The following is a 52890-nucleotide window of genomic DNA, read 5'->3' as shown; positions in this document are numbered from 1 at the left end:
ATCGGTGGGATTCCGTCCAGCTCTCAGCACCGCGTCCTTTACGGGCTGGAGATCCCTGGCGCGTTGAGCTGGCTCGCGACCTTTGATGTGAACGCACCTGTGAAGGGACTTGACTCCTTTCCCCCTGGAGAGCGGCCAAATCCGGTTCTCGTCCACTTTTCTTTTGATTCGATGGTCGGCCTGGGAACCCTGCTGGGCTTCCTGGCTCTGGGCTTCTGGGGTCTCATGCTCTGGCGCCGCAGAATCCCGCTCTGGCGGCCGCTGCTCTGGGCAGTGGTGCTCGCCGGTCCGGCCAGCGTGGTGGCCATGGAGTCAGGCTGGTTTGTGACCGAGTTCGGCCGCCAGCCTTGGATCGTCTACGGCATCCTGCGAACGTCCGAGGCGGCGACTTCGGCGCCGGGGTTGGGTCCGTTTTTTCTGATCTTCCTGGTCATCTACGGAGGACTCGCGTTGACCACCGCCAGGCTGCTTCTGGCTGCGGCGGCGCACAACCGCAAGCCGGCCAGCGGCGCCGAAGCGTCGCCGCAACGGCGCCGAGTGTCGTCGTGAACGCGGCGGAGCTGATAGCTGCCATTCTCTGGCTGGCCCTGGCCGCTTATGCGGTACTGGCCGGCGCAGATTTCGGGGGAGGGGTCTGGGACATCCTGGCGCGCGGTCCCCGGGCTGGCGACCAGCGGCGCGCGGTGGCGGAGGCGCTGGGGCCGGTTTGGGAGGCCAATCATGTCTGGCTGATCTTCCTCATCACCGGCCTCTTCACAGCATTTCCCAGCGCCTTTGGCGCTCTGGCGACGGCGCTGTACCTTCCCTTCACCATTGCTCTCATAGGGATCATCCTGCGCGGCGCCGCGTTCGCATTCCGAGCCCACGCTCGCGAGGCGGTTGGACCTCCTTCAACTTGGGGCGTGATCTTTGGCGCCGCCAGTATAGTGACCCCTGTGCTTCTCGCCACTACAGCTGCCGCTGTCGGCGGGGGCTTCGTGGTGATCAGGGGGACTCAACTCGAGTCAGGTTATTTCGCCGGCTGGACAACTCTATTTGCCGTGGTGCTGGGCCTCTTCGCCCTCGCGCTGTGCGCCTACCTGGCTGCCACCTATCTCATGGTGGAGACTGAAGACCGGCCCGAGCTAATGGCCGACTTCCGGCGGCGCGCCGGGGCTGCCGGCCTAGTCTCGGGAGCGCTTGGGCTGTTGGCATTCCTGACCGCGTGGTTGGAGGCCCCGCGGCTCTTCGAGTCGCTCGTAGGACGAGGACTTCCCCTATTCCTGCTGGCACTGCTGAACGGCCCGCTGGCGCTGTGGGCGGTTTTCAAGTCGCGGCCACGAATCGCTCGTGCGGCGGTGGTCGCCCAGATGGTGCTGGTGCTTGCGGCTTGGGTGGTGGGGCAGTGGCCGTATCTCGTACCGCCCGGAGTCACCATCGAAGCCGGCGCCGCGCCCGCAGCGACGTTGACCGCCATGCTCGTGGTCATCGCGGCAGGCATGGCGTTCTTGATTCCGTCTCTTTGGTTGCTCTTCCGCGTCTTCAAGGCTCGCAACCCAGCCGCGGAGCCACGGAGCCCAGCTGCGAGCGGATAGCAAACCGATCAGATGATCGGCGCTGTCGTCTGACCCATGGAAGGTCAGTCGGCGCCCACGTTCAGCCGTGCTGACTTTGAAGGACGCACTAGCCGAAGCCTGTCAAGAAGCCCTCGCGCCAACTCTTCCATTTCGGCTCCCATTCGAGCTCGGCGCAGATCTTGTCGTTGCTGGCTCCCCGCTGTTCAGTCATCACGCTGACGGCGTATGGGCCGGCCAGCCAACGCACCAGCATCCCGGGCATCGATCTCGGCCGCTGGGCGCCCAGGGCGTCTGCCAGCACGGGCAACCAGTCGCGCACGGCCGCCGGCTCATCGTCGACGACGTTGTAGACGCCGCCCGCTCTCGCGCCCATTGCCGACACGGTCGCCGCCGCGGCGTCTTCGATGTGGATGAACGACCAGTGGCCGTCACCTTTACCCACCATTGGCAGCCGACCCCGGCGGAGGGCCGCCGACATGCTACCGTCGGCGGCCAACATGGTGCCGGGCCCGTAAAGGTAGCCGTAGCGGAGGACCACGGGCTCCAAATCCCGGGCGGTCAGCACAGTCTGCTCCAGCTCCGCGATAGCTGCGACGCTGCGCCGCATCTCGCTCGGAGCGTCCAGCCAGAGCGGCGCCTCCTCGCCCTTGATCCAACCACCGACCGGTTGGTACATGAATGCCACGCTCTGGGCGACCAGTCGCCTGGCCCCCGCTGCCCGGCCGGCCGCGACCAGGTTCCGCCCGCCAAGCGTGCGCAGACGGTCGGTGGCGGCGAACTGCTCAGACCGCCGGCGGGGTGAGAGCGTGGCCGGGATGGCGGTGAGCTGATTGACTATCACGTCCGGTCGGGCCTTCTGAACTGCTTGCGTCAGCTCCAGCTGGTCCAGCGCGTCGCAGGCGACCACCTCGGCACCGAGGTCGCGCGCTGCCAGCAGCCGCACTGGTGAGCGGCCGAGGCAGGTCACCTCGTGACCCGCCCAGCGCAGCTGGACGACAAGGCTTCGTCCCAGCACACCGCTGCCGCCGGCGATCAGCACCCGCATGAAGCGCATGGTGGCACAGTCACGCGGCCGCACGCCGCCCGGGACCGTCCGGCCGATTCAGCGGGATGACCGTCGAGAGGCTGGTCGGTCAGGTGTTCAGAAGGTCCTGCCCAGCGCCAGCGAGCCTTCGCCGTTCCGCTCGAAGCCGAACTCCCGATAGAGGTCAGCCCAGTTTTCGGTGGTCACGGCGACGGCGAGCGCGGAACGCAGGGCGTTCTGCTCGAGGTGCTCGATCAGCGCTGCCAGAATGCGCTTGCCGAGACCCTGTCCCCGGTGGTCAGGATGCACCGCCAGGTCGCAGAGGAGGAAGTAGAGACCGCCGTCGCCCACGAGCCTGCCCATGCCGACAGCCTCTCCACCCTTCCGGGCGGTCACCCCGAACCAGGAGCCCCTGAGACCCAGCTCGGTCGCCTCCGGTGTCTTCGCCGCCAGGCCCGCCGCCTCTCGGAGGGCGAGATACTCCTCGGGCGTGGGGGACGCAAAGCTGATCAGGTATTCCGTCTCCGACATGGCGCCAGGTTAGCCGCCCCTGGCTGATTCCATAGAAAAGCGCCGGGGTGCAGCACCCCGGCGCTCCTCGCTGGCCGCCCGGCGGTCAGCTCCCAGCTGTTTACTCAGAGACGGCGCTGCTCGTCGTCGATAGTGCCGCGACCACCGAGATCCGTCTCGCCGGCCGTCCGACCCTCGACGCCGCCCTCGCGCTCGACGTCGATCCGCTCCTTGCGGACGTCGCCGGTCACCTCTCGGTCCTCGCGGCGAACGTCCTTCTCGACGCTCACCTGCTCCTTGGCGACCACCTGCTTTTCGACGACGGGCTCCTCGTGATGCAGGACTACCTCATGCTGCTGCTCGCCGAACTCGTGCTGGCCCGCGGGGGCGCGCTCGTCCAGGGGCTGCCGCTCGATGCGGACCTCCTCGTGCTCCAAGCCGACGTTGGTCGAGACGGGCCCGGTCTCCACCCTCTTGTTTAGACGCACCAGCTCAGACGGCCGCCGGACTTTGTCCACCGTCAGCTCCTCTTCGTGGCGGCGCACGGTGCCCTGGTCGCCCGTGCCGACGTCCCGACGCTCCGTGTCATAGCGAGCGGTGTCATCCGCACCGGTGCCGCCGCTGCCCTGGGCGGTCACCGTTTCCCCGCCGTAGGGAATTCCGTAGTGCTCGAAGAGCCGTGCCTCCTCCTGCTCCGAGAGCTCCTCGTCGCTGCCCACATTGGGTGCGGAGGAGATGACATCCTTAGTGAAGGGCACTCGGAAACCGCTCTCATTGGAGGTGGCACCGGCCAGGGGTACGAAATTCTTCTTCATACCGAAGAGGCCTGTGTGCACCAGGGCCCACTCCGGCTTGTTGGTCTCGGTATCGGTGTAGACGTTCTCAATAGTTCCGATCTTGCCGCCGTCCTGGTCGAAGAGCGTCTTGCCCTCCCAGTCGCCGACTGTGTTCTCCATGTTCACTGAATACCTCCTAATTCATGACTTCGCATGATGTGAGTGGACGGTGGCCCCCAGCTCGAAGCCTGATACTGACGATATACTCTTTCGCATCATTGCGGCAGGCTGATTTCAAATCGGGGGTTCTCATGGCAGAGCAGAGACCGATCAGAGCAAGGGGCGCCCAGCCGGTTCCGCCGCGGGGAGGCACCTCAGCCGAAGGGGCAGAGGTGTTGGACCTGCTGGAAGAGCGGCCTGAGGTCACCACTCGGCGCATCGAAGCGGGCCGGGTGAGGGTCGGGACCCGGGTAGTAACCGAGCCCCGGCAGCTCGACGTCACAGTCTTTAACGAGTCAGTGGTCATCGAACGCCGAACTGTGAACGAGCCGCGTCCGGCTACGGCCGCCATCGGCAGCACGCCTCCTCTGGTGGTCAACGTGGAGCGGGAGGAGCCCGCCGCCGAACTGCGCACGTACGTCCGCGAGCGGGTCCGCGTCGGCAAGCGCCGGCACTCAGAACAGCGCACCGTCACAGTTGACGCCCGGCGCGAGGAGCTCGACGTCGAGCGGCATTCGCTGGATGAGGGCGGGCAGGTGGTCCAGCAACGGCCGGGCCGGAAGCCGGGAGGCCGCCGCTGATGGCTGAGGTAGAGGCGGTTTTCGACAACCGTAAACAAGCTGAACGGGCTCTTCATGAGCTGCGGTTGGCGGGCTTCGGACCGGAACAGGCCGGCTTTGCTGACAGCAAGGGGGTGTTGGGCGGCCTCCTGGGTGGCCGCTCGCAGGCCGAGGGGCCCGTGGTGGCGGTGACCGGCGCCAGGCGGCTGGAGGCGGCGGGGATCCTTCACCGTCACGGCGGTCGGGATCTGGGCCAGGAAGCTCACAGCGACAACGCGGCTGCCGAGGATGGCGGCGAGTTCATTGATGTGTTGGAGGAGCAGCTGGTCGCGCAACCGGCGGTGGTCAAGGTGGGTGAGGTGCGGGTCGGCAAGCGCGTCGTCGCCGAGCAGCGCACGATCCAGGTTGAAGTGAGGCGGGAAGAGGTTTTCATCGAACATGTGCCGCTTACTGAGCCCCTGCCGGAGCAGATCGTCTACGTCGACGACGGGTACGACCACGCGCAGCCGGTCCGGCCCCGGGCCAGCTGGGAGGGAAACGTCGGGCTGCCGAGCGAGGAAGAAGAGGTCATTCGGGTCCCGCTGCTGGCGGAGCAGGTGGTGGTTTCCAAGCAGCCGGTCGTGGTGGACGAAGTGGTCGTGCGCAAGCGTCGGTTGCCCGAGGTGCGCGTCGTCCAGGGCGACGTCCGCCGGGAAGAGCTGGTGATCGAACGGGAGGGAGAGTTCGAATTGGAGGAAGTGACGCGGACCCAGTAGAGGAGCGCGTCTCCAGAGCAGTTCCTTAGTCTTGCACTATCACAAATCATTGACTCGCCGAGGGCTAAACGAGTAGAATGAGGCAAGTGGGCGGGGCACGGGCAAGCGGTCCTATGGCTCTCAGCCATCCGTTGGTAGCGATTCAGACCTTGCATCAAGGAGGGGTTTCAACTTGACCGATTACAGCAGTTCGACCGGCCATGACCCGGTCGCCGGGAAGGGAACCGGCTCGACTTACGAGAGCGGGGCGTCAGGTTTCGGCGAAAGCGGCTCCTCCGGCGCCACAGAGCAAGCCAAGCAGGTAGTCCAGGAGAAGGTCGATCAGGCCAAGGACGTGGCGCAGCAGGCCGCGGGCACGGCCAAGGATCAGGTCAGTCAGCAGGTCGACACGCACTCGACGACTGTGGGCGAGCAGGTTGGCTCGGTCAGCGAGGCGATGCGAAAGGCTGGCGATCACCTCCGCAGCCAGGGCAGCGACATGCCGGCCCAGCTCGCCGAGCGAGCCGCGGAGCAGGTGGAGAAGCTCGGCAGCTACCTCCGCAACACGGACGGCAACTCAATACTCAGCGACGTCGAGGACTTCGCCCGGCGGCAGCCCCTGATCGTCATGGCGGGTGGCGTCGCTCTTGGGGTCGTGGCAGCGCGGATGCTGAAGGCCTCCAGCCAGCGCAGCTACAGCGGTGGTACCTCAGGCTTCTTCGGCGGTTCTTCGGGCAGTCGGCAGCCCTATACCGGCACCGAGAGCTACACGGGTGGGACCGCATCGACGTACGCGGAGCCGGTCGACACCACCACCGCCGGCACCGCCGGCGGGGGTTGGAGCGGCGAACCGGGGACTGGCAGCGGTCAGTGGGGCACCCACGCCGAGCCGGGAACGGCGGGCGCATTCGGTGACCAGGCTGAGACCGGCACTGCCGGCACGGGCGGCTGGACGGGCGAGGGCGGCGACCCCAACCGGCGGCAGGGATAGGCTCGAATGGCTCAACAAGTTCCGCCTCCGCAGGGGCCCGGGACCGCTCAGATTCCGCCTCAGGGGGATCTGCGCCAGCTTCCCCTCGGCGAGCTGGTGAAGCAGCTGGCGGAGGAGACGAGCACGCTCGTCCGCCAAGAGCTGGATCTGGCCAAAGCCGAGATGACACAGAAGGGCAAGCAGGCTGGGCTCGGCATCGGTCAGCTGGGCGGGGCCGGCGTCGCCGGCCTCTACGCGCTGGGTGCCCTGACGGCCTGCATCATCGCCGCCTTGGCTCTGGCAATGCCTGTCTGGCTGGCCGCCTTGATAGTGACTCTCATCTACGCAGTGGTTGCGGCGGTTCTGTACTTCACCGGTCGCAGGCAGCTTGCCAAGGCAGGTCCGCCCACCCCGGAAATCACCCAGCAAAGCATTAAGGAGGATGTGGAATGGGTCAAGACCCAGAGCAAATCCAGCGAGAGATAGCGGCGACCCGGGAGCGGATGGGCGATCGTGTGGACGCGATCACCTACAAGACTGACGTGAAGTCACGCGTCGGCGACTCGATCTCCGAGAAGCGTGACGCCATCACCGGCAAGGTCAGCAATCTCGTCTCGGGAGTGACCGGAAAGGCGTCAGACATCAGCGACCAGGCACCCAGCGGCGACGAGCTGAAGGGCCACGCGACCCGGGCGGCCGGCGTCGCCAAGGACAACCCGCTGGGACTGGCCCTGGGGGCTGTGGCCGTCGGCTTCCTTGTCGGCCTGGCAGTGCCCGCGACGCGCATCGAGGATGAGCGACTGGGGCAGGCGTCCGACACCATAAAGCAGAAGGCAATGGAGACGGGGCAAGAGGCGTTGAATCGCGGCCAGCAGGTGGCCAAGGACGTCGCTCAGAGTGCCGCCCAGACCGCCCGCGAAAGCGGCGGTCAGCACGCGAGCGAGCTGGCAGATACGGCCAAGGAAAACGCGTCCGAGGCGAAACAGGGCGCGCAGTCGAGCATCCAGTCTCAGAGCCAGGGATAGTCACGTAATCGGCTTATGAAGGGTCTTCTCGAGCGCGCTCAGAAATCGTTTCCAGGGCGTCTCCTGAAGGCTTTCGGGGAGGCGAAGGCCGGCAACTACGCCGCCGGCCTCGCCTTCAACGCGTTCATGTCCATGTTTCCACTGATCCTGGGATTGCTGGCCATCATCGGGCTGGTGGTGCGGGATCCGCATCTACTTGAGCGGGTGCAGTCGGTGGTTATCAGCGTCTTCCCCGGCGATGCGAAGGATGCCTTGACCAGCACTCTGAAGGGTGCCAGCAAGCATTCGGGCTTGCTGGGTCTCATCTCCATAGCGGGGCTGATCTGGAGCGGCAGCCGCCTTTTCGCCAATCTGGAGTTCGCCCTGGGTGAGATGTACGGCGTGGAGCAGCGCAAGTTCCTGCGCCAGCTGCTGATGACGATGGCCATGATGGGCATCTTCGTGGTGGCCCTTGCGGTGAGCGTGGTCCTCAACGGTGCCGCCGGCCTGACGCCACTCTCCACCATCCTGGCCCCGATTGTCGGCGCCGTCGTGATGATCGTCTTCATGACGATCATCTACCGGGTCGTGCCGAACCGCAGCTTCGAGCTGAAAGAAGTCCTGAAGGGCGCCATCTTGGCGGGTGTGCTGATCGAGATAATCACTCTGGTCTTCCCCATCTACTCCAAGCTCATGCACGGCTTCAGCACCTATGGCGCCGCCTTCTCGCTGTTCTTCCTGCTGGCGACGTGGCTGTTCTTTGTGAGCGAGTTCATCCTGCTCGGGGCCGTGCTGAACCGCATGGTCGGGGGTGCACCGCAGGAGGGTGGTCTCGCGGAGGATGCGGCGGCCAACGACACTGAGACGCGCGGCTCGGAGGCGGCCGAGCGCCAGCGGCGGGTGGGCGAAGGAGGGGATCCAGACGGTGCGAAGTCGGAGGCAGGAGGGGAGTCCGAAAGGTCCCGAGCCGGGGCAACTGTCGGCACGAACACGAAAGAGTGAGGCCGACGGCTGAGGGCGAGGGCATGTTCACCCTCGACTAGCTTCGCGCGGCGCTGAACCCAAACGGCCTGCGCCTTAATCGTCAGTCTCGGCGCGAGCAGCGAAGGGACGCAGATACGTGACTGTGTGATGGGCGACGAGCTGGCCTGCCTCGCCGCGTGTCTCGGCGTCGCCGAAGACCATTTGGCGCCCAGCTCTGATCACTCGGGCATCGCACACCAGGTCACCGTTTGCAGTCCCCAGGAAGTTCGTTTTCATCTCCAAGGTCACCGCGGGGTCGTCCTTACCGCCGATAGCGAGCAGCGCGATCCAGAACCCGACATCCGCCAGCGTCATACAGCAGCCACCCTGCAGGACGTCACCGGGCCTCAGAAAGTGCGACTGGAAGGGCAGTCGCAGGCGGGCGCGCCCGTAGGCGACCGCCTCGACCCGGAATCCCCACCAGGGACCGAAGGCGGACCCGTCGACGATTGCCTGGGCGGCATGCACGTCGAGGAGGGGCGGTGGCTCGGCGTGGTCAGTCGTCTGGCTGGGCTGCATCACTAGGCCAACGGTCCGGGGTTGGCTAGCGGTTGATCCGGGGCGGGGTCTGCACGTAAGGCGGCTCGAGGGCGGCCTGGGCGGCCGGCCCGTTCGGTCCGTAGTAGCGAATGGCTGCTCGGCCGAGGGCTGTCACAGTCACCCAGTCAAAACCTGCTCCGACCACCAACCCGATGGCGAGGGGCGCGACCCTGGCGACGGAGGCGACTGCGCGCGTCCCAGCCACGCGGGCGATGATGCGGCCCAGTACATGGCCGCCCGTTCGGGTCGCGAAGCTCGCCGGGAAGCGGCGGAAAGCAGCCACGCTGAGACCCCGGCCGCCGGCGACGAGCACGTTGTCTCGCAGCTTGACGGCGCCGCCGGCGACGCCGACGATCACGAGGGCCTCGACCAGGCGGTCATCCGAGTCGGCCAGTTCGTGGCCGAACAGCATGGCGATGGCCATGACCAGCTCTGCCTCCTGCTCCAGCGCCCACAGGCCCTGGCCCGTCACCGTCCCCAGCGCCACTATGGTGCCCAGCCCGGGCAGGATTGCCGTCGCGCCACTCACGGCTCCCGTGGCGGACACGCGGCGCCGCGTTTGGCCGATCAGGATCCGGGCCAGCTCTTCAGGTGATTTCCCGGGGTTCTCCGCCGTGACGCGGGCGACGTTTGCGCGGATGTCCGACTCACGAGTGCGAAGCCCGTTCGCGATCAGATTCAGGGCCGGACGGAACTGGGGCGGGATTGAGTTGAGGACTTGCTTCATCTGAGCTCAGCCTAGAGGTTTGGCAGGCCGCATGCCAGCGCCCTAAAGTCCCGAGTATGGTTGGGCGAGACGCCATGACTGCGCCGTTCGCTCGAGTCCAAACCGAGCGGCTGCTCCTGCGCCGGCCCGTAATGGACGATGTGGAGGCGCATTTCGTAATCCACGGCGATCCAGCGACTAACCAATACAACCCGAATGGGCCGGTGCGCTCGCTTGGGGCTCACGGCAGATCGTGGCTCGAGACATAGAACTCTGGGACCGCTATGGTTTCGGCCATTGGGCGGTTTCCGCCGAGCTCGAGCCCGCGGTGATCGGCTTTGGCGGGATTGGACGGATGACCTGGCGAGAGCGGGAGATCCTGAATGTCTACTATCGGTTCTCCCCGAGCGTCTGGGGGAATGGCTACGCCTGTGAAGTCCTCCGGGCGGCGATCAAGCTCTGGCAGCGGTGGCTTCCGGACTTGCCCCTCGTGGTCCGGACGCGCCCCGCCAATGTGGCGGCCCGCCGTGTCGCCGAGAAGTCAGGTCTTGAGCGCCGGACCGATCTTGACTGCGAGCACGTGATCTACGCTCTCGGCTGGTAGCCGAGCTTCGGGGTTATCGGTAACCGCGTTCGGCTTGCTTCACCAGCGGTCAGTGATTCACCCGGTTCACCACTGACCGCCGCAGTTCGCTGATGTGTTCGAAACGCCCTACTTGTGGCCGTGTTCCTCCGCATGAGCCTTGGCCGCCTCGGAGGCGTGGTGGGCGGCATGCTCGTGATGTCCGCGGGCGGTGTGGGCGTCATGCGCAGCCGCCTGATGGTCACCGGCCTCGTGGTGCGTCTTGGCTTGCCGGTGGTGCTGAGCTGCCTTCTCATGGTGATCGGCAGCCTGCCCGTGGTGTTCCGCGGCCTTCTTTGACATGGCACCCTCCCTAAATGTGATAGGAACACTTCGATCATAGACGCGGGACGGGCAGACCGCGATTAAGATTTGGGGGGACCGAAAAGTCGGCGCTTGTGGAGCGAAGGGGAGTCGAACCCCTGACCTCCTCCGTGCGAGGGAGGCGCTCTCCCAACTGAGCTATCGCCCCGGTTGACGCCAGGGAGTATACCGGCGGCCACTGCGGCAGCCGCTCCGGGCGGCCATCTCTATACTCGACGGCCGATGAGCCCGAAAGCGCGCGGCCGGCCCTTGCCCGACGGTGTTGATCCGGCTCGTATTCCGCCCGGCCAGGTGCTCACGACGCCCGACAAATGGCCGCTGCTGCACTTTGGTCCTGTGCCCGAGCCCGACTTGGAGCGGTGGACTTTCAAGGTGTTCGGCGCCGTCGGCAGTGAGCTGGAGCTGAACTACGAGACGCTGCGCTCAATGCCGGTCAAGGAAGTGACCGCTGACATCCACTGCGTGACAGGGTGGAGCCGGCTGGGCGATCGGTGGACTGGCGTACCAATCCAGGAGATCCTGACCCGCGTCAAACCCAACAAGAACGCCGGCCACGTCATGGCGCATTGCGAGTACGGGTACTCGACAGGCATGCCACTGCCGGTTCTGGACGACGAGGACGTTCTGCTCTGCCATGGCTGGAACGGTGCGGATCTGACGGTGGAGCACGGGTTTCCTCTGCGGCTGTTCGTGCCCAAGAAGTACTTCTGGAAGTCGGCCAAGTGGCTGCGGGGACTGGAGTTCATGACGCAGAACCGGCTCGGCTTCTGGGAGCAGCGCGGTTACCACGACGAAGCAGACCCCTGGCGGGAGCAGCGGTACTGGTAGCAGAACCCGTTCAGGTGGTGACGTTGACCAGCGACTTCGGGTGGGGGTCACCCTACGTCGCGGCCATGAAGGCACTTCTCGTTCGCGCCGGCGTCCAGGCGCCGCTCATCGACATCGATCATGACCTGGCGGCGTTCAACATCCGGGCGGCGGCCTTCGTGCTCTGGGCTGCGACCCGTGATTTCGCCGGGCTGCCTTCAGTTCACCTGGCGGTGGTCGACCCGGGAGTGGGTGGGCACCGGCGCGCTCTGGCGCTCGATTGCGGCGACGGCCGCCGCTACGTCGGCCCGGACAACGGGCTCCTGGAGTTCGTTTTGCGGCATGCGGATCGCCCTGTGCACGGAGTGGAGCTGACAGTGCCGGTTGGCGCCGCTCCCACCTTTCACGGGCGTGACGTGTTCGCGCCTGCCGCGGCGGCCCTGGCGTCCGGCACGCCCTTGGACCGCCTGGGCGCTTTCTGCGGACAGCTGGTCCGCCTTCAGATGGACGAGCCCCACGTGCTTTGGGTTGACCGCTTCGGGAATATCGTCACAAGCCTGCGCGCCCTGCCGACCGAACTCGAAGTGGCAGGTCACCGGGTGCGGCAGGTCCACCGGACTTTCGCCGACGCTGCGCCCGGCGTTCCCTTCCTCTACCTCGGCAGCTTGGGCTATGTCGAAGTCGGGCTGAGGGACGCCAGCGCAGCAACTCAACTTGGCGCTGTGCTCGGGAGTGTCGTAGCAGCGCGCGGCTGAACGGCGTCTTCACAGGCACGGTTGGCGCCGTGTGCCTGGGGAGTCAGCCTTGACCGAGTGTCAACCATCAGCCGGTTCAGCCGGTTCAACCGGTTCAGGCGGAGCACTCAGATCGCCCTTGCGCTCTCGGCGGCGCTCGGGCTGGTCGGCGGCTGCTCCGCGCAGGCGGCTCCGCCCGGCCCGGCCGGCGGAACCTTCCAGCTCTGGCAGGACGCAGCCATCTTCACAGCAGTGCAGCAACTGCTGATGGCACCGGGGGCCGGGCAGCAGCTATCAGTCGAAATGTACGAATTCGGCAGGCAGGACCTGGCCGAGGCGTTGCTCGCAGCCCGGGCACGGGGCGCTCAGGTCCGGCTCATCGTGGATAGAACGGTTCCCGCCAGCGCTCGAGTGGCTGACTGGCTTGCGGCGCGCGGCCTGGCCGTGCGCGCGTATCCCGTGGACGATCGAGCTTTTCAGATCGATCACGTGAAGCTCGTCCTGGCGCCTGCCGCAGCACTCGTGACTGGCATGAACTGGGGTGACACCAGCGCTGAGAACCATGACTACGGTCTGGAAACCCGTACGTTGCCGGTACTAGAGCGGTTGCACCAGATCTTTGAGCAGGACTGGTCAATTGCCGGGGGCGTCCCGGCGCCGGTCAATACGCGCAGTTCTGGTCCCGTACTGCAGACGGCGCCCGGCGAAGAGGTGCGGCAGGCCCTGCTCCACGCAATCGGCTCGGCCGGCCACTCGATCGTTGGCGAGATCTTCACACTGACCGACCCTGAAGTGGTCGCGGCCTTCGGGCTGGCGCATCGGCGCGGCGTCCAGGTCCGCCTCTTGCTGGATCCAAGCCAGGAGGTGAACCTGGCCGCCTACCGCGTCCTTCGGTCAGCCGGAGTTTCGTTGGCCTGGTTTCGCCTGCCGCCGGGGGTGAGGCTGCTGCACGCGAAGGCAGCTCTATTCGATGGGCGCGCGCTCCTGGTTGGCTCCGCGAATTGGAGCCAAGGCGGTCTATCAGTGAACCACGAGCTGGACCTGCTCGTCGCTGATGAAGCAGCTTGCTCCGCCTTCGCCAGCCGCTTCGAGCAGGACTGGCAGAAGGCGGTCAGCTTCGGCTGATGGTTGCTGGCGTCTGCTGTGCGGCTTAGCGAGAAGGGGCGGCGAACGCTACCGGCGCTGCCAACGTGTCTTCTTAAGCATCTTCTTGTGCTTGTGCTTGCGCATCTTCTTGCGCCGCTTCTTGATTACCGAACCCAAGCCAACTCCATTGCGTGCGTAACTGACAAACACCTATTCGCCCACCCCGATGGGCCGCGGGCCATGATACAGGAGCCGATCCGGCGATGGGCGAGAGCTCGCACCGGCGGGAGAGGGCCACCGATGGGCGGGCGCTCGCTCAGCCGGAGCGAAAGCCGGCGGCCAGCTTCTCCCAGGTTCGTTCCAGGTGCTCGTTGACGACTTTCACATCAGCCAGCACTGGCATGAAGTTCGTGTCGCCGTCCCAGCGCGGCACTGCATGGAAGTGCAAGTGGTCGGCGATTCCGGCGCCCGCGACCTTGCCTAGATTGACGCCGAGGTTGAAGCCATCTGGATGGACCGAGCCGGCCAAGACGCGGAGACAGCGCTGCACCAGTGCCATCACCGCCAGCAGCTCCGCGCCGTCCAGCGTGGCTAGATCGCCCGTGTGCCGGCGCGGTGCCACCATGAGGTGACCCGGGTTGTAGGGAAATCGGTTGAGCAGCGCGATCGCCTCTGGTTCCCGCCAGACGAGGAGGTTGGCGCGGTCTTCTTCGGGACGAGCCTCGCGAACGCGGCAGAACAGGCAACCTGGCTGCGCTTCAGCGCTTATGTACTCCATGCGCCAAGGGGCGTGCAGATGATCCATTAGGCCGAAGCTAACATGAGTGGCCATGGCGGTTACGCGGCGGCGCACTTACGTGCCGCAGGAAATCGAGCCCAAGTGGCAGCGGACCTGGGTCGAGCGCGGGATCATGAAAGCGGCTGACGCCTCGGAGCGGCCCAAGTTCTACAACCTTGTGATGTTTCCGTATCCGTCCGGGGACCCGACAGTCGGCCACATGCGCAACTACGTCATCGGAGACCTCATCGCGCGCTTCAAGCGGATGTGCGGCTTCGAAGTCCTGAACCCTTTCGGCTGGGATGCCTTTGGCTTGCCCGCTGAGAACGCCGCGAAAAAGCGCGGCAACCTGCATCCGCGCGAGTGGACTCTGGCCAATATCCAGAGCTTTCGCCGCCAGCTGGAGATGATAGGCATCCTCTATGACTGGGACCGAGAGGTAACTGCCTGCGCTCCCGACTACTACCGCTGGACGCAGTGGCTATTCCTGCTCTTCTTCGAGCGCGGACTCGCCTATCGCGCGCTGGCCCCCGTCAACTGGTGTCCAGTTGACGAGACGGTTCTGGCCAATGAGCAGGTGATCAATGGCCACTGCTGGCGGCACGAGGACGTGCTGGTCGAAAAGCGCTACCTGGAGCAGTGGTTCTTCCGCATCACCGACTACGCAGATCGGCTGCTCGACGACCTGGACCTGCTGCCAGAGTGGCCGGAGCGGGTGCTGACGATGCAGCGCAACTGGATTGGGCGCAGCCATGGCGTCGAGGTGGACTTCCCGCTGGAGAGCTGCTCCGAGGCCGTCCGCGTCTACACGACCCGGCCGGACACGATCCACGGCGCGACCTTCATGGTGCTGGCTCCCGAGCATCCGCTGCTGCCAAGTTTGACCACCGAACGTCAGCGGGCCGAGGTTCAGGCTTACGTCGAGACTGCCCTGCACCAGACCGATATCCAGCGGCTCTCAACCGAGGGCGGCAAGACAGGGGTTGCCACCGGCGCTCACGCCATCAACCCGATGACCGGGGAGAGGATCCCGATCTGGGTAGCCGATTACGTCCTGGGCAGCTACGGCACCGGCGCCATCATGGCGGTGCCGGCGCACGATGAGCGTGACTTCGAGTTCGCCCGTCGTTTCGGTCTGCCTATTCGGCAGGTGATCGCACCCAGCGGTGGGGAACGGATCGCTGAGGACCGCGCGTTCGTAAGCAAGGAGGGGGTCTTGGTCAACAGTGGCGGGCTGACCGGGCTCTCCTGCGCCGAAGCGTTCGAACGCATAGCGGCTGAGCTTGAGTCACAGGGAACGGGACACCGAGCCAAGCGGTACCGTCTGCGCGACTGGCTCATCTCACGGCAGCGCTACTGGGGGGCGCCCATCCCGATCGTCCACTGCCCGGCCTGCGGACTCGTACCCGTGCCGCTGGATCAGCTGCCCGTCACCCTCCCCGACCGGTACGCGCGGCTTTCGGAGCAGCCTGAGTGGTATGAGACGAAGTGTCCCGTCTGTGGCGGCGACGCTCGCCGGGAGACCGACACGATGGACACGTTCATGGACTCCTCCTGGTATTTCCTCCGCTTCACTGACGCGCAGAATGGGGAGCGGCCGTTCGATCCAGAGCTGGCAAATCACTGGATGCCTGTCGACCAGTACACGGGCGGCGTAGAGCATGCGATCCTGCACCTGCTGTACTCCCGCTTCTTCCAGAAAGTCCTCCAGGATGCGCGCCTCCTGGCCGAGCCTGAGCCATTCAAGCGGCTGTTCACGCAGGGCATGGTGACTCGGTTCGGCGCCGTGATGGCGAAGTCCAAGGGCAACGGAGTATCGCCCGAGGAGCTTGTCCAAGCCCAGGGCGCCGACGCGGGCCGGGTCTACGAAATGTTCATCGGACCGCCCGAGGACGACGTGGAATGGTCTGACCAGGGCATCACAGGCTGCACGCGGTTCCTGCACCGCTATTGGCGGCTGGCGCTGGCGCCGGAAACCATCGTGGTCACCAGTGCCGGAGCGGACGCGACAGCCCTCCGTCGCAAGGTCCACCAAACGATCCGCAAGGTGACTGATGACTACCAAGGGTTCCACTTCAACACAGCCGTCGCGGCGCTGATGGAGCTGAGCAACGCCATGCACGAGCACCTGGCCGCCGGTGGGGAGCGGGGGATGGCGTGGGAAGAATCGGTGCGGAGCCTGACCCTGCTCCTTCATCCCATGGCCCCGCACATCACCGAGGAGGTGTGGAGCGAGATCGGCGAGGGTCTCTGCGCAGACGCGAGCTGGCCGGTCTTTGATCCGGTGGCGGCCAGTGAGTCGCAGGTTGACCTGGTGGTCCAGGTGGGTGGCAAACGGCGCGACGTCCTCCGGGTCCCACCCGAGTTGTCCGAGTCTGCGGCGCTGAAGCAGGCACTGGCCAGCCCGGCAGTCGTCCGAGCGCTGGCCGACCGCCCGCCTCAGCGGGTGGTCTACGTGCCCGGCCGGCTGATCAATCTCGTGCCCTGACGGGTCTGCTCCAGCGCCGGCTCAACCGCCAACTGGTTTCCCTCAGCGCCTTAACAACCAGGCTTGACCGGCGTCCGGTCGGTCCGAATACGCTTCAACCGTCGCACTCTGAAGCCCCCAAATGGGTGGGGGGTTTGGTTGGAGGGGTCTGTGTAGTGACGCGCGCGCGGGGGAGTTCCGCTGGGAGGATGCAGGCACTTGCACCGCGGCGCCCGGGAGTGGCGAACCGACCGCAGGGTTGATGCCAACCGCCCGAGGGCAGCTGAGCTGAGGTGAAGCCGATCGGCATTGCCCTGCCAGGTGCAGCCATCCCCCGCCGCGACGGGCCGCCTCGTGGCCCGGGCAGAACTCCTGGGCTTCGAAGCCGTTTGGGCGCTGGACGTGCGCCGCGAGCCCTTTCCTCAGTTGCGCCGCAGCCATCGCCGCCACCAGTCGGATCACCGTCGGAGCAGGCAGCGCCGCTCAACCGCGCCTGACGAGGCCCCGTTCGTCATACTCGAAGAGGCTGGTGGTGCCGGAATAGGTGGGGAGCCTGCCCGGTAGCGAGAGCTTGGCCCGCCCGGCCAGAACGTCTTGGAGAACTGAATGCATTCGATCGTCAGTTGGTGTTTGAACAACCGTCCGGTGGTTGTGCTCTTCAGCCTGGTGCTGATGGGCGCGGGGGTGTTCAGCACGTTCAAACTGAACCAGGAGCTGCTGCCCTCGGTTGAGTTTCCCTCCGTCTTCATCCTGGTCCAGGACCCAGGCGCAGGACCGGAGCAGGTGGACCGTGACGTCTCCAGGCCTCTTTCTGACGGCCTGACCGGCCTGCCTCGCCTGAAGCACGTGCAGACCGTCGCGTCGCAGGGCTTCAGCACAGTGATCCTGACCTTCGACCTCGACTCCAGCCTGAAGGAGGACCAGGACAACACGAATCAGCGCCTGAACCAGGTGCAGCTGCCCAGCGGAGTCGGCAAGCCCCTGGTCCAGACATTCAGCTTCAACGCGATCCCGAGCATGACCTACACCCTCGCGGCCAAGGATGGTGACCTGGTCAGGGCAACCCGAGAGGCGAACGACGTCATTGCCCCCGCCCTGACCGGCGCCACCGGCTCAGCTCAGGTGAAGGTCTCCGGTGGGGCCACGGAGCGCGTCTTGATCACACTCGACGGCGCCAAGCTGGCCGACAAAGGCCTCTCCCTGCAGCAGGTCCAGCAGGCGCTGAGCGGCGCCAACGTCGATCTTCCTGCGGGCACCACTCTCGATGCTGACAAGACCCTGCCCGTCCAGGCCTCAAGCTCGCTGCGGACCATCGATGATCTGAAGAACCTGGTGGTCGTCGCCAGCGCTGCGCAGACGGCCGGCGGCCAAGGCGCTGCCGGCCAGCCTGGCGCCGGCCAGGCCGCGGCGCCGCCGGCGAGCAGCCCGAGCCCGAGCCGTCCCACCGCTGCGCGACCCAGCCCGAGCCCCGCGCCGGCGGCGCCTCCGCCGGCTGTGCGCTTGGGAGACGTGGCCAAGGTGGAGATGGACAATCAGCAGGCCAACGGCATCTCGCGCACGAATGGTCTCGCCTCGCTCCAGATCCAGGTGATCCGGGCCAGCAACGGCAACGCGGTGACGCTCTCCGATGACGTCCGCCAGCGGGTCGCCAAGCTGAAGCTCGATTCACACGACGACCTGCAGCTCAGCACCGACTCCGCCGTCGACATCAAGGCCTCCCTCAACGACCTGGTCCACGAGGGCCTGATCGGCGCCGGTCTCGCGATTCTCGTGATCTTCCTGTTCCTCGGCAGCTTGCGGGCCACTCTGGTCACGGCCGTGTCCCTGCCGACCAGCGTTCTGGTGGCGCTGCTCGGCACCTCCATCGGCGGCTTCTCGCTCAACGTTCTGACGCTGGCCGGCCTCACCATCGCGGTCGGCCGGATCGTCGACGACGCCATCGTGGTGCTGGAGAACAGCTATCGCCACCTGCAGCAGGGCGAAAGTCCCAGAGATGCGGCCCTGCATGGGGCGACGGAAGTCTCCTCCGCCGTAATCTCCAGCACCCTGACCAGTGTTGCGGTGTTCCTGCCCATCGGGGTGGTGGGCGGGATCATCAGCCGCTTCTTCCTGCCGTTCTCGGTGACGGTGACCATCTCCCTGTTGGCGTCGCTCTTGGTGGCGCTGACGCTGATCCCGGTGCTGGTGAGCTTCATTCTCTCCGCCAAGGCGCGCCGTGAGCCTGTCCCAGCCGGCGGCAGGCCAGCCAATGCCCGGGCTGCGGCGCCGGAACATGTCTCCCGCCTGGCTCGGCCCTACATCCCGGTTCTGACCTGGGTGCTGCGCCGCTTCTACCGGAAGTCGCTGGTCGTTGGGGTGGCCGCTCTGGCGCTGGCCGGCGTGCTCGCGCTCACCTATTTGGCAGTGCCGAAGAACTTTTTCGACCTTGGCGGCTCCGCCTACATTTCCGGCAACATCTCGCTTCCCCCAGGCACGACCAGCTCGGCTACCAGCGATCGGGTCAAGGCGTTCGAGGCCGCGGCCCAGTCTGACCCTGACGTAAAGACCGTCGAGGTGACCATCGCCAGTTCTGACTTTGGCGGCTACACAGGCTCGGTCAGCGAGAACGACGCGCGGTTCAACCTGATAGTCAAGAACAAGAAGAGCGCCGATCAGGTCAGGCAGCGCCTCCAAACCAAACTGGACGAGCTCTACGGGAAGGGCAACAACACGATTGGCGTGCAGAGCTTCGGGCCACCTTCGAGCGCCTTCTCGGTCAGCCTCAGCGGCCGCGATCCCAACGCTCTGCGCGCCGCCTCCGATCAGGTGGCGGCGAAGCTGAGCCAGAATTCGGATCTCGCCAACGTCAAGTCGGATCTCGCTGTCCGCCAGCCGGAGACGCTCGTGTCGGTTGACCCGAACAAGGCGGCCGAGCGGGGGCTCACACCCGGCACCGTGGCCTTCGCCCTCGCCGGCGTGTTGAACCCCAAGGACGTGGGCACGCTGGGCACTGGCGGCACCGGCGGCACTCCTATTACATTGCGGGTCGACCCCAGCTATGTCGCGGCGGGCAAGCTGGCGGACCTCCCTCTGGGCCCGGGCACGACGCTGAAGGACGTGGCCACAGTGACCCGCACCGATGCGCCCACCACAGTGACCCGCGTTGACGGTACCCAGCAGGTCACCGTCAACGCTGATGTGCTGGCGGCGGACACGCAGGGCGCCTCGACCAAGGCGACCCAGAGCGTTCAGTCGCTGCAGCTGCCGGCGGGCGTCTCCATCAGCACCGGGGGCACGCAGAACGACATCAACGACAGCTTCCAGCAGATGTTCATAGCGATCGGCGTGGCGATCGCGATCGTGTTCATCATCCTGGTCACCTTCTTCCGTTCGGTGGCGACCCCATTCGTGATCCTGGGCGCGATGCCGCTGGCCTTGATCGGTGGCCTGCTCGCCCTTTATGTCACTCGCCAGAATCTGGGTCTGCCAGCGTTGCTGGGCGTCCTCATGGTCTTCGGCATAGTCGTCTCCAACGCGATCCTTCTGATTGACTTCGTGGAGCGCAACCGGGCCGGCAGGAGCCTGGCAGAGGCTCTTGTGCTGGCCGGCTCGGTCAGGATTCGACCGATCCTGATGACCGCCGTGGCTACGATCGTGGCACTCGTGCCGGTGGCCACGGGTTTCGCCAGCGAGGGTGGCGGCGGGCTCATCTCCCAGTCCTTGGCGGTGGTCGTCGAGGGCGGCCTGATCTCCTCCACAGCGCTAACGTTGCTGGTCGTGCCGATCCTCTACTCCTGGATCAAGCGCCGCGGCCATCACCGCTATGAGACGGCGCCGTCCGTTTCGGTGGCCGATCCACGGGGCCTGCGGCCCTCGCTGGACGGGAACGGGCACGGCAACGGCAACGGCAGGGTTTGGGAGCATTTCCGCGAGGAAACGCTGAAGCGCTGATGGCAATTCTGAACGAGCAGCTGAAGGAGCAGTTGAAACGACGCTTCACTGAACGGCTCCACGACCCAGTTCAGTTAACGCTCTACACCCGCCCCGGCAGCGGCCGGCTGATCCTCCCTGGCGGTCTCGGCTGCGCCACCTGCGGCGACGCCCGAGAGCTGGCGGAGGACCTTGCAGCTGCGGCGCCCGAGCAGGTCCAGCTCGAAGTGGTGGACGTCAGCGCGAGGACGGAGCTCGAACGGCCGGTCCCCAGCCTGACGCTCGCGGCGGCCAACGGCGAGGCGAATGAGGGCGGCGGCCGGCTGGGCTGGCAGGGGCTGCCGGCGGGCTACGAGTTCGCCACGGTGGTTGACGCCATCGAGAGGGTGTCTCGCGGCGAACATGGTCTCGCCGACGCGACGGTGGACGCTCTCTGCGAGCTGACCGAGCCAGTCGAGCTAATGGTCTTTGCGACGCCCACTTGACCGCACTGTCCACAGGCCGTGAGCCTGGCCCACCGGATGGCGCTGGCGAGCCCATTGGTCACCGCGCTCTCCGTCGAAGCCAACGAGTTTCCCGAGTTGTCGCAGCGGCATGGCGTGCAGTCAGTGCCGCGCACAGTGGTCAACGGTGCAGGCGCCTTCGTGGGGGCTATGCCTGAGGCTCGCTTCCTGGCGGCCGTGCTGGAGCTGACGCGGCCTGCCGAACCGCCGGCTTAGCCACGCCGACGCGGAAAGTGCCCGCGGGCTCCGACCCCGAGGATCGAGCGAGCGCTGCCGATACTCAGGATTGACCCTGCGCTCCCGATGCTCAAAATGGATCCAGCGCTGCCGATGCTGAGGATCGAGCCCGCACTGCCGATGCTCAGAATGGAACCGGCGCTAAAGACGCTCAGCGCGCTGAGGAAGCTGAAGCGGCTCAGCTGGCTCCGTCGGCTCGAGGGGAAGAGCTTTTTCGCCCTACGCCGCTGACGAGCGCGGCCAGGGTCGGCCATCCATAGCACCAGATCAGCGCGTAGCCGGCTCGGCAACCTCTACCTCAGTCAGGCGGCCGGTCTTCACGTCGTAAACAAAACCTCGCAGGCTCGACTTGTGGGGGACGAAAGGGCTCGCCTTGACACGGTTGATGCTCTGACGGACGTCGGCCTCCAGCCCCGAAAATGCTTCGAGCGCGAAGGCGGGCCTGACTCCGGTGTCCCGCTCGATCTGCTCTTTAACCTCGTCGTCCTTGAAGGTCAGCATCCCGCAGCCTGTGTGGTGGATCAGAACTATCTCCTCGGTGCCAAGCAGGCGCTGCGAGATGACGAGCGACCTGATCACGTCTTCCGTCACCACGCCTCCCGCGTTACGGATCACGTGGGCGTCGCCCTCCTCCAGGCCAAGTATCTTGTGAACGTCCAGCCGCGCGTCCATGCACGCGACCACCGCTACCCTTTTTGCCGGCGGTGCTGGGAGATCGCTCTTCGAGAAGCTGGACACGTACTTCTCATTGTTCTGAAGCAACAGGTCGGTCACGCTCATGGGACTGGTTCCTCCTAAGGGTTTGGGTAGTACCCGCCACCGACCCACGGTGTTCGAGTAGGAGTCAGCGACTACAAAGCCCAGTCTGACAGAGCCCGAAGTCGCGCCGGCGACCCAACCGGACGCAGCCACACTTCACAAAAGCCTCGAGGTTCGTGGCCGAGGCTGGTCAGTTTGGCGCGGCGTTTCGGTTCGGCCGTCAGCGGCGCGGCGTGGCAGCACCGAGAATGACAAGGAAGCTGGGGGGGAAGGATTCGAACCTTCGAGTGGCGGATCCAAAGTCCGCTGCCTTACCACTTGGCGACCCCCCAATGAAAGGGACTCGAACTTTTGCCAGGTTACAGCGCCTCTCGGGCTGCGAGCTTCACAACCAACGTTCCCACCCGTTATGTCCCGGACCTAGCTTCAGGCCATGTTCCGACGCCCGCGCCTCGTTCAGGGTTGGCCCCACCTCCTGCTTTTGATCCTGCCCGTCCTGGCCCTCGCCGCACTTTTGACCGGGCTCTACCTCAGCGGTCGCCAGGCTTCCGCGGGCGCCCAGGTGAGCCAGCCGGCCGCCGCGGATGTGGCGGCGGCGGTGCCCAAGTCGTCAGGGTTGCTCGTGCAGGTGAGCGGTGCTGTGAAGAAGCCGGGACTGTATCGCGTGGCCAAGGGCGAGCGCGTGTACGCCGCGATCGCGGCAGCCGGCGGCCTGACCGCCGACGCCGATCCCGAGCGCCTGCCTCCCCTCGCCGCTCGGTTGAAGGACGGCCAGCAGGTCAAGGTTCCGGCTCGCGGCGCCACCGCGAGTGGCCGCACGGGCAGCGCTTCCCGCTCAACCGGCGGGTCAGGCTCCAGCTCCAGCAGTGCGGTGACGAAAGCCGACCTCAATAACGCCACGGCTGAAGAGCTGACAGCCGTCCCCGGCTTCAGCCCGGAGCTTGCCGCGGCGGTGGTGAATTATCGCGATCAGTACGGCGCGTTCACCAATTTGAAGCAGCTGGTGACGCTGTTGGGCATGAGCCAGGATGCGTACAAGCAGGCGAAGCCCCACCTTCACCTATGACGCTCGGTCTGGTCTGCCTGCTGGCTTGGAGCGCCGGCATCGCGCTGGCGGGCGTCAGCAGTGTGCTCCGCCTCGAGCTTGGAGTGCTGGCGCTCTGCCTTGGCGCTGCTTCAGCAGCGCTCGGCAGCGCTGTCCGGCCGGCGATCTACGGGCTGGGCCTCGCCTTTCTGCTGCTCGGGATCGGGCGCGTCGAACTGGCGCCTGGGCCAGCGGCGCTCGATCCGACTCAGGTCGCCCGACTGGCGGGGCAGCAGGTGACCGTACGAGGCAGCGTGACCGACGATCCCAAGCCGCAAGCCCAGGGCTACGAGGCGGTGGTACAGCCACTTGCCGCCACCGGCAGCGGAGCGCTGACTGGCCTCCACAGCCGGCTGCTGGCTCAGGTGCGGTCGCAGGTCGAGCCTGCTCCCGGTGACGAGGTCGAGGTCAGTGGAAGGTTGGCCCTGCCGCGCGACAGGCCAGGCTTCGACCGGCGGACGGAGCTTGCCTTGAAGGGGATCCAGTTCGAGTTGCGGCCGGCGCAGCTGCGGGTGCTGAAGGCCGCAGGCGGCATCAGGGCGGCACCGCTCTGGCTGCGAGAGCGGTACCGAGCCGCGATCGCCGAGCTGCTGCCGGCGCCGCACGCACAGGTCCTGGTCGGGGTGGTCCTCGGCGTTCGTTCCGGCATCCCCGCCCAACTGCAGCAGGACCTGATCGCGACAGGGCTGGTGCACCTCTTGGTGCTGAGCGGGCTCAAGGTGGCGATCTTTGCCCGACTGGCTCGGGCCGCGCTGTTTCCCCTGCTCGGCCGGCTGGCGGTAGTGCCTGTGCTGGTACTCATCGCCCTCTACGCCCTGGCCGGCGGCGCGACGCCGGCAGCGCTCCGAGCGACCGGAATGGGCGCTCTGGCCCTGGTGGCCGCCCAGGTCGGGCGCCCCACCTACGTCTGGACCTCGCTGGCAGCGGCGGCTGCCGCGATGCTCGGCTGGCAGCCGGAGCTCATCTGGGATGTGGGGTTCCAGCTGTCCTTCGCAGGTACAGCCGCGATCATCCTGCTGACACCGGGCCTCGAGGCCAGGCTTCGTTGGCTCCCTGGGGTTCTGCGGGAGCCCTTCGCCGTAACCGCCGCGGCGCAGATCGGCACGGCCCCGTTCATGGCCAGCGGGTTCCACCTGCTGAGCCCGGTGGCGCCAGTCGCCAACGCGCTTGTCCTGCCACTTCTCCCCGCGCTGGTGGCGGCGGGCCTGCTGATCACCCCCCTCTCTGCCTTCCCGCCCATCGGTCAGCTGGCCGCCGTGCCCTTGGCGGCGCTGCTGGCCTACGTGGATCAGGTGGCCGGGCTCCTCGCTCGGGTGCCGGCCGCGGCTGTGCCTGTTCCGGCCATCTCGCTGCTTGGCGGCGTCGCCTACTACGTGGCGCTCGGGGCGGCTCTGGTGGCTCAGCGGAGCGGCGGTCGCACTCGCCGAGGCGCACTGGTCGCCGGCGTCGTGCTGCCGCTCCTGGTTGCCGGCGGCGAGGTGGTCCAATGGTCCCGACCAGACACCTCGGCCACCGTGCTGGCGGTGGGTCAGGGCCAGGCAGTACTGCTCAGCGGTTCGGGCGGCCGGGTGCTGATCGACGGTGGTTCCAGCCCCACCCGCCTGGCCGCGCAGCTGGGAGCTCGGCTCCCGCCCTGGATCGGGGCGCTGGATGGTCTGATCATCACGGGAACTGGCGCTGCCCATGTCGGCGGGTTGGCCGGCTTCGACCGCAGCGTGGCGACGGTGGTGTTGCCGGCCGGAGCCAAGGGTGGCACTGCCTGGCGCGGGGTGGCGTTGACGCAGCTGGCTCGTGGCGCTAAGGTGCTGCAGGTCCAGGCCGGCCAACGGGTGAACCTGGCCGGCTTCCAGATTGACATCTTGAGCCCCGAGGTCGGTGGTGACGCGGTCCAGCTCGGCCTGAGGGTCAGCGCCGGCCACGGAAGCACGTTCTGTGACATGGCCGATCTGGACACGGACTCCCAGCAGGCGGCGGCAGCGCGCCTGGCCCGACTTGGCGGCTGCACCGAACTGCTGCTTCCTGACGCCGGTCGGAGCGCGCCCGCGCCCGAGCTCTTGATGGCCGCCCGCGCCAGTCGCCTTCTCGTGTCGGACGGCGGTGGCCAACTGGCCCGCGATCTGCCCCACTCCGGCGTCTACAGAACCAGCGAGGAGGGAGACATCGCAGTGAGCTTATGAAGGCCGGCGTCTACCTGTGGGCCGCTACGATCGAGCCAGATGGCCGTCCCTGTCTCCGTCCTGCTGCTCCACGGCGATGAGCAGTTCCTCATCGACGAGGAGGCGCGGCGAACGCTGGCGGACTGGCGGCGGGAGCTGGTTTCCGACTTCGGCTACGAGGCGGTCGATTCGGCCGGGCTCAACGCCGATCGGCTGCGCGACAGCGTGTTACAGGCCCCGTTCCTGGATCCCTATCGCGTGGTGGCCGTGCGGGGCATCGTCGCGCGCCGGGGTGACGGGCTCGCCTCTGGGCTGAGTGCCGTGCCCGATTCGACGCGCCTCCTGCTGGCGGTGAGCGGTCGGCTGCCCGCGGCGAGCAAGCTGGCCCGGGCGGTCGTAGCCGCGGGAGGGGCGGTGCGCGAATATCCGCCGCTCAAAGCGCGAGCGATCAGCGAATGGGTGGCCCGTCGCGCTCGCGAGCTGGATCTGCCCGCCGCGGCGGCCGCGACAGTAACGCGAAGGGCAAGGCCTGACCTGGCCGTCCTCAATTCCGAACTTCACAAACTGGCGGCCTATCGCGCCGGCGGTTATGAGCTGGATCAAGCCGCCATCGACGAGCTGGTGGTGCCCGGGCATCCGGAGGAGATCTTCCGGCTCACTGACACGCTCCTGCCCCGGCCGAGCCCGGTGGCCTGGCGGGTGCTCGACGACCTGCTGCAGCGGGAGCCGGCGACCACCATCGCGTACCGGCTGAGCCGCCACCTGGCACTCGTGCTAGAAGTGCGGACCCGCCAGGACCGAGGTGAGACACTGAGTCAGGTACAGGCCGAAATGCGCGACCATCCCTTCGTCGTGCAGAAGGCCTACGACGCCGCCCGGTCGGTCAGCGCGGCCCAGCTCGAAGACGGGCTACACGTCTTCCTCGACTATGAGTGGGAGGTCAAGTCAGGCCAGATCGATTCCGAGTTGGGCCTGAGCACCGCGCTGGCAAGGCTGTAAGCAAAAACCCTTGCGCTCATTCGGCTGCTCTGCCCCAGCCGCGCCGCCGCTACTTCTTCTTGGCTGGCGCTTTGGTTGCGGGTTTGGCACCCGGCTTGGCGGCGGGGGCGGACTTTCCTGTTCTGGTCTTGCTCGGGGCCGGCTTGCTCGCTGCCTTCCGGGCCGAGCTGGTCCGCGCCGGCCTGGCGGCCTCTGCCGGAGCTTCAGCGGTCAGCGCGTTGAGGCGCTTGACCAAGCGGGCCTTGCGGCGGCCGGCATTGTTGCGGTGGAGAACTCCTTTGGCCACGGCGCGGTCGAGAGCGGACAGTGCCGTCAGGCCCAGGCTGTCCAGGTCCTGTCCCTCGGGAGCCTCACCGTCGGCGGCGGCTCGGCGGAACTTGCTGACCTTCGTCTTGACCGAGGATTTGATGGCGCGGTTGCGAATGGCGCGCACGGCGCTCTGGCGAGCATCCTTCTTGGAGGAAGCGATGTTAGCCATGGAAGGCGGGCACCAGGACAGGAGTGGTGGACATCAGCACGAGCATAGGATTATAGGCCATGCCTGAGTTCGAATTGGGCGGGAAGCGACCAGAGGTGCATCCCGAAGCCTACGTCGCGCCGACGGCAGTTCTGATCGGCGATGTTCAGGTGGCCGCCGGCGCCAGCATCTGGTTCGGCGCTGTGCTCCGGGGTGACGAGTCGACCATCACCATCGGCGAAGGCACGAACATCCAGGACAACGCAGTGGTCCACTGCTCCAGGGGGCTGCCGACAGTGATCGGGGCGAGAGCGACGCTGGGTCACAACGCCTGCGTGGAAGGCTGCGTAATCGAGGACGGCGCACTGGTGGGCACAGGCGCGATCATGCTCCAGCGCACTCGACTGGGGGCTCGGGCACTCCTCGCTGCTGGCTCCCTTCTCGCTGAGGGCGAGACGGTGCCCGCCGACCACCTGGCGGCAGGTGTACCGGCCAAGGTCAAGAAGCCGCTCTCTGGATCGTCGGCGCACTGGCCGCAACACGCCGCTGAGCACTACGAGGAGAACGGCCGCCGCTTCCGGCAGGAACTCCTGCCGCTGGCCGGGCGCGATTGAGTCTCGGCGCCCTTGCGCTCCCTGCCCACGCGAAGCTGAACCTGGACCTGCGCATCAGGGGCCGCCGCCTGGGCGGCAGGCATGAGCTCTCAACCCGCTTTCAAGCTGTATCCCTGCACGATCTGATCATGGTCGAGCCCGCCACCGAATCCAGCCTCAGCGGGGGCGTGCCGGAGCCCCCGGAGGAGGACCTCGTCCTCAAAGCCCTGCATGCCCTGGAGTCGGATGTAGGCCGCGAGCTGCCGGCCCGATTCAGCCTGCACAAGCGTATTCCGCCGGGTTCCGGGCTGGGTGGCGGCAGCAGCGACGCAGCCGCAGCCCTCGTCGCCCTCAACCGCGTCTATGAGCTGAGGCTGGGTTGGACGGCCCTCCAGCGGATCGCCCTTTCGGTCGGCGCCGACGTGGCCTTTTTCCTCCGAGGCGGAGCCGCGCGGGCCGGCGGTGTAGGCGAACGACTGGAACCGGTTCAGCCGGTCACAGGCTGCTTCGCCCTCGCGTGGCCCGGCTACGGCGTCTCCACCGCCGCTGTCTATCAGGCCTGGGACAAGGTCGGCGGCGACGGCGAGAACGAGCTCTGCCGGGCGGCCCTGATGGTGGAGCCTCGCCTAGCCGCCTTTGCCGAGGAGTTGGGGCCGGCCTGGCAGATGACAGGCAGCGGCTCCGCCTTCTTCGCTGTCGCCCCAGACCTGGCGAAGGCGCGACGACTGCTCGAACCCCTCCGCTGCTGGACGGCCGTGGCCGTGCCGGTCGCGGCTTGGGGTCCGGATTGACGCCGCCCCGCCTGCTGGCCGCCGTGCTCGCCGGCAAGGCGGCGGGTACAGCTTCTCGGCTCGTCGGCCAGGGCGGCGGCACGACGCTGCCAGGGCTCGTCGCTAGCCGGATCGAGCCGCGAACGCTGGCTTTGTTGGCCGAGCGGCTCACCGCGGGCAGCGTCCTCATCACCGGCACCAACGGCAAAACGACCACCTCCCGGCTCATCGCCAGCCTGCTCCAGGGGCTGCCGGCGCGGGTGGTGGCCAACCGGGCAGGCGCCAACCTGGTCACCGGCCACACGTCCGCGGTGCTGGCCGGCGCTGGACTTACCGGGCGATTCAGAGCTGACTGGGGTGTATTCGAAGTCGATGAGGCAACGCTGCCTTCCGCGGTGGCGGAGCTCAAGCCCCGAGCCGTCGTGGTCGGCAATCTCTTTCGGGACCAGCTCGACCGCTACGGCGAGCTGGAGATGCTGGCGCTGACGATCGAACGCGGGCTCGAGGCGCTGCCGGAGGGCGCCACCGCGGTGCTCAACGCCGACGACCCCCGCACGGCGGAGATCGGCTACCGGCTCGGGGAGCGAAGGGGGCGCCTCAAGATCCTCTGGTACGGGCTCGACGACCCCGCGGTGGCGATCTCGGAGCTGCCCCACGCGGCTGACGCCCGCACCTGTCCCCGCTGCGGCTCGCGCCTGGACTTTCGGCAGGTCTACGTCGGCCACGACGGTGATTACACCTGCCCAACCGGAGACTTCGGGCGCCCCGAGCGCGATCTCAGCGCTACAAGCGTTCAGCTGGATGGTCTTGACGGCGTCCGCTTCACGGTCGGTGGAGTTCAGGTCGGAGCGGCGCTGGGTGGGCTTTACAACGCCTACAACCTCCTGGGAGCGTTCGCCACCGGCACAGCGCTGGGCCTGAAGCCCGGCTACATGGTCGAGCGGCTGGGAGAGGTTCCCGCCGCTTTCGGCCGCCAGGAGCGCTTCCTGCACCAAGGCCGGCGCTTCACGCTCATGCTGGCCAAGAATCCGGCTGGGTTCAACGAGATCCTGCGGGAGGCTGAGCGGTTGGGCGGCGGTCGACACTTCCTGCTGGGATTGAACGACCGCATTGCCGACGGACGCGATGTTTCCTGGATCTGGGACGTGGACTTTGAGCTGCTGGGCGGGGATTGCGCGGCCGAGACGCTGATCGCGACAGGGGTGCGGGCCTACGACCTGGCGCTGCGGCTCAAGTATGCGGGCTTGAAGGCGACGGTTGAGGTAGATCTCAACCGCGCGCTCGACCGGCTGCTGGAGGCCGTACCCGCCGGCGCGGAGGGCTTCATCCTCTGCACCTACACAGCCATGCTGGACGTCCGCGCCCTGCTCGTGAGGCGGGGTTCGCTGCGGCCATACTGGAGGACGTGAGCGCGTCTGGCCAAAGGCTGACGATCGGCTGGCTGTACAGCGATCTGATGAACATCTACGGCGACCGCGGCAACATCCAGACGCTTGTCCAGCGCGCCCGCTGGCGGGGCGTGGAAGTCCGGGTGCTGGAGCTGGGCAAGGGCGCCAGCGAGGGCATCGAGGCTGTTGACGTGTTCTTCTTCGGTGGGGGTCAGGACAAAGAACAGGAACTTGTCTACGACGACCTGCTGGAGACGAAGGCCATCCGCTTGGCGAACGCAATGCAGCGCGGAGCCGCCTTCCTCGCTGTGTGCGGTGGCTATCAACTGCTCGGCCACTACTACCAGACGGCTCAGGGGGAGCGCTTACCCGGCATCGGGCTGCTGGATGTCCGGACTGTGGCGGGTGGCCAGCGGTGCATAGGTGATGTCGTAATCGAATCGGATCCTGGGTTGGGGCTGCAGCCGCGCACGCTCGTAGGCTTCGAGAACCACAGCGGGCGCACCTATCTCGGCGAGGGGGTCAGGCCCCTGGGGCGGGTCCGGCGAGGCAATGGCAACAATGGCGAGGACGGCAGCGAGGGCGCGGTCTCCGGCAACATCTTCGGCACCTACCTGCACGGCAGCCTGCTGCCCAAGAACCCCCACCTGACCGACCTGATCCTGAGCCGCGCCTTGAACCGGGAGCTGGATCCCCTCGACGACAGCCTGGAGCTGGCAGCTCACAACTGGATCAAAGACCGGGAGCTGAGCGGGAGCCGACGAGCCTAGCCCCGCTGGTGGGCCGAGGACGGTGCCTTGGTCGCGGACCACGTTTATGAAGCCGCGGCTAAGTTGATCTCGTCCTGAGCGGTCACCTCGGTCAGGAGGCCGACCGGGTGTTCGGCTACGCGCGGAGGCAACATCGTAGAGCTGCGCCTGGCCCGGGCGGCCCTTGCGGCCTTCGGACTGGCCGCGCTTTGGGCGCCACCCTCGGCCGGTCTCGCTAGGCTGGGGCAGGTGACCGCCGCCAGGGCTCCGCACCCAGTCTCCTTCATCCCGATCGCCGAAATCCCACTGCGTCCGGACACGCTCGTCTATGAGCACGGCTGGCAATCCTGGAGTCCCGCCGGCCTGCATCCTGCCCGCAGCACCTCATCTCGCCCGCGCACTGCCAGCGCACATACGATGGGCTACCGGCCCGGCCTGCCCCTGCCAGAGCATGGCTTTCAGAGCGAAGGGCTGCTGGCGGTGCTGCCAGGGGCGGGTGAACCGGTGCGGCTCTTCTCCGCTCGCAAGCCGGCCGACTGCGTGCCGTCGTTGCGCGCGGAGGTCCGTGATGGTCGGCTGTTGATCAGCTCCACTGGTGACGGCGGCTGCGTCCGCGAACAGAGTCACACGAGCGATCTTGGGGCCGCGCTGGCGGCCTGGGCCGAAGAGGCGGCCGCCCTCCGTGACCGCCCTTTGCCAAAGATCCCGCCGGTGTGGTGCTCCTGGTACCACTACTACCTCGCAGTCAGCGATGAGGATGTGCTCGAGAACCTTGCCGACATGGACCGCCTTGGGATTCCAGTGGGGGTGGTTCAGATCGATGACGGCTTTGAGGCGCAGGTCGGCGACTGGCTCGAGCCGTCCAACCGCTTTGAGCGACCCTTGGCCGAGATCGCTGACCGGATCCGCGCCAGCGGCCGGCGCGCGGGCATCTGGCTGGCACCGTTTCTCGCCGGCACCGAGAGCCGGCTGGCGCAGGAGCACCCGGACTGGCTTCTGGCAGGCGCCGATGCCGGCCACAACTGGGGCCAGCAGCTGCATGCGCTTGACGTAACCAATCCGGCGGCTGCGCAGTGGTTGCAGAACGTCGTGTCGACGTTCCGCGGCTGGGGCTTCGACTATTTCAAGCTGGACTTTCTCTACGCCGGCGCGCTGTCCGGCCGGCGGCGGCAGGACGCCAGTGAGGTGGGGGCCTACCGGGAAGGGCTGAGGCTGATCAGGGAAGCGGTCGGGCCGGAGGCGACTCTGCTGGGCTGTGGGGCGCCCCTGCTGCCCAGCATCGGCTTGGTCGATGCGATGCGCGTGAGCCCTGACGTGGCTCTCTGGGAAGTACTCGACGAAGCCGACCTATCCCAGCCATCCCGCCGCTTGGCGATGCTCGCCGGACGTGCCCGTGCCTTCCAGCAGGGGCGGCTCTGGCTGAACGACCCTGACTGCCTGATCGCCCGACCGGCCATGGAAGGGAGGGAGGAGTGGGCCTCACATATCGAGCAGTTCGGCGGCCTGCGCTCGGCCAGTGATCGCCTGGCTGACCTCGATGCTTGGGGTCTGGAGACGACCCGGCGCCTCCTCACACCGGCCAGGACCGAACCTTTTCCATTTGACCGCCTGGACCTGGAGGGGGCGCCCGCGGCCTGAGCGGCCGGCGCTCAGCCGGCTGGGTCGGCCGGCTTCTTGTGGAGCGCGATGACTGTCACGTTGTCACCGCTGCGCCGCTCATCCAACGCCAGCTTCAGCAGCGCTCTGACCGCATCCTCGGGGCTGCCCCTCAGCAGGGGCGGCAGCTCCGCCGGATCCAGCACGTCCCAGAGCCCGTCGCAGGCGGCGATCAGCCAGCCTTCGGAGAACTGCGTGGCGCACTCGTCCGGCTCGGAGCTGACGCCGAGGTGGTGATATGGCTGATCCCCGAGCACCCTGGTGGGCATCACCCCGTCGCCAGTTCTGGGATCCACCACGTACGGTCCCTCGATCGCCGCTCCTGCGGCCAGCACCCGCTGCCGTTCGTCCCGGTCGCTCAGGCGATGCACCTTGGTCAAGGTTTCAATGCCGCCCGACCGGACCAGTGCTAGCTCGCAGTCGCCCAGGTTGGCCACCTCGAGTCGGTCGGCCTGCAGGCGGAAGGCCACGGCGCAGGCGCCAGAGGTCTCCTGGGCTGTCAGCTCGGCCAGCCGGCGGAGAGCGTCTCCGGGAGAAAGATTGGGCAACAGCTGAGCAGCTTCGGCGGCCGCCAGCTCGGCCGCTCGAGCGCCGCCGTGACCGTCGAAAATGGCTCCCCAGGCGCCATCGCTGGTGAGGCGCAGCTGGTGGCGGTCCTCCATGCTGCCGCGGGCTCCCTGCGCCTCCGCCACGGCCACGGTCAGCCGCCCGACGGCTGAGTTCGAAACCGCTCCGCTCTCCTGCTCGCTGCCCTGCTCCATCGTTTCAGCCAGCCCCCGGTCTCCATTGTCAGAGCTGCGGTCGGGTCAGGTCAGGACGTCTACCTGCCCGGCCTCTTAACAGGCTCTATTGACTGCTCTCAAGACCTTCAAATACGCTCTCGGCACATCCCCCGGGTGGGGGGTTCCTTCGGTGGAGGGTCAGTAAAGGTGAGACCGCGTTCACCGATCATTCGTAGAGCCGTTTCAGCGCCCTCCTGTACTTCTCCATGGCCTCCCGCATCTGATCACTGCGCTCGGCCTCGGGATCGACACCGAACACGTAGGGAAGAAAGCCGCCCACTTCGGCTATCCCCGCCCGAATCGATTCGACATCCGTGGGCGGGTGGAGGCGCCGCCGGGTTACCGACTGCTATCCATCCGATAGGAATCCGCTCGCCGGGTGCGACCACGCAGCCTATGTGGACAGCGCCGCCGAGGGCGACGCTGCTGGCGCGGCCCATCACCGCCCCGTTGAAGACCATCCCTCCGGTCGCTATGGATACATCGTCTTCGTCGCTGCAGCCGGTGAGGTAGGCGGGGGGACCGACCAGCACATGATTGCCGACCGCGATCGGGTGGCCCCGAGTGCCGCGCACGACCGCGCCCTCCATATCACGCAGTGCTCGCCAATGGTGACCGGCCCGCCACCGGCGGTGAGCACCGCGGCATGGAGGACACGGGAGTGGGCTCATATCGTGACTCGCCGCTGAGAACTGCTGTCGGTGCCACCCAAGCGTCGGGATCGATCACTTGTCTACCTCCCTGAGCACCCGCTCGAGCCTCACAGCCAGGCCAGGCTCGGCCTGGCGGATCTCGACCAGCAGACACTGGATCGCCGCAGCGAGTGCTCGTAGCAGCTCGCTGGCCTCGACCGACTTCACAAGAGCTCCTTGGAGCGGGGCCGTGACCTCGGCTGGAAGACGGTCGAGCTCTCTGCCGAAGAACGCCTCGAGTCCGAGGCGACTGCAGGCCAGGGCTCGCGACCTTCGGCTGTGAACACGGCCGCAGCGTAGCGCTTGTGAGTAGTGTGTCTAGCTAAGGGGTTTGCTCTTGCGGCAGAAACTGTGGCGCGTCGCCATCACTGGGATAGTCGTGATAGTCACTGGCTGCACCAACGGCACGATCGCACGGCAGACCTCACCGATCGCGTCCCTGCCTGCCCAGGAGATCTCGGGTGGGTGTGCCGGCACCCAGGTGATTGCCAGGGGGGCGCCCCCCGACTGGGCCCAGGCTGGCTTCACGGCGCAACCGGGAAGCCCCTGGCGAGTTCCCTGGGCTCTGGGTAAGCCTGGTGACGCCCTGGCCTATGTCTTCGCTGGTCAGCTGGTTGCCCAGGGTCATCGACCTGACGGCACGTCAAACAAGATCCTCTGGGTGGCCAGGAGTGCACCTCCGGAGAGAATCGAGGGGCGCCCGCTGGGTCGCTCCGGACCGGTGGTGGAAGTCCTCGGAGGTGCCACCAACGGCAATCAAGTGCCGACGATAGTGGACGTACCAACGCCAGGCTGCTGGTCGTTCAGTGTTTCCTGGGACGGCGGAAAAAGGAGCACCATCAATTTGGATGTCTTGCCGGCAGGAGCGACGCCCCTCCGGCCCTCTCCCAGCGTCTGAACCACTGCGCAGTCGGCGCAGCATGGGCTGAATACAGCAAGGTCTGCGGGCCGGCACGTTCGTTGATGTCAGACGTGAGCAAGTACGCGATCCAGCGGCCGGGGCACTCGGGCGAGATCGAGCGCGTCGACGAGCAAGGCCGCGGATCGGATCTTCCGGCCGCCGCGCGTGCCCATGAAGCGGCGAAGCTGCTCCTCATTGGTCCGTCCTCGCCACGCAGGCTGCTTCTGGAAGGTGCGGAATGATTCAAGGTCCCCCTGGGCGTCGATGGCCTGCTCCACCGCGCCGGCGCCGAGGGAGCGAATGAGCTCATCCTCCAGATCTGCGACGCACACATAGAAGCCAAGTGATTCCATCTCGGCCCGACTGAGGTTGGCGCCGAGGCCGGCCCGCTCGAGGCCGCGCTTGAAGGCGCCCTCCTCCCCGGCGTCACAGAGGCCCGCCAGCCTGAGGTGCAACCCTCGGGGGCCGAACAGATCCAGGAAGCGCCCGATGGTCGTGGCACCCCCAATCGGCACAATGGATATGCCCTCAGCCTCAAGATTCCGACCGCGGCGCTCTGCCAGCGCTTCCAGCGCTAGCTGGTCGCTGATTCCCTCAACAAGCACCACTGCACGTGCGTAGTCAAGGCTCGTGCTCGGGACTTCCAGGGTGTCTGCGCTCGTCGGCGTATTCATCGAACTCCCCAGTATGGAAGACGCTGGGAAGAACGGGTTAGGGGAGACCCGGCGATCCGCCGACCTGGTGCTTTGTGTTTGCGAGCCTAGTGCTAAGGCAGCGAACATCCCAGGCGAGCAGGGCATCATGGCGAAGAGCTTTGGTCACCAGGCCGGCGGCCGGAAATGTTCACACACCATGTTTGTTGGACAGGTTCCGGACGTGATACAATACGAACATGGGTTCGATGGCAGCGAACAGCTGGGCCTCTCCTCTGGATGAGGTGACGCAGTCGATCGCGTCGCTGGTGGGCGAGGACACGCGACACCTGCCAGGAGTCGTGCAGGCGGAGCGGCTGAAGCAGATGCGCCAGGGCATCAACCGCTTGGAGGCGCAGTTCACCACCGAGCTCCGCGTCTTCGACCAGCAGCAGGGCTGGGCGGTGAGCGGGCATCAGAGCCTGCAGGGCTGGCTCCGCCGGAACTGCCAGTTCAGCTCCGGCGCCAGCGCTGATCGCATCCGCCTGGGCCGGCAGCTGGAAGAGCTGCCCCAGACCGCCGCCGCTTTCCAAGAGGGCCGGCTCAGCGCCCAGCATGTTGGCCTCGTCGGCCGGTTGGCCAGTCAGGTGGGGACCGAAGCTCTGCAGCCGGCTGAGGCGGACCTGGTTCGCTGGGGAGGAGAGCTCGACACCTGGGAGTTCCGGCATCTGACCCAGCGCCTGCGTCACTGCCTGGATCCAGAAGGTGCCCAGGCTGATGCAAACGCCCTCCATGAGAAGCGGCATCTGGGTCTGGCTCAGTCCTGGCAGGGCCTGTACTTCCTGGAGGGCCAGCTGGACGACGAGGGTGGGGAGCTGGTGCGCACAGCCCTGGAGGCGATCGAAGGCGCGCCGCTGGCGGGCGATAGCCGGTCCAAGGGTGAGCGTAGAGCCGACGCCCTGGTGGAGCTGGCGCGGCGGCAGCTGGATGCCGGTTCCCTGCCTGAGCGAGCGGGACAGAAGCCGCACCTGCACCTGGTCTGCGAGTGCGGGACTCTGCGCCAGGAGCCTGGTTCAGCGCCGGCTGAGCTGAACGGTGAGGTGCTGGGGCCGCGGGAGACAGTGCGCCGCTACGGCTGCGATGCCCTGCTGACCCTCGAGCGTAAGGGCGAGAGGACGATCGGAGAGGCAGATCATGCCAGCCGGGTGGTGCCGCCGTCTGTGCGGCGGGCGCTGCAGCGACGGGATCGTGGCTGCTGCTTCCCGGACTGTGACCGGCCGCCGGAGTGGACCGACGCCCACCATGTGTTGCACTGGGCGGATGGCGGAGAGACGAAGCTGGAGAACCTTCTGCTGCTCTGCCGCCGGCATCACCGCCGGGTGCACGAGGAGGGCTGGCGGGTGATCCGGGATGAGGGCGGTGGCTGGCGCTTCATCTCCCCAGCCGAAGACAGCTGGCGAGGGCCGTGAGCTACGCCCAACGTCTTTGCGGAATCGGCTCCGCGGCCATGCCAGAGATTGGATAGCGTGCAAGCTGCGCTAGAGATCCGCACCGCTCGGGACGCTGACTGCGAGTCCATCAGCGATCTGTTCGCTCACTACGTCCGGCACAGTGTTGCGACGTTCGAGCTGGTGCCCCCGTCCCCGCCTGAGTGGCAAGCCAAATTGAAGAGCATCCGCGAGGCTGGGTGGCCGTTCTTGGTTGCTCAACAAGGCGGCCAGCTGGCCGGTTTCGCTTACGTGGCGCCCTGGCGGCCCAAGCCGGCCTACCGTCACACGGTCGAAGACAGCATCTACTTGTCGTCCCAGCACATGGGGCGCGGACTGGGCGGGCGTCTCCTGGCGCGGCTCTTGGCCGAAGCCGCCACTGCGGGCGCGCGCCAGGTCGTCGCCGTGATCGCAGACACTGGGGAGCCCGCCTCCATGTCGCTTCACCGACGTGCCGGTTTCAGGGAGGCAGGCCGCCTGCACGGCGTCGGTTACAAATTCGGTCGCTGGATCGACACCACCCTCATGCAGCTGGACCTAAGCGCCCTAAGCCCACCGCGGTAAGGGGAGAAGCCTACTCAGCCACGAGATCGGCTGCGGCCAGCATCTGGCGGGCAGCTGGCTGAAGGCCGACCTTCGTGCCCAGGAGGCCCGTGGACACCCGCTCGACGACACCCCATTCCCAGATTGCAGTGGCATCTAGGCCACTGCGGAGGGCCAGCCCCCGTGCCCGCTCGTGGGGGTCGCCGTCGAGTAGCTCAAGAGGGGCCTCGCGCATGATGATGCCCAGGTCGTACTCGGCCTCCGCCAGCAGACCGTCCGGGTCGACAAGCTTGAAGCCGTCGTCGCTCTCGAGCGCGTTCCACTGGTGCACGTCACCATGTACTAGGACGGCGCGCTCATCGTCATGGGCATCGATGCGCTGGGCCGCGCAGGCGAGAGCGTAATCGACGGCCCGCTCCGAGCAGGGGTGGTCGAGCTCCTCCCAGGTCATCGTGATGAAATCGACGAGCCATCTGCCCTTTTCGGCCCCGGTCGGCAGACCACAACCGGATGCCGGACGCCACAGTCTCGCAGCGGTCGAGCAGAGAATCTCCTGCCGCTTCCGGATCGGGAGCGCGAGTTGGTTCAGCGAACGACCGAGCCGTTCCAGAAGTAGTGCGCCCGCTCGGCGTCCTCCCGCAGCAGCCGCACGCAGCCCTCGCCATTCGCGAGCCGCAGGGCGGTGATCTCGTTCCTGGCAACCTGTTCACCACGGCGGATGAGCAGCTTCAACACCGCTGGGGTGCCGTCATCGAGCGTCGCCTCGGCGACGAACGCCTCGGTCGAGTCGTCATATGGACGGCCGACAGCGATCGACCACTCCCTCTCGAGGTTGCCAACCAGCTCGGGCAGGTCGTCGAGCCACCGCTTCGCGCCGGTCGCGAGCGCCCTGTTGCGCACGACCGCGGGCACGCCGACCACCCGGTGTGTGGCGGGTTGTCTAGGTCCGGCTTGCCGTCGAACCACAGATCAGGACGCTGGCTCGGTCGCGTTGGCGTACCGGCTCATTTGGAAAACGGTACTGCTGCGATGGAAGCGGCGATCGATGGGCTCATGGCGCCACCCTTACGGACCCAGCGCGATCTAGGTTTTCGGCCAGTGCCCACTCTTTTCTTGATCTGTTGCCTGCCCGGATCTGGGCAAGACGACGCTGGCCAAACGGCTCGAGCAGCAGCGGATCGCTGTGCGGCTGGAACCCGACGAATGGATGGGTGGAACTAGGTTCCCCGCACGAATTGCTACTTGCCTTCGGCCAGGATCGCGTAGACCTGCCGCCGGGCTTCGTTCAGGATGGTGATCGTCCGGTCCACCTGGTCGGTCGACCCTGCGTGTGCGGCCTGGATCGCCGCGGCACCCAACTGAAAAGCCGCGTCCCGCAGCCCCCCGATGCGCTCATCCGTGCCTCCGGCCACCTCTTCCCAGGGTGGGGACGCGCCCTGCCTCTGGGATTCCACGTGCGCCCGACCCACCTCAGTCAGGGAGAAGACGCGCTTTCCCTCCACGTCCTGACCGGTCACGAGCCCCTCGTCCTCGAGCAGCTGCAGGGTCGGGTAAACGGAGCCAGGGCTCACCCGCCAGGCTCCGCCGGAGCGCCGCTCGAGCTCTTGGATCACCTGGTAGCCGTGCATAGGCTGCTCCGCGAGCAGGGCGAGGATGGCGGCGCGGACGTCGCCACGGCGGGCTCGCGGCCCGAACGGCCCCCAGGGTGCCCGGAACCCCCGACCCGGGCGGCCGTCCTCGAAGCCCCAGGGTCCCCACTGACCCAGCCCTCGACGCCGACCCCTTGGCCCTCCCGGACCGCCAAAGCCAGGCTCGAAGCCGACGGTGTGGCCCTCGTCGGGTCCACCGGGAAATCTGTTGAACATTGTCAGCCTCCACGCGCGAAATACTATGCGATATATCGTAACCCATCGTCACGCCAATCAAACACTGAGCTCACGCGGAGTGTCATGAACCAGGGAGACTGGGGAGATGAGCGCTCGAATGGAGGACAGCCAAAGTGTCGAGGAGCTCTTAGCCGAGCTCTACGGTGGCGATCCGGACAACTTCGTGGGCAGGCGCGGAGCCCTTGTCAGACAGCTCCGCCAGGGCGGTCGGGTCGAGCACGCGCGGCAGATCGCAGCCGCCCGCCGGCCGACTGTCAGCCTGTGGGCAGCCGACCATCTGGCGGAGTTCGCGCCGTCCGCCCTGGACGCGCTGCTGGAGAGTGGGCGCCGGCTGCGGGAGGCCCAGGTCGCGGTTCTCGAGGGCGGGGCGGTCAAAGACCTGCGCGGACTTCTGGCAGACCACTCCGACGCCCTGCAGTGGGCGGTCGACGGCGCGGCCAGCTTCCTCGACAGCCGCGACCGGGAGGTGTCAGACGCGGTGCGCCGGCGCCTGCAGACCACGCTGAGGGCTGTGTCGCTCGGTCCTCCCGAGCTGGGGGAGGCGCTGGCAGCCGGCCGGCTGACCGCCGAGCAGGAGCCGGAGGGGTTCGGAGGCTTCGCGGGCGTCATCGTTCAGCCTCCTGCGCCCAGGCCCGGGACAGGGCGGCCCAAGGCAAAACCGGCGCCGAAGCCGAGCCAGGTGAGACCAGACTCGGACCTGCTCGCTCGATCGCACGCCGCCAAGAGCGCAGCGGACGCGCAGGCGCGTCTAGCCCGTCAGCTCGAGGCTGAGGCGGGGGAGCTCGGACAGCGCGCGGAGAGGCTGACTCAAGAGGCGAAGGGAGCCGCCGCCGTCGCTGCCGACGCGCTCCGGCGCGCCACCCAAGCCGCGGACCATGCCGAGCGCCTGGCGCAAGAGGCGGATCGAGCGGCGGCCGCGGTCGAAACCGTCGGGCACTGATCCCGGGGGCAGGATGCCGGTCACGTCGGGGTGCACTTGGTCTAGCTCAGCCAGCACCCCGCCTGCAGAGCAGGCAGATTGCCGTGGATTTCGTACAGCGCTGCAAGCTTCTGGGCCACTTGCCGGTGCCTACTACGGCGTAGGACTCGGGACGGGTGCGGTCGCTGGATTCAGAATCACCGTTTGCAGCACGCTCTTGAATAGCGCTCGGTCGGGAGTGGCGCGGCCCTTCTGCTTCAGGTCGAAGAGGTACGCGGTGCCTCCCTCCTTGAAGCTGACAGCGGCCTCAGCACCGCCGTCGGCGGACTTCCAGAAGTGCATGGTGTAGGTCTTATCGCCGACCTGGATGGAGTCGTCTCCGGAGGCGGCGCCGGGCGTGAGAGGCAGCACCGGCAGCTTCCCCACCTCGTCAGCCGTCTGGACCACGAGCTTCGCCGCCTCTGCAGCGCCGTGCGCCGAGCTGAAGGTGAGCGGGTTGCCACCCACCACCGTCCACTCGCTGGGATAGAGCAATCGATACGTGTCGCTGATCTTCTTCGCCACCGCGCGGTGGCTCACTATCTCGGGGTCGTCCAGCACCCAGCCCTCACTACCACCGTCCGTCTTGACGTGGAGCCATGTCTCTGCGCCGGGCTTCTGGCTCTCGCTCACCGTCAGCTGCGAGCCCCATTCCAGAAGGGCAGCTTGGGCCGAGTTGCGATCCGGCGCGCCGTGCAGCTTGACCGGCACCGTCGCCACCACCCAGACAGTGTTGCCCGCCGGCGTCGGTGTGGCGCTCGACTTGGCCGAGGTGGGGGAGGCCGGGCTGGCTGCGCCGCCCGAAGAACCGCCGCCGCAGGCGGCCAGCGCGCCAAAGCCAGTGGCCAAGGCGCCAGCTAGCGCTAGGCTGAGGAGCAGGCGGGGGGCCGACCGTATAATCCGGCTCGACATCTCTCTTGAGTGACTTACCACTCTCAGCCGTCATCCTAGCTGGCGGCCGGGGTGCACGCATGCGCTCCCGGACGCCAAAGGTCCTGCACGAGATCTGCGGCCGCTCAATGATCGATTGGGTGATCGGCGCCTGCCGCGAGGTCGGCATCGAGTCAGATCGGCTCTTCGTGGTCCACCAGCCAGGCGAGCCCGGCGTGGTGGAACACCTGGCCGGGAAGGCGCGGCTGGTGGCCCAACCCGAGCCGCTCGGCACAGGTCACGCGCTGGCCCAGGTTCCCGCCGAGTGGCTCGGCCAAGGCGATGTGCTGGTGCTAAACGGCGACGGTCCGCTATTGCGGGCGGAGACCATTCGTCACTTCCTGGCGGCTCACCGCGCCGCCAGCCTGCCGGCCAGCCTGGCCAGCGTCGAAGATGCCAGCCGCAATGACGGCAGGGTTTTGCGGAACGCCGAAGGCGGTCTGGCGGCGATCATCGAGTACCGCGACCTGACCGAGCAGAGCCGCAGCGTCAACGAGATCAATGTGGGCCTCTACTGTTTCGCTGCCCGGCAGCTGAGTGCAGCGCTGGCCCAACTCCGGCCTGACAACCAGGCCGGCGAGCTCTACCTGGTCGACGTCTTCCAGCACTTGAGCGGGACGCAGGTGGTGAAGCTGCCTGACGCTGAGGAGACCATCGGCATCAACGACCGGGTCCAGCTGGCTCGGGCCGAGACCGCCATGCGTCGGCGGCTGCTGGAGAGCCTCATGTTGGAAGGCGTGACAGTGCGCGATCCCGCCAGCACCTACGTGGCCGCCGGGGTCAGCATCGGCCAGGACACGGTGCTGGAGCCCTACACAATGGTTACCGGCAGCACCCGGATCGGGAGGGAGTGCCGGATCGGCCCCTTCGCCCAAATCAACGACTGCCAGATCAGCGACGGGATCCGGATCGACAGCTCCTGGCTCAGCGGCGCCACACTGGGCAGCGGCTCCGATTGCGGTCCGTTCAGCAAGCTCCGTGCGGGCACCGAGCTGAAGGAAAGTGTGCACGTCGGCAGCTTCGCCGAGCTGGTGCGCTCAGAGATCGGCAGCCGGTCAGCTGTCCCCCACGTGTCCTATTTGGGCGATGCCACGGTGGGTGAAGGGGTGAACATTGGCGCCGGCAGCATCACCGCCAACTATGACGGCCGCCAGAAGAAAGCGACTGTCATCGAGGATGACTGCTTCATCGGCGTGGATACCATGCTGGTGGCACCGCGCAGATTGGGCCGCGGTGCCCGCACCGGCGCCGGAGCAGTCGTCACCAAAGACGTGCCTGCGGGAGTCACGGTCGTCGGCGTCCCGGCTCGCGCCATCCCGGACAAGGAGAGAGCATGATCGGCAGGCTGCAGACGGCGGTGGAGTTCGCTTCGGAGGACACGTCGCCCTGGGGCGAGCTGAAGCTGATCGGAGGAACCGCCAACCCCGATCTCAACCGGCTGATCTCGGAGGCGATCGGGGTGAAGCTGACCGATCCCCGCGTCAACCGCTTCTCCGACGGGGAGATCGACGTCAAGATCCAGGACTCGATGCGCGGCCATGACTGCTTCGTGATCCAGCCCACCTGCCATCCGGTGAACGAGAACCTGATGGAGCTGTTCATCCTGCTGGACGCTCTCCGCCGCGCCTCCGCCGGGCGCATCACAGCCGTGATCCCCTACTACGGCTATGCCCGCAAGGAGCGCAAGTCGCAGCCGCGCGAGCCGATCAGCGCCAAGCTGATGGCCAACTTCGTGACTCTGGCCGGCGCCGACCGAGTGCTGCTCTTAGACCTGCACGCGGATGCCATCGAGGGCTTTTTCGACGTCCCGACGGACCACCTCACAGCCAACAAGATCCTCGCTGGCCACATCCGGAGCCTGGGCCTTGACCGCTGCGCCGTGGTTGCGCCTGATGCGGGCGGTGCCAAGCGCGCCGAGTCGATGGCCAAACTGCTCCAGGCGCCCATCGTCTTCGTCTACAAACGCCGGCCGCGCGAGGAAGCGGCCGAGATCATGGAAATGGCCGGCGAGGTGGAGGGGCGTGACTGCGTGGTGGTGGAGGACATCATCTCCACTGGCGGCACTGTGGTGGAGGTCGCCCGGGCACTGCGCGCTCATGGCGCACGCCGGGTCCTGGTCGCCTGCAGCCATGCCGTGTTGACCCGCGGCGCGAGCGCCCGCCTGCGCGAGGCGGACATCGACGAGGTGATAGTCACCGACTCCATCCCAGTCCCTGAGGAGAAGCGGGGAGCGCCGCTCACAGTGCTGAGCGTGGCGCCGCTGCTGGCGGAGGCCATCCTGCGCGTGCACGAGAATCGCAGCGTGAGCGAACTCTTCCGCTAGGAAGCGGAAACCCCAGATGTCCGCCACCAGCTCCATTGAACTCACGCTTCTCATCGTTTGCGTGCTGCTGGCCGCGCTCGCCTCCGCGACCGAGACCGCGCTCACCTCGGTCGGGCGCCTGCGGGTGCGGCACCTGGCCGAAGAAGGCAGCCACTCCGCCCGGACGCTGCAGCGCCTTCACGAGCAACCGAACCGCTTCCTCTCCACTGTGCTGATCGTCAACACGGTGGCGCTGATCATGGCCTCCTCGGCGACCACGCTGCTGGGCCTTACCTACCTCCCGCACAGCTGGGGTGTCGCGGGCGACCTGGCGGTCTCTCTCGTGCTCTCGCTGTTCCTGCTCATCTTTGCCGAGGTCACGCCGAAGACGCTAGCCATCCGGAACGCTGAGAGGCTGGCGCTGTTCGCCGCCGCGCCGGTTGAGGCGTTGGCCAGGTTCCTGCGTCCGTTCCTCTGGTTCATCACGCTCGTCAGCCGGGCGGTCACCGGCGGCCGCGCCGCTCACGCGGCCTATCTGACCGAGCAGGAGCTGCGCACTCTTCTCCGCGTCTCGGAGGAGCAGGGCGTGATCGAGGAGAAGGAGGAGGAGATGATCAACTCGATCATCGAGATCGGCGACATGAGCGTGCGGGAGGTGATGATTCCGCGCACCGACGTCAGTGCCATCCCCAAGACTGCCGAGATGCCTGAGATCTTGAAGGTCTTCGAAGAGAAGGGCCACACCAGGCTGCCGGTCTACGACGAGGATCTTGACCACATCGTCGGCCTGCTGCATGTGAAGGACCTGCTGCTCTACCTGGCCAAGGGCGGCCAGCCGGGTGGGCTGGAGGGCATCATGCGCCCCATTCGCAAGGTGCCGGGGGCCAAGAAGGTGGACGAGCTGCTCTACCAGATGCAGGTCGAGAAGGTGCACATGATGGTGGTCCTGGACGAATACGGTGGCACTGACGGGATAGTGACGCTGGAGGACGTGCTGGAAGAGATAGTGGGCGAGATCCGTGACGAGTTCGACCCCCTGGAAGAGGAGCAGATGGTGATCACCGGCCTCTGCGAGGCGCTGGTGGACGCCCGCTACTCCATGGCCGACCTGAACGAGCGCTTGGAGCTCGGAGTCGAGGAATCCCGGGACTACGACTCGGTGGGCGGTTATGTCTACGCCACCGTTGGCGACGTCCCTGAGCCGGGTATGACCTTCGAGGCGGTGCCGGGCATCCAGTGGCGGGTGGAGCAGATCAAAGGGGACCGGATCGAACGGCTGCGCCTCCACGCGGATCGTCCCTGGCCGGATGAGGTTCTGGTCGAAGCAGGCTTCGACCCGCCGCCGCGGACGGGCGCCGGCGAGGAGATTCCCTCCGCCCCCGATCTCCCCAGCCAGCGTCGCGTCTGACTGCGAGGCCGGCGTGAGCACCTACCGCGATGAGGCGATAGTGCTCCGCAAGCTCGATTTCAAGGAGCAGGATCGGATCTACACGCTGCTGACCAAGGAGCACGGCAAGGTCGGCGCCATCGCTAAAGGCGTGCGCCAGCCGACGTCGCGACTGGCCGGCTCGCTAGAGCTCTTCGGCCGGATCGACGTCCAGCTCGCCCGAGGCCGCAGCCTCGACATCATCACCCAGGTGGTTCGATTGGATTTGAGGCGCATTCCGGCGGAGGTGGAGCGGACAGCCCACGCCGCCCTGGTCGCCGAGCTGGCCGATCGAGTCTCGGAGGACCGTCATCCTTTGGAGGGTGTGTTCAACTTGACGGCGGCAGCTCTGGCCGAGATCGCTGAGGAGGAGGACCCGCGCCGCGCGACCGCGTGGTTCCTGACCGTCGCCCTGGACCTGCTCGGCTACTCTCCGCGGCTGGACGTCTGCGGCTCCTGTGGCCGGTCCCTGCCCGAGGCGGCCGCCGCTTTCGCGCCCGAGGCGGGCGCCTTTCTCTGCGACAGCTGCCGGACCTCAGGGCTGCCGCTCACCTCGGTGCCGGCGCTCAAGGTGCTGCGGCTTCTAGCGGCGGGCGATGTCGCGTTGTACCGGCGGCTCAAGCTCGAAGAGAGGTTGCTCACGGAGGTGGATCGGGTGCTCTCAGCCCAGCTGGAGCACCATCTGGACCGCCAGCTGCGGTCGCTGCGGTTCCTGCGCCAGATGCGGCTCCCCGCCTGAAGAGCCCCTACCCGGTCTCGGTAGAGTCACTCAGACCGTGATGGAAAGCCAGGCGCTGAGCCAGATCGAGATCCCGCGGGAGCAGCTGATGGAGCGCGTGGTAGCTCTCTGCAAGCGCCGCGGCTTCGTCTATCAGTCCAGCGAGATCTACGGCGGCCTGAACGCCGTCTACGACTACGGACCCTACGGCGTGGCGATGCGCCGCAACATCCGCAACCTCTGGTGGCGGCATGTGGTGGAGCTGCGGGACGATGTGGTGGGGCTGGAGGCTTCGATCCTCATGAACCCAGAGGTGTGGCGCGCGTCGGGCCATCTCGCCAACTTCACAGATCCGATGGCCGACTGCTTGGGTGAGTGCAAGAAGCGCTGGCGCGAGGACCACCTGGACGACAGGACGCGCTGCCCCGAGTGCGGCGGACGGCTCTCGCCGGCGCGTCAGTTCAACCTGATGTTCAAGACCTTCATAGGTCCAGTCGAGGAGGACGCGAACGTCGTCTATCTGCGGCCGGAGACGGCGCAGGGCATGTTCGTGGACTTCAAGAACGTGGTCAACTCGATGCGGGTCAAGGTGCCTTTCGGCATCGCCCAGCAGGGCCGGGCCTTCCGCAACGAGATCTCCCCGGGCAACTTCATCTTCCGCCTGCGCGAGTTCGAGCAGATGGAGATGGAGTTCTTCTGCCGACCGGGCACCGATGAGGAGTGGCATCGGCACTGGCTGGCGGAGCGGCAGCGCTGGTACGTGGAAGTGTTGGGCATCGCGCCTGAGCGACTGCGGCTGCGACCGCACGAAAAGGAGGAGCTCAGCCACTATTCCAAGGCGACCAGCGACATCGAGTACGACTTCCCCTTCGGCTGGGGCGAGCTGGAGGGTGTGGCGAACCGGACGGACTTCGATCTCGGCGCGCATCAGAAGCAGTCGGGCCAGGACCTGAGCTACCTGGACGCCGAATCCGGTGAGCGATTTCTGCCCTATGTCATCGAACCCGCGGCTGGGGTGGACCGCATCATGATCACGGCGCTGGTCGACGCCTACCGGGAGGAGTCGGTGAGGGGGGAGACGCGCGTGGTCCTGGGGCTGCACCCGAACTTGGCGCCGGTGCAGGTGGCTGTGCTGCCGCTCTCCAAGAAGGAGTCGCTGATTGGCTGCGCTCGTGACGTGCAGTCACTTCTGCGCCGGCGCTTCCGCGTGGAGTACGACCAGACAGGCGGCAACATCGGCAGGCGCTACAGGCGGCAGGACGAGATCGGTACGCCCTACTGCGTGACGGTGGACTTCGAGAGCTTGGAGGACCACGCTGTCACCATCCGCGAGCGCGACTCGATGGAGCAGGAACGCGTCTCCATCGAGGCTCTGGTTGGCCGGCTGGAAGAGCGGCTGGACTGACCGACACGGTCGCCAAGGGCTGCTCGCGCTGTGAACTGGGGCTGCTTCGTACTCGCTTCGGCTAGAGCTTGGGCGGCCGGCAGAGGCCGGCCGCCCAACGCCGATTGACTAAACGGCGGCCGTGCCTGGAGTCGGGCGGTTGACCGCTGAGAGCGGGGAGGCGATGTCCTCCAGGGATTGGCGTTCGGCGTTGACCCCGAAGAACCAGGCGATCAAGCCGCCCGCGATCATGACAGCAGCGCCGAAGAGGTAGCCGATGGTCAGGGGCAGCCGGTTCAGTCCGCCGTTGGCAGTCGCCAGGCCGACGAGCGCGCCGAAGATGAAGGGAGCCGCCACGCCGCCGGCGCCCTGGGAGATGGCGAAGAAGAAGGAGATCGCCTGCGCGCGCAGCTCCAGCGGGAAGATCTCGCTCACCGTCAGGTAGGCGGAGGAGGCACCGGCCGAAGCGAAGAAGAAGATCAGGCACCAGAAGATCGTCTGGGTGATCGGGTTGAGAAGGCCGGCGTGAAAGAACAGGGCATCTATGGCCAACAGCACGCCGGAGCCGCCGTAGGTCCCAAGGATCATCTTGCGGCGTCCTACGGTGTCGAAGAGGGGCCCCAGAATCAGCGGTCCCAGCAGATTGCCGAGCGCGAAGGGGAAGATGTAGAAGCCGATCTGGTCCGCGGGGACGTTGTAGACCTTGCCCAGTACCAGACCCAGCGTGAAGAAGATGGCGTTGTACAAGAACGCCTGAGTCACCATCATCGAAAAGCCCAGGAACGAACGCCCCGGGTAATCGCGCAGCATCGTCTTGGCGATCTCGATGTACGAGATGGAGCCGCGCGCGCTGACCTCCAGAGCCTTGCTGTCCGGCACCGGCTCCAGGTGAACGCCGTCTCGCTCCACCCAAGCTTCGATGCCGTCCACAGTTTCCTCGGCCTCCTGCTCGCGCCCGTGGGTCATGAGCCAGCGTGGGCTCTCCGGGAGCGCGCGCCGGAGGTAGATCACGATGAGGCCCAGGAACGGACCGATGAGGAAGCCGATGCGCCAGCCGACATTGATGTTGAAGATCGCGGTGTTGAGGAGGAAGATGGAAGCGGCCGCCCCGATCATCGCGCCCGCCCAGTAGGTGCCGTTGACTGCGATGTCGACCCGGCCCCGGTAGTGGGAGGGGATCAGCTCATCGATGGCCGAGTTGATGGCTGTGTACTCGCCGCCGATGCCCGTCCCTGCCACAAAGCGGCACAGCAGCAGCGACCAAAGGTTGAACGAGAACCCGCCGAGGCCGCTGGCGACCAAGTAGATCAGCAGGCAGGTGATGAACATCTTCTTGCGACCGATGTTGTCTGTGATCCGGCCGAAGACGAGCGCACCGATGACCTCGCCAAGAAGGTAGACCGAGCCGAGCAGGCCGACGTCCCCTGCGGTCAGGTGCAGCGTTCCCTTGTCGGTGAGGACTGACCCCACAGTGGAGACAATCTGGATCTCCAGGCCGTCCAGGATCCAGGACACGCCGAGACCGGTGATTACGCGCCAGTGGAAGCTGGTCCAGGGCAGCCTATCCATTCGAGCTGGAACGAGGCTGCGAACAGGTGCCGCGCCGGTACCGGTGGGGGAGCCTGCGTACGAGCTCACGGCCGTAGGACCGGCGGGGCCGGCTCCACTCTTGTCGTTGCCGTTCGTTCGATCATTCCGTTTGATCCTCCCCGAGTTCATGCGGACCTACATCGTCAACCTGACGGCTTTCGGAGTTTCACTAACGTAACCGCCGGACGGGGTCAGCGTCAAACCGCTGATCCGGCATGCCGGTCAGCGGGGGTTCCGAAGCCAACCGCGGCTCACTCCAGAGGCGCCGCTTCCGCCTTGCCGTCGGCAGTCACCTGCTGCTGGGGCAGCCGCAGCAGAGGTAGAACGCCACGGTCCTCGAAAACCGTTCGGGCCGTCAGGATCGCGTTCAAGGTCCGCGGAAAGCCGGTAAACGGCGCCGTGTGGGTGATCGCGCCGACTATCTCCTGGGGAGTTAGTCCCACATTGAGGGCCGCGTTGATGTGGACCACCAGCTGCGGCTCAGCCCCGCCGAGGGCGGTGAGCGCCCCGATCGTGACCAGCTGGCGCTGGCGATCGTCCAGGTCGTCGCGAGAATAGATGTCGCCAAAGGCGAACTCCACGACGTAGCGGCCCAGGTCGGGGGCAGTGTCGGCGAGGGCGTCGATCACTGACGGGCCATGCTCGCCGTCGATCTCCATCAGCTTGGCGGCGCCGCGGCGGAAACGCTCGTTGGTTGTGTCGCTGGGGGTGGCTTCGGTCATGGCGGCTCCTGGGTAGGCGCAGACGAGCGCATTAAACTTGGCATTTCGGCTGGTAGTAAAAGCTATACCGTCGCTGTACGATAACATGGATTGATGAACTTGGCGCGCCGCTTCCGCTTCGGCGCCGGCGCCTCCAGCGCCACCAGCCGGGGCGAGTGGGAAGAGAAGGCGCGGCGCACCGAGGAACTCGGCTATTCGGTCCTCCACATTCCCGACCATTTGGGAACCCAGCTGGCGCCGGGGCCGGCACTCCTCGCCGCGGCGTGGGCCACCGAGCGTCTACGGGTGGCGACTCTGGTCCTCGACAACGACTTTCGTCACCCGGTCCTACTGGCGAAGGAGATCGCCACGCTGGACCTGCTCAGCGAAGGACGGCTGGAGGTGGGCCTGGGCGCCGGGTGGCACCGGCCCGAGTATGAGGCGGCTGGATTGCCCTTCGATCGACCAGGGGTGCGAGTCGGCCGCCTGGAGGAGGCGATCCAGCTTCTGAAGGGGCTGTGGTCGGAGGGACCCGTCAACTTCAGCGGACGGCACTACACGACCCGCGAGCAGGAGGGCTGGCCCAAGCCCCAGCAGCGGCCACATCCGCCGCTGGCAGTCGGTGGCGGCGGTCGCCGGCTGCTGTCGATCGCCGCCCGTGAGGCCGACATCGTCGCGATCGCGCCTCGATTCGTCGAGGGCAGAGCGGATATGAGCAGCCTCTCCGAGGCCGCCCTCGCCGAGCAGGTGGGCTGGGTGGGCCAGGCAGCCGGTGAGCGGATGAGCGAGCTGGAGCTCAACCTGCTGCTGCAGGGCGTCTGGATCACCGACGCTCGGCGGGCGAAGGCCGATGAGCTGGTGCCCCAGTTCGAGCTGCCCGCGGACCAGATCCTCGCCTCGCCTCACCTGCTGATCGGAACGCTGGAGCAAATGGTGGAGCAGCTCCAGGCGCTGCGCGAGCGCTTCGGTGTCTCGTACCTCTCGGTGCATGAGCCGTACCGCGAAGCGATGGCGCCGGTCGTGGAGCGGCTGGCCGGCAGCTAGTTCAACTGCGCTCGGTTAGGGAGGCGCGCCGAAGATCTCCTCCCAGTGGGGACGCGGGCCGGCCACGGCGCCCGTGTTGAGGCGGCCCCAAGCCTCGAGCTCCGCTATGTAATCAGCGGGAAAACCACGCTGGCGGGCGGCGTCGACGACTGCCGTCAGGTAGGGCGGGATGGGCCGCCCGGGCTCAGGCTGGTTGGCGAAGTAGACCCAGGCTAGAACCCGCGCGCCGGCGGCTGTGACGACGTCGTGCTGCTCACGCCGGTAGAAGCCCCGGTCGACGGCTTCAAACCTGTCAAGACTGTCCTGGTCGCGAGCGCTGAGTGACAACAGCACGCCGTGGACGAGACTGCCCGGCTGCGGCACGACAGTAGCGACCCCGGCGGCCGTGGCGAGCCAGCGGTGATCGGGCAGGATCGCGTTGCCCAGGTCGAGGGCGTCACGACAGCGACCGTAGACACTGGCATCCAGGTTGGCGCCGTAGCCGAAGTTCAGCTGCCGGACAGCGCTGGCGGGTGGCTGAGGCATCTCTGCAATTTAGCTTCAGCACGGGAGGCTCAGCTGCAGGTTCGCATCAGCGCTTTTCCGCACCGGGCCCCAGCCCTCGTCGGGCCAGCTCGCCGAGCCGGCGGTTGATGAACGTTCGCTCTGGGACCGGCGGCGACAAGGAGAGGGCCTTCTCATAGGCTTCGGCGGCGCGCTCGATCAGGCCGAGCCGAGAGAAGAGATCGGCCCTCGCGATGTGGAATGGCGGCCACGCCTCCAGCCGGGGGTCGTCGGTGAGCCGATCCAGGATCGTGAGTCCGGCGGTGGGCCCGTGCGCCATCGCCACTGCGACCGCGCGGTTGGCTTCGACCACGGCTGTCGGCTCCCAGCGCACGAGCTCTGCGTAGAGCGCCGCCACCTCCGCCCAGTCAGTCGCCGCGGCGGTGCTGGCGGTGGAGTGGAGGGCCGCGATGGCCGCCTGGATCTGGTAAGGCCCCGGGCGACCGAGGCTCAACGCTGAGGCGAGATGAGCCTCGCCCTCGGCGATCTTGGCGGCGTCCCAGAGAGACCGATCCTGCTCGTCGAGGAGAACCAGCTGGCCCTCGGCATCGAACCGTCCTGGCCGCCGCGCATCCACCAACAGCAAGAGGGCCAAGAGGCCCCTGACTTCAGGCTCACCGGGCATCATGGTGGCGAGCGAGCTCGCCAGGTGGATGGCTTCCCGGCACAGCTCAGGGCGCGTCCCCGCCTGGCTCGCGTTCGACCGGTGCCCCTCGGTGAAGACGAGATAGACGATCCGCAGAACTGCTGCGAGCCTGACTGCCAGGCCATCGCCGTCAGGCGTCCGGAAGGGGATGACCGCCTCTCGGATCTTCCGCTTGGCCCTTACCAAGCGCTGCGCCACTGTGGCCTCAGGCGTCAAGAAAGCGCGGGCGATTTCGGATGTGGTCAGGCCGCAAACAGCTCTCAGCGTCAGCGCGATCTGGGAGGCTGGCTCGAGAGTCGGATGGCAGCACATGAAGATCAGCGCCAGCTGGTCATCGACCATCGCGGGCGCCTGGCTTTCGATCGAAGAGCGAGTCTCGTCCCGCACGGCCGCCGCCTCCTTCTCAGCTCGTTTGGCCTCGCGCCGCTGCGCGTCGAGTGCCTTCTTCCTGGCCACGCTCACAAGCCACCGCTCAGGGTGCTCCGGCACCCGTGCCTGCCGCCACTGCCGAAGGGCCGCGACGCAGGCGTCTTGGGCTGCATCCTCGGCCGCCTCCAGGTCTCCGATCAGACGCGTGACGGAGGCGACGGTGGTCCACCAGTGCTGGCGGACCACAGCGGTCAGGTCATCGGTCAAGGGCGCCCCTCAACCCTGACCACAGGACGCACCTCGACCGAACCGGTCCTGGCAGCCGGGATCGTCTGCGCCCAGCGCACCGCCTCATCGAGGTCGGCGCACTCGAGCAGGTAGTACCCGTTGAGCTGCTCCTTCAGTTCTGCGTAGGGGCCGTCGGTTAGAAGCGTCTCACCACCACGGATCTTGATCGTCGTCGCCGCCCTCGATGGTTGGAGTGGCGCTCCATCCACCAGGACGCCTGCCTTCGCCATCTCGGCAGAGGCAGCCGAATTGGCGTCGCGGAGCGGACCGAATTCGGGCGTTCCCGGCGCCGGCAGGTCCGCTTCCGAGACGTAGAGCAAGCAGATGTACCTCATGCAACCAACCTCCTGTCGCGGACCGAGCCGCGAATCTGACACATGCAGTCATATAGTCGAACGCGGAAGACGGAAATCGACAGTAGCAGCCATTGGCCGGCTCGGACGTGATTGCGGGGCCGGGAGTCGAGCCTCAGTGTTGCGGCTGCCGCCGGCGGAGCTCGGTGCCGACGCTGGTCTGAGGCGGGTCGGCACCTGACGACCCGGATCGGTCAGGATGTGGCGCATGGCGGAGGACGAAGGGCGCCACTCGGCAGACCGAGATCCGGACGCCTATGGGCTGGGCCGGCTGCTGGCGCTCAGTGACGGAGTGTTCGCCATCGCCATGACGCTGCTGGTACTGAGCATCCCGGTCCCCCAGCTGACCAGCCTCCAGGGCGAGAGAGAACTCACCGCAGCGCTCTGGAAGGTGCTGCCCAATGTATTTGGCTTTGCCATCAGCTTCGCGTTGGTAGGCCTCTACTGGATGGTGCACCACAGGATCTTCCGCTGGGTGCTGCGGGTGGATCAGCGCCTCCAGGCCTTGAATTTGATGGCGCTTTTTCTGATCTGCCTGGTGCCGTTCCCGGCGGCGCTGGAGGCGCGCTACAGCAACCTGCTCCCCGCTTTCGAGCTCTACTGCTCGAACCTGGCTCTGATCGGGATCGTGTATGCCGCCCTCACCGCCTACCTGCGGCGGGCAGGGCTGATGCGGGAGAGCCACTTGCCGGAGTGGCGGATAAGCATGTGCAGGAACGCCCTCGGCACGGCTGTGTTCGCCTTCGCCATGGTGATAGCGCTTGTCAACATTCCTGTCGCGGGTTTCAGCCTCTTGCTGCTGGCTCCGACGAACGGGGTGGCCAAGGTCTTGGGGAATCGATGGACGGATCATGTGGAGCGCGGGAGCCCCAAGGCGGTCGCCTAGTGTGCACGGCTTTCGAGATGTGTAGACAACTGGGGGCTTCCCAGGCGTAGAGGTGGCGGCTCATCCTGTGGGTGCTGTGAATCCATTGGAGGGAGCCGCCATGACAAATGATGACCTCATCTATCGCCA

The 52890-nt window shown here is 66.8% G+C and carries 58 protein-coding genes, 2 tRNA genes and 1 pseudogene (1 of these 61 only partly in view); 37 read left to right on the top strand and 24 right to left on the bottom strand.

Annotation, left to right across the window (positions count from 1 at the left end; genetic code table 11):
- A protein-coding gene (locus ACR2MZ_RS10590) for a cytochrome ubiquinol oxidase subunit I (RefSeq protein WP_338178530.1) crosses the window boundary here: on the top strand, positions 1-549 show its 3' portion. 798 nt of this gene lie to the left of the window's left edge; the window shows 549 of its 1347 coding nt (coding positions 799-1347); its start codon lies beyond the left edge, outside the window; the stop codon is at positions 547-549.
- Positions 546-1574, top strand: a complete 1029-nt coding sequence (locus ACR2MZ_RS10585; protein ID WP_434005011.1) for a cytochrome d ubiquinol oxidase subunit II — start codon at positions 546-548, stop codon at positions 1572-1574. The genes ACR2MZ_RS10590 and ACR2MZ_RS10585 overlap by 4 nt, the downstream gene beginning before the upstream one ends.
- An 88-nt stretch (positions 1575-1662) precedes the next feature.
- Here ACR2MZ_RS10585 and ACR2MZ_RS10580 read toward each other — a convergent pair whose 3' ends face one another.
- From ACR2MZ_RS10580 to ACR2MZ_RS10570, 3 genes are all read right to left on the bottom strand, one after another.
- Entirely contained in the window at positions 1663-2610 is a 948-nt protein-coding gene (locus tag ACR2MZ_RS10580) for an NAD-dependent epimerase/dehydratase family protein (RefSeq protein ID WP_434005010.1), read from the bottom strand.
- A gap of 87 nt (positions 2611-2697) precedes the next feature.
- Positions 2698-3111 carry a GNAT family N-acetyltransferase gene (locus ACR2MZ_RS10575; protein WP_434005009.1) on the bottom strand — a complete coding sequence of 138 codons (414 nt, stop codon included), beginning with the start codon at positions 3109-3111 and terminating at the stop codon, positions 2698-2700.
- Between the two features lie 104 nt (positions 3112-3215).
- The gene (locus ACR2MZ_RS10570; RefSeq protein WP_434005032.1) at positions 3216-4046 is read right to left on the bottom strand and encodes a DUF2382 domain-containing protein; all 831 of its coding nucleotides are present in this window, start codon (positions 4044-4046) and stop codon (positions 3216-3218) included.
- Between the two features lie 131 nt (positions 4047-4177).
- Between ACR2MZ_RS10570 and ACR2MZ_RS10565 the strand changes: the two genes are divergently transcribed.
- The 6 genes from ACR2MZ_RS10565 to ACR2MZ_RS10540 all read left to right on the top strand — a co-directional run bounded on the left by ACR2MZ_RS10565 (position 4178) and on the right by ACR2MZ_RS10540 (position 8355).
- A complete protein-coding gene (locus ACR2MZ_RS10565) occupies positions 4178-4666 on the top strand; it encodes a YsnF/AvaK domain-containing protein (RefSeq protein ID WP_434005008.1) in 489 nt (162 codons plus the stop codon).
- The gene (locus ACR2MZ_RS10560; protein ID WP_434005007.1) at positions 4666-5400 is read left to right on the top strand and encodes a YsnF/AvaK domain-containing protein; all 735 of its coding nucleotides are present in this window, start codon (positions 4666-4668) and stop codon (positions 5398-5400) included. The genes ACR2MZ_RS10565 and ACR2MZ_RS10560 overlap by 1 nt, the downstream gene beginning before the upstream one ends.
- Before the next feature lie 172 nt (positions 5401-5572).
- On the top strand, positions 5573-6370 hold the full coding sequence (locus ACR2MZ_RS10555; RefSeq protein ID WP_434005006.1) for a hypothetical protein: 798 nt from the start codon (positions 5573-5575) through the stop codon (positions 6368-6370).
- Positions 6371-6376: 6 nt separating this feature from the next.
- Positions 6377-6835 (top strand): phage holin family protein, encoded by a 459-nt coding sequence (locus ACR2MZ_RS10550; RefSeq protein ID WP_434005005.1) that lies wholly within the window; start codon positions 6377-6379, stop codon positions 6833-6835.
- Positions 6799-7374: a DUF3618 domain-containing protein gene (locus tag ACR2MZ_RS10545; protein ID WP_434005004.1), complete on the top strand. Its 576-nt coding sequence runs from the start codon at positions 6799-6801 to the stop codon at positions 7372-7374. The genes ACR2MZ_RS10550 and ACR2MZ_RS10545 overlap by 37 nt, the downstream gene beginning before the upstream one ends.
- A gap of 15 nt (positions 7375-7389) precedes the next feature.
- Entirely contained in the window at positions 7390-8355 is a 966-nt protein-coding gene (locus ACR2MZ_RS10540) for a YihY/virulence factor BrkB family protein (RefSeq protein ID WP_434005003.1), read from the top strand.
- A 75-nt stretch (positions 8356-8430) separates the two neighbouring features.
- Here ACR2MZ_RS10540 and ACR2MZ_RS10535 read toward each other — a convergent pair whose 3' ends face one another.
- Complete coding sequence (locus ACR2MZ_RS10535) at positions 8431-8895, bottom strand: PaaI family thioesterase (protein ID WP_434005002.1); 465 nt, start codon at positions 8893-8895, stop codon at positions 8431-8433.
- A gap of 25 nt (positions 8896-8920) precedes the next feature.
- Positions 8921-9643, bottom strand: coding sequence for a hypothetical protein (locus ACR2MZ_RS10530; protein WP_434005001.1), 723 nt, complete (start codon positions 9641-9643; stop codon positions 8921-8923).
- 74 nt (positions 9644-9717) lie between these two features.
- On the opposite strand from ACR2MZ_RS10530, the gene ACR2MZ_RS10525 reads away from it, so the two are divergent.
- From ACR2MZ_RS10525 to ACR2MZ_RS10515, 3 genes are all read left to right on the top strand, one after another.
- Positions 9718-9891: a GNAT family N-acetyltransferase gene (locus tag ACR2MZ_RS10525; protein WP_434005000.1), complete on the top strand. Its 174-nt coding sequence runs from the start codon at positions 9718-9720 to the stop codon at positions 9889-9891.
- Entirely contained in the window at positions 9876-10226 is a 351-nt protein-coding gene (locus tag ACR2MZ_RS10520; RefSeq protein ID WP_434004999.1) for a GNAT family N-acetyltransferase, read from the top strand. Before ACR2MZ_RS10525 ends, ACR2MZ_RS10520 begins: the two co-directional genes overlap by 16 nt.
- 114 nt (positions 10227-10340) lie before the next feature.
- Complete coding sequence (locus tag ACR2MZ_RS10515; RefSeq protein ID WP_434004998.1) at positions 10341-10544, top strand: hypothetical protein; 204 nt, start codon at positions 10341-10343, stop codon at positions 10542-10544.
- 99 nt (positions 10545-10643) lie between these two features.
- On the opposite strand, the gene ACR2MZ_RS10510 is transcribed toward ACR2MZ_RS10515, so the two are convergent.
- A tRNA-Ala gene (locus tag ACR2MZ_RS10510) sits at positions 10644-10716 on the bottom strand.
- Positions 10717-10790: 74 nt separating this feature from the next.
- On the opposite strand from ACR2MZ_RS10510, the gene ACR2MZ_RS10505 reads away from it, so the two are divergent.
- The 3 genes from ACR2MZ_RS10505 to ACR2MZ_RS10495 are packed head-to-tail and all read left to right on the top strand — an operon-like array spanning position 10791 to position 13234.
- Positions 10791-11396 (top strand): sulfite oxidase-like oxidoreductase, encoded by a 606-nt coding sequence (locus ACR2MZ_RS10505; protein ID WP_434004997.1) that lies wholly within the window; start codon positions 10791-10793, stop codon positions 11394-11396.
- Positions 11291-12130 carry an SAM hydrolase/SAM-dependent halogenase family protein gene (locus ACR2MZ_RS10500; protein ID WP_434004996.1) on the top strand — a complete coding sequence of 280 codons (840 nt, stop codon included), beginning with the start codon at positions 11291-11293 and terminating at the stop codon, positions 12128-12130. The genes ACR2MZ_RS10505 and ACR2MZ_RS10500 overlap by 106 nt, the downstream gene beginning before the upstream one ends.
- Positions 12131-12187: 57 nt before the next feature.
- On the top strand, positions 12188-13234 hold the full coding sequence (locus ACR2MZ_RS10495; RefSeq protein ID WP_434004995.1) for a phospholipase D-like domain-containing protein: 1047 nt from the start codon (positions 12188-12190) through the stop codon (positions 13232-13234).
- Positions 13235-13282: 48 nt separating this feature from the next.
- On the opposite strand, the gene ACR2MZ_RS10490 is transcribed toward ACR2MZ_RS10495, so the two are convergent.
- Together ACR2MZ_RS10490 and ACR2MZ_RS10485 are read right to left on the bottom strand one after the other, a co-directional pair.
- On the bottom strand, positions 13283-13372 hold the full coding sequence (locus tag ACR2MZ_RS10490; RefSeq protein WP_338176030.1) for a 30S ribosomal protein bS22: 90 nt from the start codon (positions 13370-13372) through the stop codon (positions 13283-13285).
- A 139-nt stretch (positions 13373-13511) separates the two neighbouring features.
- The gene (locus tag ACR2MZ_RS10485) at positions 13512-14000 is read right to left on the bottom strand and encodes an HIT family protein (protein WP_434004994.1); all 489 of its coding nucleotides are present in this window, start codon (positions 13998-14000) and stop codon (positions 13512-13514) included.
- Between the two features lie 25 nt (positions 14001-14025).
- On the opposite strand from ACR2MZ_RS10485, the gene leuS reads away from it, so the two are divergent.
- Positions 14026-16461: a leucine--tRNA ligase gene (gene leuS / locus ACR2MZ_RS10480; protein ID WP_434004993.1), complete on the top strand. Its 2436-nt coding sequence runs from the start codon at positions 14026-14028 to the stop codon at positions 16459-16461.
- A 462-nt stretch (positions 16462-16923) separates the two neighbouring features.
- Here leuS and ACR2MZ_RS10475 read toward each other — a convergent pair whose 3' ends face one another.
- Entirely contained in the window at positions 16924-17052 is a 129-nt protein-coding gene (locus ACR2MZ_RS10475; RefSeq protein WP_434004992.1) for a hypothetical protein, read from the bottom strand.
- Here ACR2MZ_RS10475 and ACR2MZ_RS10470 point away from each other — a divergent pair.
- The 3 genes and pseudogenes from ACR2MZ_RS10470 to ACR2MZ_RS10460 all read left to right on the top strand — a co-directional run.
- Entirely contained in the window at positions 17047-20370 is a 3324-nt protein-coding gene (locus ACR2MZ_RS10470; RefSeq protein ID WP_434004991.1) for an efflux RND transporter permease subunit, read from the top strand. The two genes, ACR2MZ_RS10475 and ACR2MZ_RS10470, sit on opposite strands and share 6 nt — an antisense overlap.
- Positions 20370-20834 carry a hypothetical protein gene (locus ACR2MZ_RS10465; RefSeq protein ID WP_434004990.1) on the top strand — a complete coding sequence of 155 codons (465 nt, stop codon included), beginning with the start codon at positions 20370-20372 and terminating at the stop codon, positions 20832-20834. The genes ACR2MZ_RS10470 and ACR2MZ_RS10465 overlap by 1 nt, the downstream gene beginning before the upstream one ends.
- Positions 20835-20846: 12 nt before the next feature.
- Positions 20847-21068 (top strand): annotated as a pseudogene (locus ACR2MZ_RS10460) (thioredoxin family protein); the annotation flags it as partial.
- A 288-nt stretch (positions 21069-21356) separates the two neighbouring features.
- Here ACR2MZ_RS10460 and ACR2MZ_RS10455 read toward each other — a convergent pair.
- Positions 21357-21869, bottom strand: a complete 513-nt coding sequence (locus ACR2MZ_RS10455) for a beta-class carbonic anhydrase (RefSeq protein ID WP_434004989.1) — start codon at positions 21867-21869, stop codon at positions 21357-21359.
- A 239-nt stretch (positions 21870-22108) separates the two neighbouring features.
- Positions 22109-22180: transfer RNA gene (locus ACR2MZ_RS10450), tRNA-Gln, on the bottom strand.
- Positions 22181-22281: 101 nt separating this feature from the next.
- On the opposite strand from ACR2MZ_RS10450, the gene ACR2MZ_RS10445 reads away from it, so the two are divergent.
- Genes ACR2MZ_RS10445 through holA form a run of 3 tightly spaced genes read left to right on the top strand, consistent with a single transcriptional unit; the run spans position 22282 to position 26087 of the window.
- Positions 22282-22914, top strand: coding sequence for a helix-hairpin-helix domain-containing protein (locus ACR2MZ_RS10445; protein WP_434004988.1), 633 nt, complete (start codon positions 22282-22284; stop codon positions 22912-22914).
- On the top strand, positions 22911-25109 hold the full coding sequence (locus tag ACR2MZ_RS10440; RefSeq protein ID WP_434004987.1) for a ComEC/Rec2 family competence protein: 2199 nt from the start codon (positions 22911-22913) through the stop codon (positions 25107-25109). Before ACR2MZ_RS10445 ends, ACR2MZ_RS10440 begins: the two co-directional genes overlap by 4 nt.
- Positions 25110-25148: 39 nt before the next feature.
- The gene (gene holA, locus ACR2MZ_RS10435) at positions 25149-26087 is read left to right on the top strand and encodes a DNA polymerase III subunit delta (protein ID WP_434004986.1); all 939 of its coding nucleotides are present in this window, start codon (positions 25149-25151) and stop codon (positions 26085-26087) included.
- A 49-nt stretch (positions 26088-26136) separates the two neighbouring features.
- Here the strand turns inward: holA and rpsT are convergent, their stop codons facing one another.
- Positions 26137-26565, bottom strand: a complete 429-nt coding sequence (rpsT, locus tag ACR2MZ_RS10430) for a 30S ribosomal protein S20 (RefSeq protein ID WP_434004985.1) — start codon at positions 26563-26565, stop codon at positions 26137-26139.
- A 59-nt stretch (positions 26566-26624) separates the two neighbouring features.
- On the opposite strand from rpsT, the gene ACR2MZ_RS10425 reads away from it, so the two are divergent.
- The 5 genes from ACR2MZ_RS10425 (at position 26625) to ACR2MZ_RS10405 (ending at position 31682) form a co-directional block, all read left to right on the top strand.
- Entirely contained in the window at positions 26625-27158 is a 534-nt protein-coding gene (locus ACR2MZ_RS10425; RefSeq protein WP_434004984.1) for a gamma carbonic anhydrase family protein, read from the top strand.
- Positions 27155-27928 (top strand): 4-(cytidine 5'-diphospho)-2-C-methyl-D-erythritol kinase, encoded by a 774-nt coding sequence (ispE, locus tag ACR2MZ_RS10420; RefSeq protein WP_434004983.1) that lies wholly within the window; start codon positions 27155-27157, stop codon positions 27926-27928. Before ACR2MZ_RS10425 ends, ispE begins: the two co-directional genes overlap by 4 nt.
- Positions 27913-29316 carry a Mur ligase family protein gene (locus tag ACR2MZ_RS10415; protein WP_434004982.1) on the top strand — a complete coding sequence of 468 codons (1404 nt, stop codon included), beginning with the start codon at positions 27913-27915 and terminating at the stop codon, positions 29314-29316. The genes ispE and ACR2MZ_RS10415 overlap by 16 nt, the downstream gene beginning before the upstream one ends.
- Positions 29313-30065, top strand: a complete 753-nt coding sequence (locus ACR2MZ_RS10410; RefSeq protein WP_434004981.1) for a type 1 glutamine amidotransferase — start codon at positions 29313-29315, stop codon at positions 30063-30065. Before ACR2MZ_RS10415 ends, ACR2MZ_RS10410 begins: the two co-directional genes overlap by 4 nt.
- Before the next feature lie 228 nt (positions 30066-30293).
- Entirely contained in the window at positions 30294-31682 is a 1389-nt protein-coding gene (locus tag ACR2MZ_RS10405; RefSeq protein WP_434004980.1) for a glycoside hydrolase family 36 protein, read from the top strand.
- Between the two features lie 11 nt (positions 31683-31693).
- On the opposite strand, the gene ACR2MZ_RS10400 is transcribed toward ACR2MZ_RS10405, so the two are convergent.
- Complete coding sequence (locus ACR2MZ_RS10400) at positions 31694-32461, bottom strand: PP2C family serine/threonine-protein phosphatase (RefSeq protein WP_434004979.1); 768 nt, start codon at positions 32459-32461, stop codon at positions 31694-31696.
- A gap of 746 nt (positions 32462-33207) precedes the next feature.
- Positions 33208-33342, bottom strand: coding sequence for a hypothetical protein (locus ACR2MZ_RS10395; protein ID WP_434004978.1), 135 nt, complete (start codon positions 33340-33342; stop codon positions 33208-33210).
- A gap of 169 nt (positions 33343-33511) precedes the next feature.
- Here ACR2MZ_RS10395 and ACR2MZ_RS10390 point away from each other — a divergent pair, with 169 nt between their 5' ends.
- Positions 33512-34072, top strand: a complete 561-nt coding sequence (locus tag ACR2MZ_RS10390) for a hypothetical protein (protein WP_434004977.1) — start codon at positions 33512-33514, stop codon at positions 34070-34072.
- Between the two features lie 68 nt (positions 34073-34140).
- On the opposite strand, the gene ACR2MZ_RS10385 is transcribed toward ACR2MZ_RS10390, so the two are convergent.
- Positions 34141-34749: a TOPRIM nucleotidyl transferase/hydrolase domain-containing protein gene (locus ACR2MZ_RS10385; RefSeq protein ID WP_434004976.1), complete on the bottom strand. Its 609-nt coding sequence runs from the start codon at positions 34747-34749 to the stop codon at positions 34141-34143.
- A gap of 227 nt (positions 34750-34976) precedes the next feature.
- Between ACR2MZ_RS10385 and ACR2MZ_RS10380 the strand changes: the two genes are divergently transcribed.
- Both ACR2MZ_RS10380 and ACR2MZ_RS10375 read left to right on the top strand, forming a co-directional pair.
- Complete coding sequence (locus ACR2MZ_RS10380; protein WP_434004975.1) at positions 34977-36176, top strand: HNH endonuclease signature motif containing protein; 1200 nt, start codon at positions 34977-34979, stop codon at positions 36174-36176.
- A 57-nt stretch (positions 36177-36233) separates the two neighbouring features.
- Complete coding sequence (locus ACR2MZ_RS10375) at positions 36234-36758, top strand: GNAT family N-acetyltransferase (protein WP_434004974.1); 525 nt, start codon at positions 36234-36236, stop codon at positions 36756-36758.
- Between the two features lie 10 nt (positions 36759-36768).
- Here the strand turns inward: ACR2MZ_RS10375 and ACR2MZ_RS10370 are convergent, their stop codons facing one another.
- The 3 genes from ACR2MZ_RS10370 to ACR2MZ_RS10360 all read right to left on the bottom strand — a co-directional run bounded on the left by ACR2MZ_RS10370 (position 36769) and on the right by ACR2MZ_RS10360 (position 38602).
- Entirely contained in the window at positions 36769-37347 is a 579-nt protein-coding gene (locus ACR2MZ_RS10370; protein ID WP_434005031.1) for an aminoglycoside phosphotransferase family protein, read from the bottom strand.
- Positions 37323-37658: a hypothetical protein gene (locus ACR2MZ_RS10365; protein ID WP_434004973.1), complete on the bottom strand. Its 336-nt coding sequence runs from the start codon at positions 37656-37658 to the stop codon at positions 37323-37325. Before ACR2MZ_RS10365 ends, ACR2MZ_RS10370 begins: the two co-directional genes overlap by 25 nt.
- 317 nt (positions 37659-37975) lie before the next feature.
- A complete protein-coding gene (locus ACR2MZ_RS10360; RefSeq protein ID WP_434004972.1) occupies positions 37976-38602 on the bottom strand; it encodes a PadR family transcriptional regulator in 627 nt (208 codons plus the stop codon).
- Positions 38603-38708: 106 nt separating this feature from the next.
- Here ACR2MZ_RS10360 and ACR2MZ_RS10355 point away from each other — a divergent pair, with 106 nt between their 5' ends.
- Entirely contained in the window at positions 38709-39563 is an 855-nt protein-coding gene (locus ACR2MZ_RS10355) for a hypothetical protein (RefSeq protein WP_434004971.1), read from the top strand.
- A 132-nt stretch (positions 39564-39695) separates the two neighbouring features.
- Here ACR2MZ_RS10355 and ACR2MZ_RS10350 read toward each other — a convergent pair whose 3' ends face one another.
- A complete protein-coding gene (locus ACR2MZ_RS10350) occupies positions 39696-40430 on the bottom strand; it encodes an SH3 domain-containing protein (protein WP_434004970.1) in 735 nt (244 codons plus the stop codon).
- A gap of 68 nt (positions 40431-40498) precedes the next feature.
- Here ACR2MZ_RS10350 and glmU point away from each other — a divergent pair, with 68 nt between their 5' ends.
- Genes glmU through ACR2MZ_RS10325 form a run of 5 tightly spaced genes read left to right on the top strand, consistent with a single transcriptional unit; the run spans position 40499 to position 46362 of the window.
- Positions 40499-41848, top strand: coding sequence for a bifunctional UDP-N-acetylglucosamine diphosphorylase/glucosamine-1-phosphate N-acetyltransferase GlmU (gene glmU / locus ACR2MZ_RS10345; protein WP_434004969.1), 1350 nt, complete (start codon positions 40499-40501; stop codon positions 41846-41848).
- Positions 41845-42834 carry a ribose-phosphate diphosphokinase gene (locus tag ACR2MZ_RS10340; RefSeq protein ID WP_434004968.1) on the top strand — a complete coding sequence of 330 codons (990 nt, stop codon included), beginning with the start codon at positions 41845-41847 and terminating at the stop codon, positions 42832-42834. The genes glmU and ACR2MZ_RS10340 overlap by 4 nt, the downstream gene beginning before the upstream one ends.
- Positions 42835-42850: 16 nt before the next feature.
- On the top strand, positions 42851-44221 hold the full coding sequence (locus tag ACR2MZ_RS10335) for a hemolysin family protein (RefSeq protein WP_434004967.1): 1371 nt from the start codon (positions 42851-42853) through the stop codon (positions 44219-44221).
- A gap of 13 nt (positions 44222-44234) precedes the next feature.
- The gene (recO, locus tag ACR2MZ_RS10330) at positions 44235-44978 is read left to right on the top strand and encodes a DNA repair protein RecO (RefSeq protein ID WP_434004966.1); all 744 of its coding nucleotides are present in this window, start codon (positions 44235-44237) and stop codon (positions 44976-44978) included.
- Between the two features lie 40 nt (positions 44979-45018).
- On the top strand, positions 45019-46362 hold the full coding sequence (locus tag ACR2MZ_RS10325) for a glycine--tRNA ligase (protein WP_434005030.1): 1344 nt from the start codon (positions 45019-45021) through the stop codon (positions 46360-46362).
- A 108-nt stretch (positions 46363-46470) separates the two neighbouring features.
- Here the strand turns inward: ACR2MZ_RS10325 and ACR2MZ_RS10320 are convergent, their stop codons facing one another.
- Together ACR2MZ_RS10320 and ACR2MZ_RS10315 are read right to left on the bottom strand one after the other, a co-directional pair.
- Complete coding sequence (locus ACR2MZ_RS10320; protein WP_434004965.1) at positions 46471-47910, bottom strand: MFS transporter; 1440 nt, start codon at positions 47908-47910, stop codon at positions 46471-46473.
- Between the two features lie 272 nt (positions 47911-48182).
- Entirely contained in the window at positions 48183-48653 is a 471-nt protein-coding gene (locus ACR2MZ_RS10315) for a carboxymuconolactone decarboxylase family protein (protein WP_434004964.1), read from the bottom strand.
- 93 nt (positions 48654-48746) lie between these two features.
- Here ACR2MZ_RS10315 and ACR2MZ_RS10310 point away from each other — a divergent pair, with 93 nt between their 5' ends.
- Positions 48747-49676 carry a TIGR03621 family F420-dependent LLM class oxidoreductase gene (locus ACR2MZ_RS10310; RefSeq protein WP_434004963.1) on the top strand — a complete coding sequence of 310 codons (930 nt, stop codon included), beginning with the start codon at positions 48747-48749 and terminating at the stop codon, positions 49674-49676.
- Positions 49677-49691: 15 nt separating this feature from the next.
- On the opposite strand, the gene ACR2MZ_RS10305 is transcribed toward ACR2MZ_RS10310, so the two are convergent.
- Genes ACR2MZ_RS10305 through ACR2MZ_RS10295 form a run of 3 tightly spaced genes read right to left on the bottom strand, consistent with a single transcriptional unit; the run spans position 49692 to position 51857 of the window.
- Positions 49692-50201 (bottom strand): gamma-glutamylcyclotransferase family protein, encoded by a 510-nt coding sequence (locus tag ACR2MZ_RS10305; protein WP_434004962.1) that lies wholly within the window; start codon positions 50199-50201, stop codon positions 49692-49694.
- 46 nt (positions 50202-50247) lie between these two features.
- A complete protein-coding gene (locus ACR2MZ_RS10300; RefSeq protein ID WP_434004961.1) occupies positions 50248-51501 on the bottom strand; it encodes an RNA polymerase sigma factor in 1254 nt (417 codons plus the stop codon).
- On the bottom strand, positions 51498-51857 hold the full coding sequence (locus ACR2MZ_RS10295) for a YciI family protein (RefSeq protein ID WP_434004960.1): 360 nt from the start codon (positions 51855-51857) through the stop codon (positions 51498-51500). Before ACR2MZ_RS10295 ends, ACR2MZ_RS10300 begins: the two co-directional genes overlap by 4 nt.
- Positions 51858-52083: 226 nt before the next feature.
- Between ACR2MZ_RS10295 and ACR2MZ_RS10290 the strand changes: the two genes are divergently transcribed.
- The gene (locus tag ACR2MZ_RS10290; RefSeq protein ID WP_434004959.1) at positions 52084-52761 is read left to right on the top strand and encodes a TMEM175 family protein; all 678 of its coding nucleotides are present in this window, start codon (positions 52084-52086) and stop codon (positions 52759-52761) included.
- Positions 52762-52890 lie beyond the last annotated feature (129 nt).

This window comes from Candidatus Dormiibacter sp. (assembly GCF_050999135.1).
Classification (GTDB): Bacteria; Chloroflexota; Dormibacteria; order Dormibacterales; family Dormibacteraceae; genus Dormiibacter; species Dormiibacter spiritus.
The sequence above is the reverse complement of the archived record's forward strand: the minus strand, read 5'-3'. Positions and strand labels throughout refer to the sequence as shown.

What these genes read in the sequence shown, in the direction of transcription:
- ACR2MZ_RS10580 (WP_434005010.1), bottom strand. Translation starts at nt 2,610, where the DNA reads ATGCGCTTCATGCGGGTGCTGATCGCCGGCGGCAGCGGTGTGCTGGGA.
- ACR2MZ_RS10575 (WP_434005009.1), bottom strand. Translation starts at nt 3,111, where the DNA reads ATGTCGGAGACGGAATACCTGATCAGCTTTGCGTCCCCCACGCCCGAG.
- ACR2MZ_RS10570 (WP_434005032.1), bottom strand. Translation starts at nt 4,046, where the DNA reads ATGGAGAACACAGTCGGCGACTGGGAGGGCAAGACGCTCTTCGACCAG.
- ACR2MZ_RS10565 (WP_434005008.1), top strand. Translation starts at nt 4,178, where the DNA reads ATGGCAGAGCAGAGACCGATCAGAGCAAGGGGCGCCCAGCCGGTTCCG.
- ACR2MZ_RS10560 (WP_434005007.1), top strand. Translation starts at nt 4,666, where the DNA reads ATGGCTGAGGTAGAGGCGGTTTTCGACAACCGTAAACAAGCTGAACGG.
- ACR2MZ_RS10550 (WP_434005005.1), top strand. Translation starts at nt 6,377, where the DNA reads ATGGCTCAACAAGTTCCGCCTCCGCAGGGGCCCGGGACCGCTCAGATT.
- ACR2MZ_RS10545 (WP_434005004.1), top strand. Translation starts at nt 6,799, where the DNA reads ATGGGTCAAGACCCAGAGCAAATCCAGCGAGAGATAGCGGCGACCCGG.
- ACR2MZ_RS10540 (WP_434005003.1), top strand. Translation starts at nt 7,390, where the DNA reads ATGAAGGGTCTTCTCGAGCGCGCTCAGAAATCGTTTCCAGGGCGTCTC.
- ACR2MZ_RS10535 (WP_434005002.1), bottom strand. Translation starts at nt 8,895, where the DNA reads ATGCAGCCCAGCCAGACGACTGACCACGCCGAGCCACCGCCCCTCCTC.
- ACR2MZ_RS10530 (WP_434005001.1), bottom strand. Translation starts at nt 9,643, where the DNA reads ATGAAGCAAGTCCTCAACTCAATCCCGCCCCAGTTCCGTCCGGCCCTG.
- ACR2MZ_RS10525 (WP_434005000.1), top strand. Translation starts at nt 9,718, where the DNA reads ATGACTGCGCCGTTCGCTCGAGTCCAAACCGAGCGGCTGCTCCTGCGC.
- ACR2MZ_RS10505 (WP_434004997.1), top strand. Translation starts at nt 10,791, where the DNA reads ATGAGCCCGAAAGCGCGCGGCCGGCCCTTGCCCGACGGTGTTGATCCG.
- ACR2MZ_RS10485 (WP_434004994.1), bottom strand. Translation starts at nt 14,000, where the DNA reads ATGGATCATCTGCACGCCCCTTGGCGCATGGAGTACATAAGCGCTGAA.
- leuS (WP_434004993.1), top strand. Translation starts at nt 14,026, where the DNA reads ATGGCGGTTACGCGGCGGCGCACTTACGTGCCGCAGGAAATCGAGCCC.
- ACR2MZ_RS10470 (WP_434004991.1), top strand. Translation starts at nt 17,047, where the DNA reads ATGCATTCGATCGTCAGTTGGTGTTTGAACAACCGTCCGGTGGTTGTG.
- ACR2MZ_RS10475 (WP_434004992.1), bottom strand. Translation starts at nt 17,052, where the DNA reads ATGCATTCAGTTCTCCAAGACGTTCTGGCCGGGCGGGCCAAGCTCTCG.
- ACR2MZ_RS10465 (WP_434004990.1), top strand. Translation starts at nt 20,370, where the DNA reads ATGGCAATTCTGAACGAGCAGCTGAAGGAGCAGTTGAAACGACGCTTC.
- ACR2MZ_RS10455 (WP_434004989.1), bottom strand. Translation starts at nt 21,869, where the DNA reads ATGAGCGTGACCGACCTGTTGCTTCAGAACAATGAGAAGTACGTGTCC.
- ACR2MZ_RS10445 (WP_434004988.1), top strand. Translation starts at nt 22,282, where the DNA reads ATGTTCCGACGCCCGCGCCTCGTTCAGGGTTGGCCCCACCTCCTGCTT.
- ACR2MZ_RS10440 (WP_434004987.1), top strand. Translation starts at nt 22,911, where the DNA reads ATGACGCTCGGTCTGGTCTGCCTGCTGGCTTGGAGCGCCGGCATCGCG.
- holA (WP_434004986.1), top strand. Translation starts at nt 25,149, where the DNA reads ATGGCCGTCCCTGTCTCCGTCCTGCTGCTCCACGGCGATGAGCAGTTC.
- rpsT (WP_434004985.1), bottom strand. Translation starts at nt 26,565, where the DNA reads ATGGCTAACATCGCTTCCTCCAAGAAGGATGCTCGCCAGAGCGCCGTG.
- ACR2MZ_RS10425 (WP_434004984.1), top strand. Translation starts at nt 26,625, where the DNA reads ATGCCTGAGTTCGAATTGGGCGGGAAGCGACCAGAGGTGCATCCCGAA.
- ACR2MZ_RS10400 (WP_434004979.1), bottom strand. Translation starts at nt 32,461, where the DNA reads ATGGAGCAGGGCAGCGAGCAGGAGAGCGGAGCGGTTTCGAACTCAGCC.
- ACR2MZ_RS10385 (WP_434004976.1), bottom strand. Translation starts at nt 34,749, where the DNA reads ATGAATACGCCGACGAGCGCAGACACCCTGGAAGTCCCGAGCACGAGC.
- ACR2MZ_RS10380 (WP_434004975.1), top strand. Translation starts at nt 34,977, where the DNA reads ATGGCAGCGAACAGCTGGGCCTCTCCTCTGGATGAGGTGACGCAGTCG.
- ACR2MZ_RS10360 (WP_434004972.1), bottom strand. Translation starts at nt 38,602, where the DNA reads ATGTTCAACAGATTTCCCGGTGGACCCGACGAGGGCCACACCGTCGGC.
- ACR2MZ_RS10355 (WP_434004971.1), top strand. Translation starts at nt 38,709, where the DNA reads ATGAGCGCTCGAATGGAGGACAGCCAAAGTGTCGAGGAGCTCTTAGCC.
- ACR2MZ_RS10340 (WP_434004968.1), top strand. Translation starts at nt 41,845, where the DNA reads ATGATCGGCAGGCTGCAGACGGCGGTGGAGTTCGCTTCGGAGGACACG.
- ACR2MZ_RS10335 (WP_434004967.1), top strand. Translation starts at nt 42,851, where the DNA reads ATGTCCGCCACCAGCTCCATTGAACTCACGCTTCTCATCGTTTGCGTG.
- ACR2MZ_RS10325 (WP_434005030.1), top strand. Translation starts at nt 45,019, where the DNA reads ATGGAAAGCCAGGCGCTGAGCCAGATCGAGATCCCGCGGGAGCAGCTG.
- ACR2MZ_RS10320 (WP_434004965.1), bottom strand. Translation starts at nt 47,910, where the DNA reads ATGGATAGGCTGCCCTGGACCAGCTTCCACTGGCGCGTAATCACCGGT.
- ACR2MZ_RS10315 (WP_434004964.1), bottom strand. Translation starts at nt 48,653, where the DNA reads ATGACCGAAGCCACCCCCAGCGACACAACCAACGAGCGTTTCCGCCGC.
- ACR2MZ_RS10310 (WP_434004963.1), top strand. Translation starts at nt 48,747, where the DNA reads ATGAACTTGGCGCGCCGCTTCCGCTTCGGCGCCGGCGCCTCCAGCGCC.
- ACR2MZ_RS10305 (WP_434004962.1), bottom strand. Translation starts at nt 50,201, where the DNA reads ATGCCTCAGCCACCCGCCAGCGCTGTCCGGCAGCTGAACTTCGGCTAC.
- ACR2MZ_RS10295 (WP_434004960.1), bottom strand. Translation starts at nt 51,857, where the DNA reads ATGAGGTACATCTGCTTGCTCTACGTCTCGGAAGCGGACCTGCCGGCG.
- ACR2MZ_RS10290 (WP_434004959.1), top strand. Translation starts at nt 52,084, where the DNA reads ATGGCGGAGGACGAAGGGCGCCACTCGGCAGACCGAGATCCGGACGCC.